Annotated in this window: 62 protein-coding genes and 2 pseudogenes (1 of these 64 running past the window's edge); 35 read left to right on the top strand and 29 right to left on the bottom strand. The window is 44.9% G+C overall.

Annotated elements, in window-relative coordinates; translation table 11 throughout:
- On the top strand, window positions 1–463 hold the 3' portion of the coding sequence (locus V2H45_RS07515; protein WP_330483008.1) for a M48 family metallopeptidase. It extends 275 nt beyond the left edge of the window; only the last 463 of its 738 coding nucleotides appear in the window; the start codon falls outside the window, past its left edge; it ends in the stop codon at window positions 461–463.
- An 88-nt stretch (window positions 464–551) separates the two neighbouring features.
- On the top strand, window positions 552–1,895 hold the full coding sequence (locus tag V2H45_RS07510; protein ID WP_330483007.1) for an FAD-dependent oxidoreductase: 1,344 nt from the start codon (window positions 552–554) through the stop codon (window positions 1,893–1,895).
- Window positions 1,896–1,922: 27 nt separating this feature from the next.
- Here V2H45_RS07510 and V2H45_RS07505 read toward each other — a convergent pair whose 3' ends face one another.
- Together V2H45_RS07505 and V2H45_RS07500 are read right to left on the bottom strand one after the other, a co-directional pair.
- On the bottom strand, window positions 1,923–2,306 hold the full coding sequence (locus tag V2H45_RS07505; protein WP_330483006.1) for a HEPN domain-containing protein: 384 nt from the start codon (window positions 2,304–2,306) through the stop codon (window positions 1,923–1,925).
- Window positions 2,275–2,607, bottom strand: a complete 333-nt coding sequence (locus V2H45_RS07500) for a nucleotidyltransferase domain-containing protein (RefSeq protein ID WP_330483005.1) — start codon at window positions 2,605–2,607, stop codon at window positions 2,275–2,277. Before V2H45_RS07500 ends, V2H45_RS07505 begins: the two co-directional genes overlap by 32 nt.
- Before the next feature lie 535 nt (window positions 2,608–3,142).
- Between V2H45_RS07500 and V2H45_RS07495 the strand changes: the two genes are divergently transcribed.
- The 6 genes from V2H45_RS07495 (at window position 3,143) to V2H45_RS07470 (ending at window position 9,345) form a co-directional block, all read left to right on the top strand.
- Entirely contained in the window at window positions 3,143–4,153 is a 1,011-nt protein-coding gene (locus V2H45_RS07495) for a M48 family metallopeptidase (RefSeq protein WP_330483004.1), read from the top strand.
- Between the two features lie 153 nt (window positions 4,154–4,306).
- Window positions 4,307–6,103, top strand: coding sequence for an iron uptake porin (locus tag V2H45_RS07490; protein WP_330483003.1), 1,797 nt, complete (start codon window positions 4,307–4,309; stop codon window positions 6,101–6,103).
- A gap of 25 nt (window positions 6,104–6,128) precedes the next feature.
- A complete protein-coding gene (locus V2H45_RS07485) occupies window positions 6,129–6,797 on the top strand; it encodes a hypothetical protein (protein ID WP_330483002.1) in 669 nt (222 codons plus the stop codon).
- Between the two features lie 503 nt (window positions 6,798–7,300).
- Window positions 7,301–7,948 carry a Mo-dependent nitrogenase C-terminal domain-containing protein gene (locus V2H45_RS07480; RefSeq protein WP_330483001.1) on the top strand — a complete coding sequence of 216 codons (648 nt, stop codon included), beginning with the start codon at window positions 7,301–7,303 and terminating at the stop codon, window positions 7,946–7,948.
- 6 nt (window positions 7,949–7,954) lie between these two features.
- Window positions 7,955–8,560, top strand: a complete 606-nt coding sequence (locus V2H45_RS07475; RefSeq protein WP_330483000.1) for a DUF3611 family protein — start codon at window positions 7,955–7,957, stop codon at window positions 8,558–8,560.
- A 110-nt stretch (window positions 8,561–8,670) separates the two neighbouring features.
- Window positions 8,671–9,345 (top strand): ComF family protein, encoded by a 675-nt coding sequence (locus V2H45_RS07470; RefSeq protein WP_330482999.1) that lies wholly within the window; start codon window positions 8,671–8,673, stop codon window positions 9,343–9,345.
- Here the strand turns inward: V2H45_RS07470 and V2H45_RS07465 are convergent.
- From V2H45_RS07465 to V2H45_RS07455, 3 genes are all read right to left on the bottom strand, one after another.
- A complete protein-coding gene (locus V2H45_RS07465) occupies window positions 9,342–9,662 on the bottom strand; it encodes a DUF1825 family protein (protein ID WP_330482998.1) in 321 nt (106 codons plus the stop codon). The genes V2H45_RS07470 and V2H45_RS07465 overlap by 4 nt on opposite strands.
- A 97-nt stretch (window positions 9,663–9,759) precedes the next feature.
- Window positions 9,760–10,317, bottom strand: a complete 558-nt coding sequence (locus V2H45_RS07460; RefSeq protein WP_330482997.1) for a glutathione S-transferase family protein — start codon at window positions 10,315–10,317, stop codon at window positions 9,760–9,762.
- 43 nt (window positions 10,318–10,360) lie between these two features.
- Window positions 10,361–10,768: an FHA domain-containing protein gene (locus tag V2H45_RS07455; RefSeq protein WP_330482996.1), complete on the bottom strand. Its 408-nt coding sequence runs from the start codon at window positions 10,766–10,768 to the stop codon at window positions 10,361–10,363.
- Between the two features lie 624 nt (window positions 10,769–11,392).
- Here V2H45_RS07455 and prfB point away from each other — a divergent pair.
- The 6 genes from prfB (at window position 11,393) to V2H45_RS07425 (ending at window position 15,881) form a co-directional block, all read left to right on the top strand.
- A protein-coding gene (prfB, locus tag V2H45_RS07450; protein ID WP_330482995.1) for a peptide chain release factor 2 occupies window positions 11,393–12,500 on the top strand; the annotation gives its coding sequence in 2 pieces (ribosomal slippage) (window positions 11,393–11,464 and window positions 11,466–12,500; 1,107 coding nt in all).
- A 56-nt stretch (window positions 12,501–12,556) separates the two neighbouring features.
- A complete protein-coding gene (locus V2H45_RS07445; protein ID WP_330482994.1) occupies window positions 12,557–13,204 on the top strand; it encodes a DUF4168 domain-containing protein in 648 nt (215 codons plus the stop codon).
- A gap of 124 nt (window positions 13,205–13,328) precedes the next feature.
- Window positions 13,329–14,249, top strand: coding sequence for a branched-chain amino acid transaminase (locus V2H45_RS07440; protein ID WP_330482993.1), 921 nt, complete (start codon window positions 13,329–13,331; stop codon window positions 14,247–14,249).
- 74 nt (window positions 14,250–14,323) lie between these two features.
- The gene (locus tag V2H45_RS07435; RefSeq protein WP_330482992.1) at window positions 14,324–14,854 is read left to right on the top strand and encodes a thioredoxin family protein; all 531 of its coding nucleotides are present in this window, start codon (window positions 14,324–14,326) and stop codon (window positions 14,852–14,854) included.
- Between the two features lie 145 nt (window positions 14,855–14,999).
- Window positions 15,000–15,347: an NAD(P)H-quinone oxidoreductase subunit M gene (locus V2H45_RS07430; protein WP_330482991.1), complete on the top strand. Its 348-nt coding sequence runs from the start codon at window positions 15,000–15,002 to the stop codon at window positions 15,345–15,347.
- A 114-nt stretch (window positions 15,348–15,461) separates the two neighbouring features.
- Window positions 15,462–15,881, top strand: coding sequence for a DUF2996 domain-containing protein (locus V2H45_RS07425; RefSeq protein ID WP_330482990.1), 420 nt, complete (start codon window positions 15,462–15,464; stop codon window positions 15,879–15,881).
- Between the two features lie 86 nt (window positions 15,882–15,967).
- Here V2H45_RS07425 and V2H45_RS07420 read toward each other — a convergent pair whose 3' ends face one another.
- Together V2H45_RS07420 and V2H45_RS07415 are read right to left on the bottom strand one after the other, a co-directional pair.
- Complete coding sequence (locus V2H45_RS07420; RefSeq protein WP_330482989.1) at window positions 15,968–16,705, bottom strand: HAD-IA family hydrolase; 738 nt, start codon at window positions 16,703–16,705, stop codon at window positions 15,968–15,970.
- Window positions 16,706–16,727: 22 nt separating this feature from the next.
- A complete protein-coding gene (locus V2H45_RS07415; RefSeq protein WP_330482988.1) occupies window positions 16,728–17,084 on the bottom strand; it encodes a hypothetical protein in 357 nt (118 codons plus the stop codon).
- 433 nt (window positions 17,085–17,517) lie between these two features.
- Here V2H45_RS07415 and V2H45_RS07410 point away from each other — a divergent pair, with 433 nt between their 5' ends.
- From V2H45_RS07410 to V2H45_RS07385, 6 genes are all read left to right on the top strand, one after another.
- Window positions 17,518–19,074, top strand: coding sequence for an SLBB domain-containing protein (locus V2H45_RS07410; RefSeq protein ID WP_330482987.1), 1,557 nt, complete (start codon window positions 17,518–17,520; stop codon window positions 19,072–19,074).
- A 63-nt stretch (window positions 19,075–19,137) separates the two neighbouring features.
- Window positions 19,138–20,082, top strand: coding sequence for a UDP-glucuronic acid decarboxylase family protein (locus V2H45_RS07405; RefSeq protein ID WP_330482986.1), 945 nt, complete (start codon window positions 19,138–19,140; stop codon window positions 20,080–20,082).
- A gap of 51 nt (window positions 20,083–20,133) precedes the next feature.
- Window positions 20,134–21,480 carry a UDP-glucose dehydrogenase family protein gene (locus V2H45_RS07400; protein ID WP_330482985.1) on the top strand — a complete coding sequence of 449 codons (1,347 nt, stop codon included), beginning with the start codon at window positions 20,134–20,136 and terminating at the stop codon, window positions 21,478–21,480.
- A gap of 110 nt (window positions 21,481–21,590) precedes the next feature.
- The gene (locus V2H45_RS07395) at window positions 21,591–22,769 is read left to right on the top strand and encodes an AAA family ATPase (RefSeq protein ID WP_330482984.1); all 1,179 of its coding nucleotides are present in this window, start codon (window positions 21,591–21,593) and stop codon (window positions 22,767–22,769) included.
- On the top strand, window positions 22,766–23,251 hold the full coding sequence (locus tag V2H45_RS07390; RefSeq protein WP_330482983.1) for a hypothetical protein: 486 nt from the start codon (window positions 22,766–22,768) through the stop codon (window positions 23,249–23,251). The genes V2H45_RS07395 and V2H45_RS07390 overlap by 4 nt, the downstream gene beginning before the upstream one ends.
- A 47-nt stretch (window positions 23,252–23,298) precedes the next feature.
- On the top strand, window positions 23,299–24,327 hold the full coding sequence (locus V2H45_RS07385) for an ABC transporter permease (RefSeq protein ID WP_330482982.1): 1,029 nt from the start codon (window positions 23,299–23,301) through the stop codon (window positions 24,325–24,327).
- Here V2H45_RS07385 and V2H45_RS07380 read toward each other — a convergent pair.
- The 3 genes from V2H45_RS07380 to V2H45_RS07370 all read right to left on the bottom strand — a co-directional run bounded on the left by V2H45_RS07380 (window position 24,256) and on the right by V2H45_RS07370 (window position 25,828).
- The gene (locus V2H45_RS07380; protein WP_330482981.1) at window positions 24,256–24,900 is read right to left on the bottom strand and encodes a GNAT family N-acetyltransferase; all 645 of its coding nucleotides are present in this window, start codon (window positions 24,898–24,900) and stop codon (window positions 24,256–24,258) included. The two genes, V2H45_RS07385 and V2H45_RS07380, sit on opposite strands and share 72 nt — an antisense overlap.
- 14 nt (window positions 24,901–24,914) lie before the next feature.
- The gene (locus V2H45_RS07375; protein WP_408648750.1) at window positions 24,915–25,541 is read right to left on the bottom strand and encodes a J domain-containing protein; all 627 of its coding nucleotides are present in this window, start codon (window positions 25,539–25,541) and stop codon (window positions 24,915–24,917) included.
- Between the two features lie 113 nt (window positions 25,542–25,654).
- Window positions 25,655–25,828 (bottom strand): hypothetical protein, encoded by a 174-nt coding sequence (locus tag V2H45_RS07370; protein ID WP_330482979.1) that lies wholly within the window; start codon window positions 25,826–25,828, stop codon window positions 25,655–25,657.
- A 337-nt stretch (window positions 25,829–26,165) separates the two neighbouring features.
- On the opposite strand from V2H45_RS07370, the gene V2H45_RS07365 reads away from it, so the two are divergent.
- The 6 genes from V2H45_RS07365 (at window position 26,166) to msrP (ending at window position 31,152) form a co-directional block, all read left to right on the top strand.
- Entirely contained in the window at window positions 26,166–27,023 is an 858-nt protein-coding gene (locus V2H45_RS07365) for an alpha/beta fold hydrolase (protein WP_330482978.1), read from the top strand.
- 95 nt (window positions 27,024–27,118) lie between these two features.
- A complete protein-coding gene (locus V2H45_RS07360) occupies window positions 27,119–27,631 on the top strand; it encodes a phycobiliprotein lyase (RefSeq protein ID WP_330482977.1) in 513 nt (170 codons plus the stop codon).
- Between the two features lie 107 nt (window positions 27,632–27,738).
- Window positions 27,739–28,020: a 4a-hydroxytetrahydrobiopterin dehydratase gene (locus V2H45_RS07355; protein ID WP_330482976.1), complete on the top strand. Its 282-nt coding sequence runs from the start codon at window positions 27,739–27,741 to the stop codon at window positions 28,018–28,020.
- A gap of 210 nt (window positions 28,021–28,230) precedes the next feature.
- Window positions 28,231–29,169: an AAA family ATPase gene (locus tag V2H45_RS07350; RefSeq protein WP_330482975.1), complete on the top strand. Its 939-nt coding sequence runs from the start codon at window positions 28,231–28,233 to the stop codon at window positions 29,167–29,169.
- A 4-nt stretch (window positions 29,170–29,173) separates the two neighbouring features.
- The gene (locus tag V2H45_RS07345) at window positions 29,174–30,130 is read left to right on the top strand and encodes an ion channel (protein WP_330482974.1); all 957 of its coding nucleotides are present in this window, start codon (window positions 29,174–29,176) and stop codon (window positions 30,128–30,130) included.
- Between the two features lie 47 nt (window positions 30,131–30,177).
- Complete coding sequence (msrP, locus tag V2H45_RS07340; RefSeq protein WP_330482973.1) at window positions 30,178–31,152, top strand: protein-methionine-sulfoxide reductase catalytic subunit MsrP; 975 nt, start codon at window positions 30,178–30,180, stop codon at window positions 31,150–31,152.
- Between the two features lie 291 nt (window positions 31,153–31,443).
- Here the strand turns inward: msrP and V2H45_RS07335 are convergent.
- The 7 genes and pseudogenes from V2H45_RS07335 to V2H45_RS07305 all read right to left on the bottom strand — a co-directional run.
- Window positions 31,444–32,129, bottom strand: a pseudogene (locus tag V2H45_RS07335) (IS630 family transposase); the annotation flags it as partial.
- Window positions 32,130–32,148: 19 nt separating this feature from the next.
- Window positions 32,149–32,451: pseudogene (locus tag V2H45_RS07330) on the bottom strand (DUF2887 domain-containing protein); the annotation flags it as partial.
- A 62-nt stretch (window positions 32,452–32,513) separates the two neighbouring features.
- Window positions 32,514–33,917, bottom strand: a complete 1,404-nt coding sequence (locus V2H45_RS07325; protein ID WP_330482972.1) for an ankyrin repeat domain-containing protein — start codon at window positions 33,915–33,917, stop codon at window positions 32,514–32,516.
- 83 nt (window positions 33,918–34,000) lie between these two features.
- Window positions 34,001–35,161, bottom strand: coding sequence for an RHS repeat domain-containing protein (locus V2H45_RS07320; protein WP_330482971.1), 1,161 nt, complete (start codon window positions 35,159–35,161; stop codon window positions 34,001–34,003).
- A 63-nt stretch (window positions 35,162–35,224) separates the two neighbouring features.
- The gene (locus V2H45_RS07315; protein WP_330482970.1) at window positions 35,225–35,584 is read right to left on the bottom strand and encodes a DUF4288 domain-containing protein; all 360 of its coding nucleotides are present in this window, start codon (window positions 35,582–35,584) and stop codon (window positions 35,225–35,227) included.
- Between the two features lie 6 nt (window positions 35,585–35,590).
- A complete protein-coding gene (locus tag V2H45_RS07310) occupies window positions 35,591–36,550 on the bottom strand; it encodes an RHS repeat domain-containing protein (protein ID WP_330482969.1) in 960 nt (319 codons plus the stop codon).
- 110 nt (window positions 36,551–36,660) lie between these two features.
- Window positions 36,661–37,614: an alpha-E domain-containing protein gene (locus V2H45_RS07305; protein ID WP_330482968.1), complete on the bottom strand. Its 954-nt coding sequence runs from the start codon at window positions 37,612–37,614 to the stop codon at window positions 36,661–36,663.
- Window positions 37,615–37,815: 201 nt separating this feature from the next.
- Between V2H45_RS07305 and V2H45_RS07300 the strand changes: the two genes are divergently transcribed.
- Window positions 37,816–38,214, top strand: coding sequence for a DUF4189 domain-containing protein (locus V2H45_RS07300; RefSeq protein ID WP_330482967.1), 399 nt, complete (start codon window positions 37,816–37,818; stop codon window positions 38,212–38,214).
- A gap of 321 nt (window positions 38,215–38,535) precedes the next feature.
- Complete coding sequence (locus V2H45_RS07295) at window positions 38,536–38,940, top strand: hypothetical protein (RefSeq protein ID WP_330482966.1); 405 nt, start codon at window positions 38,536–38,538, stop codon at window positions 38,938–38,940.
- A 138-nt stretch (window positions 38,941–39,078) separates the two neighbouring features.
- Here the strand turns inward: V2H45_RS07295 and groL are convergent, their stop codons facing one another.
- Window positions 39,079–40,713 carry a chaperonin GroEL gene (gene groL / locus V2H45_RS07290; protein WP_330482965.1) on the bottom strand — a complete coding sequence of 545 codons (1,635 nt, stop codon included), beginning with the start codon at window positions 40,711–40,713 and terminating at the stop codon, window positions 39,079–39,081.
- A gap of 132 nt (window positions 40,714–40,845) precedes the next feature.
- Entirely contained in the window at window positions 40,846–41,157 is a 312-nt protein-coding gene (groES, locus tag V2H45_RS07285; protein ID WP_330482964.1) for a co-chaperone GroES, read from the bottom strand.
- Window positions 41,158–41,438: 281 nt separating this feature from the next.
- On the opposite strand from groES, the gene clpS reads away from it, so the two are divergent.
- On the top strand, window positions 41,439–41,747 hold the full coding sequence (clpS, locus tag V2H45_RS07280; RefSeq protein ID WP_330483010.1) for an ATP-dependent Clp protease adapter ClpS: 309 nt from the start codon (window positions 41,439–41,441) through the stop codon (window positions 41,745–41,747).
- A 30-nt stretch (window positions 41,748–41,777) separates the two neighbouring features.
- On the opposite strand, the gene V2H45_RS07275 is transcribed toward clpS, so the two are convergent.
- Entirely contained in the window at window positions 41,778–42,140 is a 363-nt protein-coding gene (locus V2H45_RS07275; protein ID WP_330482963.1) for a DUF6464 family protein, read from the bottom strand.
- A 215-nt stretch (window positions 42,141–42,355) separates the two neighbouring features.
- Between V2H45_RS07275 and sodB the strand changes: the two genes are divergently transcribed.
- The gene (gene sodB / locus V2H45_RS07270; RefSeq protein WP_330482962.1) at window positions 42,356–42,958 is read left to right on the top strand and encodes a superoxide dismutase [Fe]; all 603 of its coding nucleotides are present in this window, start codon (window positions 42,356–42,358) and stop codon (window positions 42,956–42,958) included.
- Window positions 42,959–43,190: 232 nt separating this feature from the next.
- Here the strand turns inward: sodB and V2H45_RS07265 are convergent, their stop codons facing one another.
- Together V2H45_RS07265 and V2H45_RS07260 are read right to left on the bottom strand one after the other, a co-directional pair.
- Complete coding sequence (locus V2H45_RS07265; RefSeq protein WP_330482961.1) at window positions 43,191–45,230, bottom strand: NAD(P)H-quinone oxidoreductase subunit 5; 2,040 nt, start codon at window positions 45,228–45,230, stop codon at window positions 43,191–43,193.
- A gap of 149 nt (window positions 45,231–45,379) precedes the next feature.
- On the bottom strand, window positions 45,380–45,955 hold the full coding sequence (locus V2H45_RS07260; protein ID WP_330482960.1) for a response regulator: 576 nt from the start codon (window positions 45,953–45,955) through the stop codon (window positions 45,380–45,382).
- 281 nt (window positions 45,956–46,236) lie between these two features.
- On the opposite strand from V2H45_RS07260, the gene lipA reads away from it, so the two are divergent.
- The 3 genes from lipA to V2H45_RS07245 all read left to right on the top strand — a co-directional run bounded on the left by lipA (window position 46,237) and on the right by V2H45_RS07245 (window position 47,987).
- A complete protein-coding gene (lipA, locus tag V2H45_RS07255; RefSeq protein ID WP_330482959.1) occupies window positions 46,237–47,109 on the top strand; it encodes a lipoyl synthase in 873 nt (290 codons plus the stop codon).
- 255 nt (window positions 47,110–47,364) lie between these two features.
- Complete coding sequence (locus V2H45_RS07250) at window positions 47,365–47,589, top strand: AbrB/MazE/SpoVT family DNA-binding domain-containing protein (RefSeq protein ID WP_330482958.1); 225 nt, start codon at window positions 47,365–47,367, stop codon at window positions 47,587–47,589.
- Window positions 47,586–47,987: a type II toxin-antitoxin system death-on-curing family toxin gene (locus V2H45_RS07245; RefSeq protein WP_330482957.1), complete on the top strand. Its 402-nt coding sequence runs from the start codon at window positions 47,586–47,588 to the stop codon at window positions 47,985–47,987. The genes V2H45_RS07250 and V2H45_RS07245 overlap by 4 nt, the downstream gene beginning before the upstream one ends.
- A 401-nt stretch (window positions 47,988–48,388) precedes the next feature.
- Here V2H45_RS07245 and V2H45_RS07240 read toward each other — a convergent pair whose 3' ends face one another.
- The gene (locus tag V2H45_RS07240; protein ID WP_330482956.1) at window positions 48,389–49,126 is read right to left on the bottom strand and encodes a WecB/TagA/CpsF family glycosyltransferase; all 738 of its coding nucleotides are present in this window, start codon (window positions 49,124–49,126) and stop codon (window positions 48,389–48,391) included.
- Window positions 49,127–49,164: 38 nt separating this feature from the next.
- The gene (locus V2H45_RS07235; RefSeq protein WP_330482955.1) at window positions 49,165–49,866 is read right to left on the bottom strand and encodes a hypothetical protein; all 702 of its coding nucleotides are present in this window, start codon (window positions 49,864–49,866) and stop codon (window positions 49,165–49,167) included.
- Between the two features lie 159 nt (window positions 49,867–50,025).
- Between V2H45_RS07235 and V2H45_RS07230 the strand changes: the two genes are divergently transcribed.
- Window positions 50,026–50,361 (top strand): MgPME-cyclase complex family protein, encoded by a 336-nt coding sequence (locus V2H45_RS07230; RefSeq protein WP_330482954.1) that lies wholly within the window; start codon window positions 50,026–50,028, stop codon window positions 50,359–50,361.
- A gap of 49 nt (window positions 50,362–50,410) precedes the next feature.
- Here the strand turns inward: V2H45_RS07230 and V2H45_RS07225 are convergent, their stop codons facing one another.
- The 5 genes from V2H45_RS07225 to V2H45_RS07205 form a co-directional block, all read right to left on the bottom strand.
- Window positions 50,411–51,937 carry an ABC transporter ATP-binding protein/permease gene (locus V2H45_RS07225; protein WP_330482953.1) on the bottom strand — a complete coding sequence of 509 codons (1,527 nt, stop codon included), beginning with the start codon at window positions 51,935–51,937 and terminating at the stop codon, window positions 50,411–50,413.
- A 107-nt stretch (window positions 51,938–52,044) separates the two neighbouring features.
- On the bottom strand, window positions 52,045–52,494 hold the full coding sequence (locus tag V2H45_RS07220) for a hypothetical protein (protein ID WP_330482952.1): 450 nt from the start codon (window positions 52,492–52,494) through the stop codon (window positions 52,045–52,047).
- A gap of 39 nt (window positions 52,495–52,533) precedes the next feature.
- Window positions 52,534–53,037: a hypothetical protein gene (locus V2H45_RS07215; protein ID WP_330482951.1), complete on the bottom strand. Its 504-nt coding sequence runs from the start codon at window positions 53,035–53,037 to the stop codon at window positions 52,534–52,536.
- A gap of 75 nt (window positions 53,038–53,112) precedes the next feature.
- Window positions 53,113–54,615, bottom strand: a complete 1,503-nt coding sequence (crtH, locus tag V2H45_RS07210; protein ID WP_330482950.1) for a carotenoid isomerase — start codon at window positions 54,613–54,615, stop codon at window positions 53,113–53,115.
- A gap of 72 nt (window positions 54,616–54,687) precedes the next feature.
- Window positions 54,688–54,975, bottom strand: coding sequence for a DUF427 domain-containing protein (locus V2H45_RS07205; protein WP_330482949.1), 288 nt, complete (start codon window positions 54,973–54,975; stop codon window positions 54,688–54,690).
- A gap of 257 nt (window positions 54,976–55,232) precedes the next feature.
- Here V2H45_RS07205 and V2H45_RS07200 point away from each other — a divergent pair, with 257 nt between their 5' ends.
- Window positions 55,233–55,589 carry a hypothetical protein gene (locus tag V2H45_RS07200; protein WP_330482948.1) on the top strand — a complete coding sequence of 119 codons (357 nt, stop codon included), beginning with the start codon at window positions 55,233–55,235 and terminating at the stop codon, window positions 55,587–55,589.
- The last annotated feature ends 177 nt before the right edge of the window (window positions 55,590–55,766 follow it).

Raw genomic sequence — 55,766 nt, 5'->3', positions numbered from 1 at the left:
CGCGGAAACATGGCAGGTGGAATATTTATCGGCAAACTCAAAATTTATAACGGCAAAGGAACAGAAAGGGCAAAAAATACTTGTTACGGGCAATGTAGAGAATATTGAAGCAGGTAAAGCCCTACTCCGACAATGGCTCAACCGCAAAGCCCAAAAAGAACTGATCCCTTGGCTCCGCAAAGTCAGCGTTGCTGCGCGGTTACCCTATCGCCAAACTTCGGTGCGAGGGCAAAAGACACTGTGGGCAAGTTGTTCGAGTTCTAAAAATATTAGCCTTAACTTTAAACTCTTGTTTTTAGAACCTGATGCTGTCAACTACGTGTTTATTCACGAACTCTGTCACACAATTCACATGAACCACTCCGCCAAGTTTTGGGCTTTGGTGAGCAAGTACGAACCTAACTACTTGAAGCTCGATCGCTCGCTCAATCAAGCATGGCAGATAATCCCTGCTTGGGTATGATTGAGTTTTCCACGCTGTTTCTGCTAGTTACAAGCTGAGCCATGGGGTGTAGGATCCTACATGTTAAACAGGAATCAGAATTTAGCGCATGGCAGTTGACTACGATCTAGCTATCGTCGGGAATGGGGCAAATGCCTTGGAGTTGGCTCGCAGAGCCGCAAAACTTAAAGCAAGAGTAGCATTGGTGACTGAGCCACAAGCTTTAAGTCAGTCTCGCTTGCAACAGATCGCCACCCAGATGCGTAAAAGTAGCGCAGGTTGGAAAAAAGATGTGATCAGAGGAGAGGTCTCATTTGCCGCTTTTTTACGTCAAGTACTTGCCATTCTTGCGCCCCAATCAGAATTGGAAGCCCTACAGGCTTTGGGGGTCGATGTAATCGTCGGCAGTGGGCAGTTTGTGAATGCGCGTACTTACGCTGTGGGTAAAAGACAACTACGATCGCGTACCTATGCGATCGTGACCGATCCCCCTGTGTCAACGCGCAAAATTGTGGGACTAGAACAGAGTAATTATTTAACCTACGAGACCCTGTTTCAACTGGATCGTCTGCCTGAGTCGCTCGCGATTGTGGGTGGTGATGTATATAGCTGCACGATTGCCCAAAGCTTAATCCATCTGGGTGTCACGGTAACCCTACTCTGCGACAGCAGCCATATTTTGCCCGATGTCGATGTGGAGGCAGCTAGGTTGCTGCAAGCCAAACTAGAAGTGGACGGCATTGAAATTTACACTTCCACCCGTGTTACGGCGATTTCTCCCTTAGAAACGACAACAGAAAAAAATGGGCAGGGAACTTTTCGCCAGAAAGTCTGGGCAGGGGAACGTACTTTTGAATGCGATCTCGTTTTGATGCCTTTCTTCTCAGCTCCTTTACAGCTCAACCTTGAAGCCGCCAAGGTGAAATTTCAAGGAGAAGCGATCGCGGTCAACGCCAAAGCCCAAACCAGCAATCCCCGTATCTATGCCTGTTATGCCAGTGCTGACATTACCAAAATTCTCAGGCACAGCCTGTTCTGGACGCTTATGCCACCTGCCCAACCTGCAATCGCGCCGATTATATCAAAAACGCTTCCCCAACTTGCCCATTTGGGTATGACCGAGGTGGATGCAAGGCTGCGCTATGGTAAAAACCTTTATGCGTTGCGGCATCATTATGACGATTTCGGCTTTTGTAAGTTACTTTGCCGCCAGAATGGCGAGATTGTCGGAGCTAGCATCGTCGGTGACTGTGCTGGAGAATTAATCGAAACTGTAGCGATCGCTATGCATACCAAGCTCAAAATCCATCAACTTGCCCAATTAGCAAACATTTCCTCTGGGGTTATCAGCACCACCGCCGCCAAATTTGCGGAGCAGAAATCTGCAAGCGATCGGGGCAAGTTATCTCGGTTAGCAAAATGGTTTACGTTTCGCCGTGACTTTAACATTTAATTCCCAATCCCCACTAATATCAGGTCATTAACTGAGTGCGAAGCGTTGCCGAATTATTAAACGAATCTGGACACAATCTTGAAATGCTTGACTAGCAATTGTCTGGTTAGCAGATACACCGGGGTAACGAAACTCAACCGCATAGACTGTCAGCGCATCAAGGGTAGTGCGTAGGTTTGCCCAGCTTGGTTCGACGGTCAGCAAAGCATCTAACAAGGTAGTTAAGTCATGAGTCCGACCAAAAGTAATATTTTCTTCTTGAAGACAAGCTTTTAGATATTTTTCTACGCATTGTTGGCTATGAAAACATACAGCATCATAGTTAGGCATCTGTTGAACTTGGATTTCCCTTTGAGCGGTAGCAAAATCTCCTTCTGCCTTATCCACCCACTCTTGCGTAATTAGCTTCATACAGAATACGACCCTTTTGAAGAATATCTTGGATGAAAAAATCACCCATGTCTAAACGCTGTTGAATTTGTTTGGATGTTCGAGCGATTAAATCTAGAGGAAAATTTGGTTTGAGTCGTCTACGAATTTCGATCGCTTTATCAACCGACATCCCTTCAAATGCTAAAACTACAAGTAAATCGACATCAGAATCTTCGGTAGGGTGACCGTAAGCATATGAACCGAACAAGATAATCTGTTCGGGTTGGAAGTGCTCAGCAATTTGCTCGCTAAAAGCTTGGATTTGGCAGTGGCTAATCATTTGATAAAAGCTTAACGACCGAATTTACCTCATAATTATAACATTTGAGTTTTGAGCTTGAATTGATGTTGTCTGTTAAAAAAGGACGATGTCAGTGTAATCGCCCCGAAATTTTGTTTACTTCGTCCTACCAGAAGACTGACATTACTTAAAGCTTAGTGTTTTCCAAGAAAACACTAAGTATCTAAATATTTCATGAAAAGAATCGCAGAATTTCAAGGATGAAAATAATAACTTTCAGCAGAAAAATTAAAAGTAACATAAGGGTGTCTTTCCTTAACTTAGGGGATAAGGGAAGAATAGAGACGAAAAAATAGTTGATGTTTTAAACTGGCTAAAATAGTTACTTTAAGGACTAACTCGTATGGGAGTTCTTAATTACTAATACCAAAGGCAAGTAAATATTACCCCTGAGGCAGTTCTGGTTTTGAAATCTTTACAGAGAGCGGAGTCTTAAAAAGAAACGATACCTCATTTTGAAAATCGTTCATTCCATCTCTAGCTAAAATAGTAAGGACGAATCAAAGGTAGCACTATGCCCCGATACACAGGAATTTCTAGCGAAGCATTTAGACATCCATTAGATCGTCAAGCAGAACAGGCATTACGCAGCGTGCCAGGGTTCGATCTACTTGCTAGTAAATTTGTAGAGTTTCTCTACGAACGTCCTCAACTGATTTACAACACAGGCAACTGTATCCAAGTTGGGCCCCGTCAATATGCCACCATCCACCGTTTATTTCGAGAAAGCGTCAGCGACCTAGATGTTTATCCCGAGCCAGCGCTATTTGTGTCGCAAAATCCCAATGCCAACAGCTACGCACTGGGAAAAGATAACCCTTACATCGTGGTCAACTCGGGATTATTAGACCTACTCAATGAAGCTGAAATTCGCGCTGTGCTTGCCCATGAGTTGGGGCATATCAAATGCGGACATACAACGCTCATTCAAATGGCAATGTGGGCGATGAGTGTCGTCTCAGCCATTAGCGAAATGACCTTTGGACTCGGGGGCATTGTGAGTTCGGGATTAATCTATGCTTTTTTTGAATGGCGACGCAAAGCCGAACTCTCCTCAGATCGAGCGGCATTGTTGGTTACCGATGATGTCGATACCGTCCTCCAAACCATGATGAAATTGTCTGGCGGAAGTCATGCCTTTGCCCATGAGATGAGCTTGCCAGAGTTTATTCGTCAGTCTGAAGATTACCAAGAGTTGGATAAAGATAACCTCAACCAAATTTACAAATTTTTGCTCTATAACGGGTACGGCTCTGGCTCTATGCTCAGCCATCCCTTCCCCGTCGAACGCGTGCATTACATTCGCGACTGGGCTGGCTCTGAGGAATATCGCCAGATTCGTCTGGGTAACTACAAGCGATCGGGCGCAACGGGTGCGGTCGATGTCACGCCTGAGGAGCCCAAGGGCAAGCAAGAGTCTAAAGCCGATGCCAAGCAAGACCAAAAAACAAAGGACGAAGCCGAGGCACTGCGCCGCCAAATTGAAGAACTCCAAGACCAAATCAATCGCCTCAAGCGACAATAATTCCTTAGTAAATCTTAATGATATGGGTCGTTAAGTCTTGACGAGTCCTAACCCCAAAGACTCATACCTTAAACAAGGTTTTACATTGACAACAACCGAAAAAAAAAAGAAGCTTAGTCAGTGTGATTTTAAGGTGTTAGGAGTCTTTACTAAATGTTGATAAAAAACTTTCAAAGGAAGCAAGGTTCTCAGCTCATTTGGCTCAGTACCTTGGTAGTGTCTTCTACTTTGCTCAGCACTGCTACTTATGCAGAAACGACCGTCGGTCAAGTTAATCCGAAATTAACTACTGACTCTAGCCTGATTCAAGCGATCGGTGTCGATCCGATGGTGCAGCGCCCACCAGATAATCGTCCACTTGCTACGGGTGACTCTGCCGTTATCCAGCAAATCGGAAAAGAGCAAGTTTCTCCGCCGACTCACAAAACTGCACAAAATGTAACTTCTGTTTCCCAATTAAGTGATGTGCGTCCTACGGATTGGGCATTTACAGCATTACAATCTTTGGTTGAGCGGTATGGCTGCATTGCTGGCTATCCCGATCGCACCTATCGCGGTCAGCGGGCATTGAGCCGCTATGAATTTGCTGCTGGTCTCAATGCTTGCCTAGACAAAATTAATGAAATTATTTCTGCGGGGTTAGCAGATAAGGTTAGTAAAGAAGACCTTGCCGCAGTTCAAAAGTTGCAAGAGGAGTTTGCTGCGGAGTTAGCAACCCTACGCGGTCGTATTGACGCACTAGAAGCAAAAACTACCAAGTTAGAGGCGCAACAATTTTCGACCACAACTAAGCTCTTTGGGCAAGCAATTTTTGGCTTGCAGGGACGGTTCAATAATACCTCCAACATTCCCAGGCTTCCAGGTGCTAACGTTCCCGACCCAGCAACCAATGTTACGTTTGGCTACCAAGCTCAACTGAGTCTTGTCACCCAATTCCCAGATCGCGGTATTTTACTAACTGGTTTACAAGCTAGCAACCTCTCAACGGATGCTCCAATTACTAGCTTTTACGCTCTAAATAATCCCTTTACCCGTCTTGGCTATGAAGGCAGTACGGGTGGTACTTTTACCCTCAGCGATCTAAACTATCGCTTCCTCGCTAGCAAGAATCTTGCAGTCATCGTTGGAGCAAGAGGGGTCAATGCGATTAATGTTTTCCGAGGCCCAAACCGATTTGAAAGTGCAGGAAATGGGCCTATTTCTTTGTTTGCCCAACGTAACCCTGTGATTAGCCTCAATGCAGGACAGGCTGGGCTGGGCTTTGACTGGCAAATCTCTAAAGCTTTGAGTTTGCAAGGAGTCTACTCGGCAGGTAATCCTGCCAGCGCATCGGGAGATGGCGGTTTGTTTGGTGGGCCAACCTCCATAGGTGTGCAGCTTGCGGCAAATTTATTTGAGCGGCTTGATGTTACGCTCTATTATCTCAATTCCTACACAAACAACGGCACATTAAATAGTGCGGTGGGTGACACTATTCTTGGAATCGTATCGCCAGTTCCATCCAATTTCAGCACAAATGCTTTTGGAGGATCGCTTTCATGGCAGGCAACGCCAAACGTTAACCTAGGTGGCTGGGTAGGTTTCACCACATCCAGCATTCAAAACTCTGGATTCTCAGGTTCGGTTGAAACATTTAACTGGATGACGTTTGCTAATCTTCGTGATATTTTCAAGGGTGGAGATCTATTTGGTTTATATATTGGGCAACCTCCACGTATCACTAGTAGTAACCTCAGTGGCAATATTAACTTCCCCAGTATTCTGAGTGGTGCGAGTGGGGCTCCTGGTGGTCAGCCTGCATCGACTACACATGTTGAAGCATTCTACCGATTCCCTGTTTCAAAAAATATCAGTATTACGCCCGGTATCGTGTTTGTCTTTAATCCTGGCAACACTGCCACCAGTGACACAGTAACGATCGGGGTTTTGCGAACAACGTTCACGTTCTAACTATCAACTCATGAGGATCCTTGATATGAAATTAGTCTCTCGTGTTTTTTCTCTTGGTTTGCCTTTTGCAGCAACAATCACCGCGATCGCCAGTTCTCCAGCTTTTGCCCAAGTAACCAATATCCCTATCACTGGAACTATGTCTGGGAGCATATCAGGAGCCCCCGCTACCTATGGTAAATTTACTGTCAACAGCTATCAGCTTCTAAGTCCCGTTGGTACTGTTTCAGGTTCTATTGGGGATATAACATCTGTTACTTCATCACCTTTAAGCAACGTACAAGTTACATCTATTTCTACTGGGTCGACTTATTTTGTACAAGGGATCGTAACAGGTGGTGTAGCTTTCAATGACGGTCGGACAGCCAGTTTTGTTAACGCACCATCAACTGCAAATGTAACTGTTCAATCTATTTCTACTGGTTCACCACTGGTGTTTAGCGCTTTACCACTTAGTACAAATGTAAGCCTAGGCATTAGCGATGGAAATATTGCTATCCCAACTAATTCTATAGTTGCTGCCCCTGTTACTCCGATTACCACGCCAACAATTACAGTAACCAGTCTCGGAATTGCCAGCGCACTGGTAATTCTCGATCCTAAGTTTAATCCGCCACCTAGCACGGGCAATCAAGTCATTACGGCTTTTTCTCCTTCTATGGACTCAAAGATATTCCCTGGATTGCAACCATAAGCACTGCTTTAGTCCTAACAATCCAAGCTAACTCCTAGGGCAAGCGCGATATGCTTGCCCTTTTCAATCTTGTACTGATTTATCGTTCCTTGGGGCGTTAGTTTTTGACAAGAAAATCTGAATTTTGAGAGCTTATTTCCACAGCGGTATCGCTCATATAGTTTAACCTCAGTTCGGGATAAGAAAATCCAAAACCCTTTATCTAAGGCTATTGAATCTATAGATGCTAAATTCTCACAAATAAATCCTATTCATCCAATAAATCAGGGCAGGCACGGGGGCACTGCCCCTACGAAAATTGGGTAGGGGCGATGCCCCTGTGCTCGCCCAGATCCCTTGTATGCCCAATATTTTGTTCCAAAATCCTTATCCCGAATTCACGTTAGTTTATGAAGATTTTCGGTTTAGGACATCCTCAAGACCGTACCTCTAACTTAGATGTATCAGGTTTAGATTTATAATGATGTCAGTGTAACGACCTATTGAGTTCAATCTATTGAGTCATGCCGACAAATCAAGTGTCTTATACGCAAACTCAAATCTCTGCTTGGCTGAGGGGCTTAATCAGCATTGCTATGGCTGATAATGATTACAGCGAGCAAGAGCGTAGTCTATTCGATGAGATCAGTCATAGTCCCGAGTTAGGACTAACAACAGAGCAAGGTATTTTTGAACCCATTAGCCCCGATGAATTAGCAACAGCTTTGGGCGAAGATGTTCAAATTGCACAAAACTTTCTACGCACCGCTGTAATGATGGCTCTTGCGGATGGGCATTATACAGATACAGAAGATGCAACCATTCAGCAATTTTGTGTAGCTCTCAAACAGGAGATTAAACCTCTGTTAGAACTAAGGGGGAAATTGGAAGCTTCGTCACATCACGAGGAACATCATCCAGATCTACTCGAACCAATTAAAGAGTGGCTCGATCGCATGGAAGTCCACGATAACAGTTTAGCGAGATTTATCTGTAAGGTTATTCCTGCTCAGTGTCCTTTCGAGCGAGATGTGTCCCTATTTGGTCGTAAAATCATGCATATTCCCGCGATGTGCAAGATTAACCCGCTTTATGATCAACTGGTTGGACTGCGTTTTCGATCGCTTAGTTACCTTGCCGATAAAGGTGAAGATATCTCTAGTTTCTATTAACCCTTTATGACGAAAGATCTAAAAGGGTCAGTAGATAACGACTCGCCATCACCCAATGTTTTAAAAGTGATCCTTGCCTTTCGGACTTGGGGCTGGGTTGGCTTTTGGTCACAGGTAGTTTTGGGCGTAATTGCCGCCATCGTCCTATTGGTATTTGTTGGTACGCGTGCCATTAGTGGTGCTGTCAACACCCCAGCCCCTACAAATGTTAACCCCGGTACGCTGCCTGGTCTAGGCTTTGCTTGGGTAGGACTTGCCATTGTTTGCCTCAGTATCTATTGGAATTTTCGTTACACGCAACTATCTAAAAAGTTACGATCGCCCGATCGCCCCAATCGAGCCCAGACTATTCGCCTGCTCAAGATTGGGATCGTAATTAGCCTTGCGGGTATGCTGATCACCCTAATTGGGGCATTTACGATCGTGGGATGGTTAACCGCTAAATCACAGCAGCAACAACCGGGTGTGGGAGTGTTAATGGTTGTTCCCGTGCAATCGATCGATCTGCTCGTAGTGCAGGCAAATACGAATATTATCTTGGCGCACTTTGCTGGTTTGGTCACTTCGTTGTGGCTGCTCAATCGAGTTACGGGTAAGTCGAGCCGCGAATAACGCCATTTTCAAAAAGTGATGCATCACTTTTTGAAAAGCCTGCGCTCTGCGCTGAACCCAAAACCCTCTCTGTTTCAAATTCAAGAGAAATTGGTATAAGGAGCTTTGTTGTGCGTCTGGGCAAACTGTTGGATGTATTTTTGCAGTCCAACTGCCCTCTATGCGGGCGCTCTTCCGCCTCGATTATTTGTGTGGATTGCGATCGCCAAATTACTGCCTGTCGCTTTCAAGATTCCCAGCAGCTACCCCCCGATCGCAGTCTTTCCGTGCCGTTATTTAGTTGGGGCGTATATGATGGAGCCTTAAAACGGGCGATCGCTGCCTGCAAATACGAGCATCATCCTGAAATTGCGGAAGTTTTGGGCGAAAAGATCGGGGAAGCGTGGCTAAAAAGCTCAAATGCTCGGGGAACTAAGCCTACAGTGATCCCCATTCCCATGCATGCTGAAAAGTTGAAAACGAGAGGCTTTAATCAAGCCGAAATTTTAGCCCGCAGTTTTTGTCAAGTCACCAAACTGCCCTGTATGCCAAAACTTCTGCAACGGGTGAAATCAACCAAGCCCCAGATCGAAACCAAAAGTAAACAAGAACGCTTAGAAAATTTAGCGAAAGCCTTTGCGGTTCCTGACTCAGTTCGCCTTAAGTCATCGGTGATTTTGCTAGACGATATTTATACATCAGGGACGACGATTCGAGAAGCGATCGCCACCCTAGCCACAGCCAAGATCGAAGTGAACAGCGCGATCGTGCTGGCTAGACCAAAATTATATACAGGAAAAGATTAAGGCTTCTCCAGTTCGGCTTTCATGCGCTCTAGAGTCACGTTCATCTGATCGAACATTTGCTGGGGCGTAACACCAAAGTTTCCTAACTGGGTTTGTAGTTGTTTCATGGTCATCTGTGCCATAAAGTCATCAGATAACTCAAACCGCTTCATAAAAATACGGTAACGATCCATCATCTCTTCCATTTTTTCAATGAAGAGTTTTTTCCCTTCGCGATCGAACTTGCCATAGTCACCCCCAAGTTCCATCAGAGACTGATAGTCTTGAAACAGGTTACGGGCTTCATGTTGCACTATTTCCGAGTCAAAAAATCCCATATTTATTGCTTGGCTATCTTACTTGCATCATTTTACCGCCCCAATCAGGTAACTGCCTCTCTCTGATGAGTGGTGATATCCCTACTAAAGTTTTGCCTTAAGCTTTGCCCAAGATCGTTTTTTGAAAAGCAGGACGTTCGGATAGGCGTTGCACGTAAGCCGCTATCACAGGATAGTCGTTGAAGGTAATGCTGAGCATCATCGGTGCATAGGCAAGAACCGCACCAACCGCTATATCTGCGACGGTTAACGTGTCGCCACCTAAAAAGGGTTTCTCCGCTAAGATTTGACTCAAGGCTCCTAGCAAACGGGGCATTTCTTTTTCTCGCACCGCTTCAGTAAACAGACCCGTACTCAAGGTGGAGTTGGCAAACATCACCCACTGTGTCGCGATCGCCCGTTGCTCTAAGGAATCGGCAAGATGCCCGTATTTTTCTGCCAAGTAGAGCAAAATTGCGCCAGACTCCCATAAGTTAAAGCCTTCATCTGCGATCGCAGGAACTTTCCCCATCGGGTTAATTGCCAAAAATTCTGGCTTGAGATGCTCTCCAGCCTGCATATCTAGCGTCTCGAAATCGTAGGGAACTTGAATTTCTTCTAAGTACCATTGCACAATCGAAGCACGGCTCCGCTTACCACCGTAAAGTTTCAGCATATATTCCTCTACTTAATCTAGAACTTGCAAATATCAGGCACAATTATGAAACATCTTTGCGATCGGGAGATGCCGCTTTAGCAGACTCAACTTTTGCTCCTGTATCTACTTCGTCTGTCAGATAGGTCAGTTGTACGTTTGGAGCTAGTGTAATTGTGTCACCATCACAGAGTTCGTAGGATGTGACCTTTGTATGGTTGTTAATAACCACACCATTCACACTGGGCTTACCTGACAAATCGCCATCAACGATGCGATAGAGATAGCGTCCTGGCTCAGTTCCAGGTACTCTTAGCAAGATTGCGTGCTGACGGGAAACAAATCGAGAGTACAACTGAATGTTGTTATTAACATCGCGTCCAATCGTGTACTTTAACCCGTCTAGTAATAGCTTTCTGCTACCCCTAGCGTCTGAAATTAACAGAACATGACTAACGTTTATCTCACTCATTAGACCATCGAGAAAAGATTGATTTTGACGAACAGGCTTCCATAATCAATCATGCCACTTTACCTTAACTATGGTGAGGTCAATTTAATCATGAATAGCAAACAAGACACCGCATTAGTTTTCCTAGCGCAAATGTCTTAACGTAACAAAGGCAAAATATCCAGCTTATATTATCCCAACTAGAACCAATTCTAATCAAACTGTTAGGGATTACCTGTGAAATTTATCTTTATTAAGTCTGGCATTACTTTACCCTACAAACACAGCTTAGGATCGCAAGTTAAGTAAATTGAATTTTTTGTAGTTCTAATGTCTTGCTATAGAGCGCAACGCATAACTTCGGAAGATTTACAGGTTACTCAGATTAGAAGACTTAAACCCATATTTCGCAATCATTTCTCTGAATTCACCTTATTTGCAATATTTCTGTAACACAGGTCTGAGGCATCACAGCAAATTTTTTCTGTTTTTCGCTATGGTAATGTCAGCCGTGTCTTCAACCTAAGGATTAGAATTGGAGTTAGGAGCCCTCGATCGCAAAACTGTCAAAATATCTGAGATCGAAACCCTTCCTTGGTGTAAGTTCTATTAAGTGAAGATTAGGAAATCATAGGAATCTGCTCGATGGACATTACTGAAGTAAAACGTCAGCTCCAAATTTTGTCGCAACGCCTGGGTAAAGCCCAGGACTATCTTTGACCTGCCTGCTTTAACTGCCAAGATCGATGACTTAGAGCAAACGGCTGCCCAGCCTGACTTTTGGAATGATGCTGCCCATGCCCAAACCAAGATGCAGGAGCTTGATGCGCTCAAGTCAAATCTGGAGAAAATTCATAACTGGAAAGCTACGGTCGAAAATTTAGCCGCGATCGCGGAACTGCTAGAACTAGAAACCGATCCTGCCCTCCTTACAGAAGCTACCCAAGATATTACAAAACTGACCGATGAACTAGATCGCTGGGATATCGAGCAGCTTTTATCAGGAACCTACGACCAAAAAGATGCCGTATTAACCATCAATGCTGGGGCAGGGGGTACAGATGCGCAGGACTGGACAGAGATGTTGTTGCGCATGTATACACGTTTTTGCGAATCTAGAGGCTACCAAGTCGAAATCTCTGACATATCAGAGGGGGAAGAAGCAGGCATAAAATCTGTAACCTTACTCGTCCACGGGCGATATGCCTATGGGTATTTGATTGCCGAAAAAGGCACGCATCGTCTAGTCAGAATTTCACCATTTAACGCCAACGATAAGCGTCAGACCAGTTTTGCGGGTGTGGAGGTGATGCCTTTACTCGATGAGGACGTTCAACTTGATATCGATCCCAAAGAGTTAGAAATTACGACAACGCGTTCGGGTGGCAAGGGCGGTCAAAATGTCAACAAGGTCGAAACGGCGGTGCGCATTACCCACCTGCCTACAGGCATTTCTGTGCGCTGTACCCAAGAGCGATCGCAACTGCAAAACAAAGAAAAAGCCATGCAAATTTTGAAAGCAAAATTGTTGATTATTGCGCAAGAGCAACACGCTCAGAAGATTGCAGATATTCGTGGGGATATGGTTGAGGCTGCTTGGGGCAATCAAATTCGTAACTATGTGTTTCACCCCTACCAAATGGTCAAGGATCTGCGCACAGGTGTAGAAACGACCAGCATTCAAGATGTGATGAATGGCGAACTCGATCCATTTATTCAATCTTACTTACGGCAACAAAATCAACCTGTTTAAAGTCTATAGGGGAGTTGTAGTACGTCCTTTATGTTTTGACATTCTGAAACCAAATTATGACTAGCTCGCACTTACATCAAAACTTAGACCATCAAAACTTAGACCATCAAAACTTAAACCACCAAAACTTAAACCACCAAGACTTAAACCATCAAGATTCAAGTGGTAAACTCACCCATTTGGATCGTCTGTCGCCAAGGCACAATCGTCTGGCAAGGCTTTTAGGCAGATCCATACTGAGTTCTATGCTGATTTTAGGGATGGGGATGGTAGCAGAGTCAGTGTTGCGCGTAGATTTCTCCTCAGCATTTGCTCAGGTAGAATCTCAGACTCAGTCTCAACTTTTGCTAGCACAGGCTCAATTTACCGAAGAGCAAATCAATCGATATGCGGGGGCGGTCAATGCGATCGAAAAGAAACGTGAAGAGATCCTACGCCGAGCAAAAAATTCTCAGGGGTGGTCAACGGTGGCACAAACTGCGGATAGTAAAGGGGTAGATGTCTGTAGTCTCAATCAATCTGAGCAGCCTGCGGACATTCAAAGCTTGTGTCGCGAGTTAATTGATTTTTCTGAGCAAGAAATCCGTAAATATGGATTTAGCAACAACCGTGAGTTTAATCAACTGACCGTGACCCAACAGCAAGATCCCTCGTTGCAAGGACGCATTCAGGCGCGAATGTTGCAATTAAGGGGCTATCGATAATTAAGATTGAATCAACCAAGAATTATCACGAAGAATTGCGAGGAATCCCTTGAAACTCTCACCTAAACCTCATTGGTTAATTTATGATTGATTAGATAGATCGTTATCATCATGAGGTTTAACAATGTCCGATCAGTATGCCTATCTGCGTGGGGAGTTTGTATCCCTCGATAATGCCACCATTAATATCCGAACTCACGGTTTTTTGTATGGCACAGCAGTATTTGAAGGCATTAAAGCCTATTGGCTTCCTGAAACTGGTCAGATGTCTGTGTTTCGCATGGTGGAGCATTACAAACGATTAATCCAAAGCTGTCGGATTTTGCGGTTGCGATCGCCGATTGACGCTGAAACAATGGGCAATTTGACCATTGAATTAATTCGTCGCAACCAATGCCAAGGTCCAACCTATATTCGTCCAATTGTTTATAAGGCTGACCTGCGCATTGGGCCCATCCTCACCGTTGAGAATACGAAGGATGATTTTTGCCTATTTACCGTACCAATGGACGGCTATCTAGACACCAGTAAAGGACTCAAGGTGGGGGTTTCTTCTTGGCGCAGGTTGGATGATAATGCCATTCCTGCAAGAGCTAAGGTAAACGGGGCTTATGTCAATACAGCTCTGGCAAAGACGGATGGATACTTGTCAGGGTTTGATGATGTTGTTGTACTGACAAACGAAGGTCATGTCGCCGAGGGCAGTGCCATGAATTTGTTTTTAGTGCGAGACAATCAACTGATTACGAGCTCGATTACCGAAAATATTCTCGAAGGCATTACCCGCGACACAATTATTCAGCTAGCCCAACAAGAACTTGGGCTATCGATTGTTTCGCGCCCGATCGATCGCACGGAGCTTTATGTTGCCGATGAGGCATTTTTTGTGGGAACCGCAACGGAACTTGCACCCATTACGAGCTTTGATAATCGACCTGTGGGTGATGGTAAGGTTGGCACAATTTCTACCAAGCTGCGCGACCTTTACAGCAAGGCAATTCATGGTCTGTTGCCCCAATATAGTCACTGGTTGACCAAGGTATAAGAGATCTTAGAGGTGCTAAATTGCGGAAGCACCAAGAGGTAGAATAGTTTTTAGTAAACAAAGCCCAACTAGACATGGAAATCAATGCCTACGCCCCTGACTTTGAGTTACCTAGTACAACAGGCGACGTTGTTCATTTGGGGCGCTGTTTAGAGACCTATTCTGCGATTGTGGTTGTTTTCATGTGCAATCACTGTCCCTATGTCAAAGCTTATCTGGAACGGCTGATTGCCGTTCAAAATGACTATCAAGCCAAGGGAGTTACGCTCATTGGCGTCAATGCCAACGACGAGCAAAAATATCCCGAAGATAGTTTTGACAAAATGAAAACCTATGCTCAAGGTTGGGGTCTAAATTTCCCCTATCTACGCGATCGCACCCAAGATGTTGCCCATGCCTTTGGCGCAATCTGCACGCCTGAACCCTTTGTATTAGATCGACAAGGTATTCTGCGCTATCGAGGACAAATCGATGATAATTATCGTGATGCCAGTGCTGTAACTCGGCAAGATTTACGAGAAGCGATCGACCTTGTACTTAAAGGCAAGCCTTACACCAAAGAGATGGAGCCAGCACTCGGTTGTTCCGTCAAGTGGATATCCTAAGGCAGTCAATAGAGCGTGGTTAGAATTTAGCGATTAGCTCTTTTAAAAATCTTAAGGTAGCATAGCGATCGATAGCAGGGAATTCTAACTTGCGGATGTCTGCTATACAACTGATAACTGATAACCGAACAACTGATAATCTCTTATGCCAATCAAGTCAACCACACGCCATATTCAAATCTACGCTGCCACAGTTGAAAACAACGAGTTAATTGACAGCGAAAATACCCTAACGCTCGACATTGACCCTGAGAATGAGTTGAACTGGACAGATGGGGCAATTAAAAAGGTAAATAGTAAGTTTGATGCCTTGGTTGAAAACTATAAGGGCGCAGATCTCACAGAATATAATCTGCGTCGCATTGGCTCCGATCTAGAGCATTTTGTCCGATCGCTTTTGCAAAATGGCGAACTCACCTACAACCTCAATCACCGCGCCCTCAATTACAGTATGGGCTTGCCGCAAATTATCTCCACAGAATCAGAGGGATAATCGCTTCCTCAGAATTCAGATGAATTCAAATATAGTTTAGCCACCTCGGCAACAACGTGCTTACATCAGGTTTCAGCGAATCCATTCAAAACCCACAATCCCATCATTTTTTCTATGTCAGAAGAAGCTACCCCACAAGTACCCGCGCAGCCTCCTGCAAAAGCTCCTGCAAAAGCTAAGGTTGAAAAGGTCAAAGAGCCAACCGTTGAAGAATTGCCCTTCGAGCAGTTTATTAACGAACACTACCTACCTGCCTTAGCCAAATCCTTTCAGAAGTCAGGAATTGCGGATTTACAGCTCAAGTTTGAAAATTCGCAAGTGCAAGGTCGATGGAACCAAAACTATCGCCAATTTACGGTTTATTTCTCTAAGCAAGATATCAGCGCTCAAAAAGCTTTTTCCTGTGCCGATGGTGGTCTATCGCCAAGTACGATTGAGCCATTCCTCATTGATGAGCGTAAGGCAACGCTAGACTTGCTGGTCTTTGGTGTCATGCAAAGATTAAATGCCCAAAAGTGGTTAGCACCCAATTAGCAAACCCACAAAAAAACATCAATCCCCCTATGGTTGCCCCAGTTGTATTGAGCAGTGATAGGGGGATTAACTCTTCTATGCAGATTCTATGCGGGAAAAACTAGATCTTTTAAGCTAGTGATAGATTTACCTTCTGGCGTGGGATGGGTTTTGGTGCGATCGCGATCTAACCAAAAAGCATTTAAACCTGCGGCGATCGCGCCCTGATAATCTTCGGTAAAGCTATCGCCAATATGCCAGATTTGATGTTGGAAACTTGAGTTTTCACCCTCTATTCGTGCGTATTTTGTCAGTCCATGCCGAAAAATTTTGACATCAGGCTTGGCTGCACCAACTTCTGTAGAAATTGTGAAAGAAGTAAAAAAGCGCTCCAGATCGAGGGCTTTCAGTACGGGATAGATCCGACTATCAAAGTTAGAAATGATACCCATCTCGATGCCTTGCCCCTGCCAGTTGGTCAAGGCTGGTAAGACATCCTCATAAACGAACCAAGGATCGGCTCCAGCAAAATATGCGTAGAGTCTCTGGAAAAACTGCTCGAAATCTTGAAACTTTTGAATGGAGTCAGTTTGCGTAAAGGTTTGCACGGCGATCGCTTTCCACCACTGATATTCCTGTTTGGGAATCTCTGATGCTTCCACTTCTGGGAATGCCATTCTTGGAGCTGTGATAAAGCTCTGGATAAAGGCCTTGTTGATGTCTCTCGCTACAACTTCAACTTCAAACTCTGAGGCTATTTTTGCATAGGCTTCACCAACACTACCCCGCACACCAAACAATGTGCCTACAGCATCGAGGAAAATAATTTTGGGTTCAGATCTCATGGTTCCTTGGGTGGATAATGGCTTACCAAAGCCCTACCACAGTAAATGTATAGATATCGTTTTTACAGACATCGACATCAAAGTCTTCGACTGTGCTGCCATTGCTAAATGTTGCCCTGATATCGCGGCGGCATTCACTGCGCCCTTCAGATACCTTGATGCTTCTCTCTTGTCCATCTAGCAAGTCTTTATCGAGAAGATTGAAGTTCCATCTGCGTGTTTTGGCAGGGGATACTTGTAACGATGTTAAAGTGGAACCCGTACGATTTATAAATAAGATACTGATGCCTTTTTCTTCTTTGGCTTTAGTAGGAATATCCCGAAGTGGAGAAGAGAGCGGAGCAACAACATTTTGAGACAGGGCAAATTCTATTGGCAAAGCGACGATTGCTGAGCTCGCTAGGATACTAAGGATAACTTTGGATATCGATCTAACCACAATCTTTTACTCCTCTCACTGCTTTAACACGACGAAATGCTTTTATGTGCGACCACTGAATAATTCTCAAGTTTGAGCGATCTTGATGATACACTGCCTTAAAAAGCGATCGAATGCTTTACAAAGTCCTGTGTATTCTAGTAACGATTCTTTTTAGATTACATGCCGACGCTGCAACTACCCAAGCAAACAGAATTATAGTGCTTAAATGACTAGTGGAATCGACGCTTTCCCTGCTAGAATCACTCAGAGTTTTAGCCATGAATATAATCGTAAATCGTGGCAAGATTTGTTAGGGTACGTATTTAAAAGTTGGCAATCACATACTCACTTTTCGTGATTTTATGTCAGTGTAAGTGGTCAGGAGTGTACTATGAAACTATGGCTTGATTTGAGGCAATTATCCAACACAATACCATTGCTGTGTGTGTTAGGTTTCCCCACTTCTGTTTTAGCCCAATCAACAATAAAGCCATCCCTCAAGCCAACTAGTCAGCCCTCTGCCCAAGTTCCGCCTCAACCTTCGACTACCCCAGTTCCCCCCTTACCAGCAACGCCCTCAAATTTACTAGATTCTGCTGGCTTAAATGCACCCAGTCTCAATGTTGGTAGCCCTGTCGAGATTGAGAGTTATATTTTAGGTTCGGGAGATAGCCTTAAAATTGATATTTTTAATGTACCAGAACTGAGTGGCATTCAAGCGATCGCCCCTGATGGCACAATCAATATCTCCTTGGTTGGTGCTATCAAAGTTGAGGGTTTATCAATTGTTGAGGCGACCAATGTCTTACGGGCGAAACTTGCTCCCTATTTAGTCCGTAATATTGTCAATCTTTCCCTCGCTTCACCTCGTCCGGTTAACATCGCCCTAGTCGGAGAAGTCAATCGTCCAGGGACTTTGCAACTGGTATACACAGCAACAGGCGTGCAGGCTGCAACCCTTACTAGAGCACTCAATGCTGCCAGTGGCGTAACATCAAGGGCAGACATTAGCAATATTCAGGTATCTCGTTCTGAAGGCGGTGGTAGACGACGGCTAATCAAAATCAACTTGTTGGATCTTCTCCAAAGAGGTGATGTTAGCCAAGATATTAGAATTTTAGATGGTGATTCTATCCTCGTACCGAGAATTGCTGATGTAGCAGTTAGCCAGCCTAGAACCGTAGGGAATTCCTCTTTCTCTCCAGATACATTTTCGATCCAAGTCGTCTTAGCTGGAGAAGTCAATCGGGTTGGGGCTCAAACATTAACCTATTCGCGGAATGGTACGACACCGACAGGCTTAACTGGAGCCACAGGTCAAGCGGGACAAGCAGGAATTGGAGGTCCTACAACCATTAGCCGAGCCCTACAAGCGGCGGGTGGGATCACAGAAATTGCTGACATCCGCAATATTCAAGTATCTCGTTTAGATAGTAATGGTGGGCGATCGACCTTTACAGTCAATCTTTTAGAGTTGATTACCAAAGCTGACATCACCCAAGACGTTCAACTTGTGGATGGCGATACAATCACAGTACCTAAGTTAGCAAAGCTTAATCCGACTGAATACGGACTCATTGCTAAAGCGACTTTTTCACCCACCACAATCAACGTACAAATGGTAGGGGAATTAGTGCGTCCTGGACTCTTACAACTGAGACCCAACGCAAGATTTACTGAAGCAATTACCGCTGCTGGGGGAATCACCAACAATGGGGATTGGCGTGCAGTTGAGCTATATCACCTAAATCCTGATGGTACGGTAACGCGTAGAGACTTGACTGCCGATTTAAACTTGCCCCTTAATGAAGAATCAAACCCCGGACTGCGCGATCGCGATGTGATTGTGGTACGCCCATCCTTTGGCGCTGGAATTTTACAGTCTGTTACCAAGTTTCTTGGTGACATCGTTACCCCATTTGCTCTAATTAACAACTTGTTTAAATAACGAGGTTTCTCAGTGACATGGTTTCACCTTATGCTCTAGTAAATAACTTATTTAATAGCCTTTATGCGGATTTTAGTTACTGGTGGGGCAGGCTTTATTGGCTCTCACCTCATCGATCGCCTGATGGAAGCTGGGCATGAGGTTCTATGCCTTGACAATTTTTACACCGGTCGTAAAGCTAACGTGCTGAAGTGGGTCGGTCATCCCAGTTTTGAATTAATCCGCCACGACATTATCGAGCCGATTCGTTTAGAAGTCGATCAAATTTATCATTTGGCTTGCCCTGCTTCGCCCGTTCATTACCAGTCCAACCCTGTCAAAACCTTAAAGACAAATGTGTTAGGGACTATGAATATGTTGGGTTTGGCAAAGCGACTAAAGGCAAGATTTTTGCTAGCCTCTACTTCGGAAGTGTATGGCGATCCTGACGTGCATCCTCAATCTGAAGAGTATTGGGGAAATGTCAACTGTACGGGTATTCGTAGTTGTTATGACGAAGGGAAGCGAACTGCTGAAACTTTGGCCTTTGATTATCATCGCCAGAATGGGGTAGACATTCGAGTGGTTCGGATCTTTAACACCTATGGCGAGCGCATGCTAGAAAATGATGGTCGTGTGGTTAGCAATTTTATCGTGCAATCTCTACGAGGCATTCCCCTCACGGTTTATGGAGATGGTTCGCAGACCCGAAGTTTCTGCTATGTGTCCGATCTGGTAGAAGGAATTATCCGCTTGATGAATGGTGACTATATCGGACCTGTAAATTTGGGGAATCCAAGTGAGTACACAATTTTACAGTTAGCAAAAACAATTCAGCATATGGTTAATCCTGGCGCGGAAATTATCTTTAAGCCCTTGCCACAGGATGACCCGCGTCGTCGTCAACCTGACATCACGAGAGCGCGTCAATATCTCAATTGGGCTCCAAAGGTGGAGCTAGATGAGGGACTTACCAAAGCGATCGCTTACTTTCGCGACGAGCTTAAACAGAAACAGAAAACGAGCTAGTTCTTAGCTAATCCTAACTACTAATTATTTAACGTAACCAAAGTAATTACTATGCGTGTTTGTGTAATCGGGACTGGATATGTAGGCTTAGTTACCGGAGCCTGTCTTGCCTATATTGGGCATGATGTGATTTGTGTAGACAACAATGAAGCAAAAGTGAAGCTGATGAGTTCGGGGCAATCTCCGATTCACGAGCCTGGTTTACCAGAAGTCATGCAGTCAGCGATCGCGAAAGGCAAAATTACGTTTACCACAGACATTGCGGCTGGGGTTACCCATGGAGAAATTTTATTTATTGCGGTGGGTACACCTGCATTGCCTGATGGTCAGAGCGATACCCGCTATGTTGAGGCAGTTGCCCGCAGCATTGGCGAACATCTCCACGATGGCTATCGGGTAATTGTAAACAAATCTACCGTGCCGATTGGTTCTGGGGATTGGGTGCGCATGATCGTGATGGATGGCATGGCAGCGCAGGGTGGTTCCAGCAAAGCTGAGTTTGATGTCGTTAGCAATCCTGAGTTTTTACGTGAAGGAGTAGCAGTGTTTGACACGTTCAATCCCGATCGCATCGTGTTAGGTAGCAGTAGCGATCGCGCCCTCAAACTGATGCAAGAGCTTTACACCAATATCATCAACCGTGAGTTTGCCGAAGATAAAACCCTATCCCCTGTGCCCGTAGTGGTTACGGATATCAACTCGGCCGAGATGATCAAATATGCGGCGAATGCCTTTCTTGCAGTCAAAATTAGCTTTATTAATGAGGTTGCTAACGTCTGCGATCGCGTGGGTGCAGATGTGGTCGAGGTCGGTCGTGGCATTGGTCTGGATTCCCGCATCGGTCAGAAATTTCTCCAAGCGGGGATCGGTTGGGGTGGTTCTTGTTTTGGCAAAGATGTCTCGGCTTTGATTCACACAGCGGATGACTATGGGTACAACACAGAGTTACTCAATGCCTGCGTCAAAGTTAACCAACAGCAACGGGTGCTTGTGGTCGAAAAACTCCAGCAAGTGCTGAAAATTCTCAAGGGTAAAACCATTGGCTTACTGGGGCTAACGTTTAAACCCGACACCGATGATATGCGGGATGCACCCTCGATTACCCTGATCGATCAATTGAGCCGCTTGGGAGCAAAGGTCAAAGCCTACGATCCGATCGTGTCGCAATCTGGAATGCGGGATGGTTTCTCGAATGTAATTGTGGAAACCGATGCCGAACGCCTTGCCGATGGTTGTGATGCCCTCATCCTCGTTACCGATTGGAAGCAGTTTAAATCGCTCGATTACGCCAAGATGGTTCCCCTGATGGCAAATCCTGTAATTATTGATGCCCGCAATTTCCTCGATCGCGCATCGCTGGAAACCGCAGGGTTTAAGTATGTGGGAATGGGGAGATAATTAGATTATCGGTTATCGGTTTTCAGCAATAAAGTAATCCTGACTCAGTTGGAAACCGATTTCCTACTCTAAAAGTGCTTTTGCTTCCCACACTTCAAAATGGTTTTACTATGCTCCAAAGACTCTATGTCCATAATTTCAGATGCCTAGAGAATTTTGAACTAAATCTAAAAGATTTGCCATCTTCGCTTTTAATTGGCAAAAATGGCTCAGGCAAATCAACGATTGCTTTCGTATTAGAAGTATTACAAAGCATAGGTAGGGGCATTAATAGAGTTAGTCAACTTATACAGGCTAAAGACTTTAATAGTGGTAGGTCTGGTGTTCCAATTCGTTTTGAGATAGAGGTATTACTTAAAGCGCAATTATATAAGTACGTCCTTGCGTTAGAATTATCGCCAGAAAATTTCAAGGAAATTCGCGTATTTGAGGAAAAATTGCTAGTTATAGGAAATCCAATTTATTCTCGCGAAGCATCCCAAGTCAAACTTTATGGTAACAATATTCAATCTCAGATACCTCAAGATAATCGGGTTGATACTCTACTTCGCAACCGATTCCCATTAACTAGTCAATTGATGGCTTCTCAATTTCAAGTGGATTGGCATCTTGTCGCTCTTCCATTAATTCAGGCGCAATCAGAGACCGATCCGCTTTATATTTTCAAGAATTGGCTATCGAGCATGATCATTTTGGCTCCGATCCCAAGCTTGATGACTGGAGAATCTAGTGGTGAGACTTTGGAGCCAAAGCGGGATGGTTCAAATTTTGGTGAATGGTTCTCTGGATTACTTAGACGTTACCCTGCCGCCTATACGCGGATTGACAGATATCTGCGAGAAGTTATGCCTGATATTCAGGATATCCAGAATGAACCGATTGGCAAAAATGCAAAAAGCATGATTGTTCAATTTGAAGCAAATGATCAAACGTTGAGTCTTGATTTTAAAGATTTATCTGATGGAGAAAAATGCTTTTTCCTTTGTGCTGTAGTTCTAGCTGCAAACGAATACTATAGCCCCTTTTGCTTTTGGGATGAGCCTGATAATTATCTCTCCTTGTCCCAAGTAGGTTACTTTATCACATCCCTACGACGCTCATTTAAGAAGAGTGGGCAAATTTTGGTGACCTCGCATAATGAGGAGGCAATCAGAAAATTTTCTGATGAAAATACTTTTGTCCTTGATCGCAAAAGTCACTTAGAACCAACTTTAATCAGACCCTATAGCGAGATATCCATCGGAGGTGATCTTGTCGATACTTTGATTCGCGGCGATATCGAGCTATGAATAGGCATAAACGATACGTTATTGTGTTGCCAGAGGATCGTGCGGACGAACAAATTGCAAACGGATTTAGCAATCATCTAAACGTTATTGCCGATGCGATTAAGGTTGAGCGACCCGCAGGTGGTTGGACAAAAGTTTTAGCCAAGTTTTCTGAAGCTCTTGTCCCTGAAATGCAAAAATTTTCAAAATGTTTGATTGTTTTGCTGATTGATTTTGATCAGAATAAAAATCGATTGAGGTATATGCAGAGTCAGATTCCAGAGGATCTAAAAGAAAGGGTATTTATTTTAGGATCTTGGTCTAATCCAGAATCTCTCAAGAAGGATATGAAAAAGAGTTTTGAGGATATTGGAGAATCTCTGGCAAACGACTGTTCTGACAACACCAATCAATTATGGGGGCACGATTTACTCAAACACAATAAAGGCGAGATTGATCGGATGGTTTCATCTGTAAAGCCATTTTTGTTTAAACTGCAATAATCAATATTTTCGATTGCTAACTTAGTCGTGTCTAAAAGCTAACCTTCATGTCCAATCGCCTTAAAGCTCTTCTTTATTACATTACAGCGCGATTACTCCTAGCTCCTTTGATGCTATGGGTAATCGCCTCGTTGGTCTTTGTGCTGATGCGCGCTACTCCCGGCGATCCTGTGGATGCGGTTTTAGGAACGCGCGCCCCCGCAGAGGTAAAGATTGCCTTGAGAACGCAGCTAGGGCTATCTGGCTCTTGGGCTGAGCAATATTTTCATTACATGAATGACCTATTTCATCTCCATTTAGGTACATCCCTGAGTTCCAAGGGACAGACGGTTTGGCAGATTATTAAAAGCTTCTTTCCCGCGACGGCTGAGTTGGCAATCTATAGCATGGCGATCGCTCTAGCCGTAGGCATTACAGTTGGCGTTGTTGCTGCCCTCCGCCCCAACACAGTATGGGATGTAGGTGGACGGCTATTTGGCATCATTACCTACTCTTTACCGCTCTTTTGGATCGGGATGCTGTTGCAATTAATTTTCTCGGTACAATTGGGATGGTTGCCGATTGGGACGCGCTTTCCTGCTACGCTCAATCCCCCCACCCAGATTACGGGGCTTTACACCCTAGATGCTCTATTTGCTGGAGATAGCCAGCTATTTTTCACCAGTCTGCAATATTTGGTGCTGCCTGTCCTGAGTTTGGGCATCGTGATCAGTGGCATCTTTGAGCGCATTGTGCGGGTAAATCTTAAGCAAACCCTCCAGTCTGACTATGTGGAGGCAGCAAAGGCCAGAGGCATTACATCCAGTTCCATTCTGTTTAACCACGCCCTGAAAAACGCCTTGATTCCAGTGATCACGATTTTGGGTTTAACGTTTGCGGCTTTGCTCGGTGGAGCTGTTTTAACGGAAGTCACATTCTCATGGCCAGGCTTAGCCAATCGACTGTTTGAAGCGATCGTAGCCAGAGACTATCCCGTCGTTCAGGGTGTCGTTGTGTTTTTTGCTCTAATCGTAGTGATTATCAGCATTCTGGTTGACATTTTGAATGCTTGGGTCGATCCAAGAATTCGTTATTAGGTGCGAAAGATCGAAGGATGCTGCATTGGGGTTGAGAATGGAATAGATTTTGACATCCCAATAGTTGCCCTTATAGAATACATACTGGCGCAAAGTTCCTTCCAATTCCATTCCTACTTTTTGCAAAACCTGTGCCGAGGCGATATTCTCAATCTTACAGATTGCCTCAATGCGGTTGAGCATCATCACATGAAAGCCAAAAGAAATCACAGCTTTAACTGCTTCTGTCATATATCCTTGGTTCCAGTACTGCTTAGATAAAGCGTAACCTAGTTCAGCACGGGTATGATTATGATTCCAGTTAAATAATCCACAGGTTCCAATCAATTTTCGGTCTTGGTTATGAACGATTCCCCAATCCATTCCTGTTGCGGTTGTGTAACTCTGTAAAACAACACTTAGAAATCTTTCTGTGTCAGCGATCGCTTCATGGGTAGACCAAGTAACATATCTGCTGACATCAGGATCTTGGGCATAGGCAAAGATAGCCTCTGCATCCCCTAAGGTCATTTTTCTGAGCGTTAGGCGCTCTGTTTTTAGGGTTAAGAGTTGCTCTGGGATATCGGCTGTCATTCACTTTATCTCGATCAACCCAGAGGTTTTTGTTTTAATCTTTCTAAATCTCGTTTTACCTCAAAGCACAATTCGCGATTTTTAGGATCGGTATTCAGGGCTTTATTCAAATAGATTTCTGCCTCGCGCAGTTTACCCGCAATAATCAGTTCGCTACCCCAGCGGTAATAGGTAACTGCTTGCCAGTGCAAAACTTCGGGTGATTTAGGATAGCGTTCTCGCATTCCTTCGACCACAGCGATCGCTACGACATATTTTTTTTGCTTGAGCAACTCTTGAACGCGCCGCAGCATATCGAGCTTGAGTTTTAGCTCTGGATCTGTACTCAGAGGATCTTGGCTTGTACGCACATCACGCACATCTATCTTGATTTTGTTGAAGCGATCGGTAGAAGGCTGTGGCGCTTTTTGAGGCGGCTTTTGTGGGGCTGGGGATGGGGTAGGTGTAGGCGGTCTTTGAACTTTTGTCGTCGCAGGCGGAGCTACATCTTGCTTGGGTCGAATACCAGCATCGACCTCTTTTAAAACTTGGTATGCCTCTTGCACGCGCCGAAATTTATCCGCAGCCGTAGGATCGTCTTGATTGATATCGGGGTGATACTTACGCGCTAGACGGCGATAAGCCATCTTAATATCGTCCATCGTTGCATTACGTGGTACGCCGAGTAGTCGATAGCATTCAGATACATGCATCCCAGTCAAGAGTTTGGAGGTCTCAGATAATCAGATTAATATACTGACTATCTATCAGGTATTCAACCATTATTAGGCTTTTTACGAATCGTATACTTACCATTTTTTGTGATTGGCGATCCCTGATTTGCCTCAACGAGCTTAATATATTTGTCCATTGCTTCCTCTTTGGTGGGTAATTCAGCAATTACATGGACTTTACGAATCGGAGCCATGTCTAGTACGACTTGAAACATAAATATCTCGTTTTGGTAACTTTCTTTACTAGCTTAAGCCTTGTTTGTAGAGTTTATATAACGCAACTTAACAAATTTTCTAAAAACTTTGTAACCCAATTCTGACGTGAGTCTTTAGCTTGGTTCTTACCGATCGCAGCCTACCTTTACCTTGTCTAGTGCTTAGAGGATTGGGAAGGTGTCTTCCTTTTTCAACCAATCTGAGCCAGACCCATTATATTTTCGCTTTTATTGTATAAATAATTTATTGCCAATTTATATTTTATTTGCAATTGCGTGGGTATCAGCGATCTAGCTTACTGCTAAGATCGGTTAAATACAACTTTTGGTTATTTACATGCCCAGTGTCAAAATTCAGGGTGCAGAGCATAGCTATATGCTCACGCCCAGAACCAATGCACCTTACACGATCGCATTTTTGCATGGTTGGCTACTAAGCCAAGCCTACTGGCAGCCATTGGTTGAGCAACTTCAGCCCCATTATCAGTGTCTGACCTACGATTTGCGGGGGTTTGGTCAGTCACAACTCGGCGATCGCAATGAATATTCACCTGCCAGCTACGCGCAGGATCTGCTAGAAATGCTCGATATTTTGGGCATTCAAAATGTTTGGTTAGTGGGGCATTCTCTCGGTGGCATTATTGCCCTATGGTCGGCACGGATGTTGGGCGATCGCGTCTTGGGGGTGATTTGCCTCAATGCTGGGGGTGGGATTTACATCAAAGAAGAATTTGAAAAGTTTCGGCAAGCGGGCAGGGTCATTCTTAAATTTCGTCCGTTATGGCTTCAACATATTCCCTTTGTCGATCGCCAATTTGCCAAAGACAGTGTCAAGTCTTCGCTCGATCGACAGTGGGGCAAGCAAAGAGCCTTAGATTTTGTCGCAGCGAAATATGAAGCTGCTCAAGGCACGTTACTTGACTCAACCAGTGCCGAAGAAGTGCACCGACTGCCCCAAGTGGTAGCCAATCTAAAACAGCCTGCTTATTTCATTGCTGGCAGCGATGACCAAATTATGGAACCTAAATACGTGCGCCATCTTGCAAGTTTTCACGCTTCATTTAACGGTTGTGGGGACAATGTATTTGAGCTGCCCGATTGCGGACATATGCTCATGCTCGAGCAAACCGAACAGATAACTGAGATTTTGCGAGATCTGTTGATCTACAATCGAGTTGAACAAGTTATTAAATAAGATGAATGTAGCGATCGGCGATCGGCTTTTACAGATCCTTAATTTTTAAGGTTATGGCTCGCTGACGATTTGCCCATCGACAAGTAATAAAATTTATGAATATTAAAGAATTTTTCCAACATCGCGCGGGAGCTTGGAGTTCTCAACGGACGAGTCATAATCCTTTTATTCAAAAATCAGAAAGCAGTAATTCTGTGATTCAAATTGCCTTGGCAGAGGCAACCGATCCGCAAATTACAGCGCTTTGCCAACAGTACAATTTCATCGCCGAACAAGTATTCTGCGCAGCAAAAATCAATTGGGATCGCCCGATCGATCGCACAAAAGGATCGAGCATTCTCGTGGCGATCGCCGATCGAGATGACGTTCAACAAGGGAAACTACTCAGCCAACATAGTGGTGAGAAATCTCCAGTCCTAGGTCGCTACACGATGGAAAAGGATGATGTGCTCAGATTAGTAAACGAGCATGATGGGCTATTCGCGGAAGAAAAACTATGGTTCCCCCGTCCCAACATCTGTATGAGGACTAGCGTCACAATTGGGACATCAAAGGTTTCTTCTTTTTGTACCGAGATTCGCAAAGCCGAACCAGCAAAATCGCCTTAGGTATATCGATATAAAATGAGGTAATGAGTTGTAGATGTTAACTCTTTTGAGAATTCTATTACTGACCACTGAAAACCAATAACCGACAACCATTCACCTACAAACTCATGGCAATCCCAAAATTAACCAACGATCAGATTTCGGCTGGCATGGCTCAGTTGGCGGGCTGGGCAGTCATCGATGGCAAACTGCACAAGGCATTTAAGTTTAAGGACTTTGTTGAAGCTTTTGGCTTTATGACGAAGGTGGCGATCGCCGCAGAAAAGATGGATCACCATCCAGAGCTTTATAACGTCTACAACAATGTCAAGATTGACCTCGTTACCCATGATGCAGGTGGAATTAGCGCCCTCGATCTTGAGTTAGCCCAAAAGATTGATGGTTTATAATTCTTAGGGATTGCCAAAAATCTCACAGGGATCGAATGCTTGTGCATTAGGTCTGAGCTTCTCGTTCGGGCTTTTCGTTCGGGCTTTGATGCTGAACTATTTATTGATGGCGATTGTGCAAGTCCTTAGGTATGGGTATGCTAGTGTCAACGCAGGCTTCTTTGAAGGCTGTAAGACTTGAACTGAACTTCAAATAAAGCTTAGGAGTCTATGGATAGGCAGCAAAAGGTACAGCAACTGGTCGATAACCTAGCGCGCGCGATCGTTGGGAAAGAAGAGGCGATTCAACTGATTTTGGTGGGCTTGTTGTCAGGCGGTCACGTTCTCTTAGAAGATGTGCCTGGGGTGGGTAAAACCCTTCTCGCCAAGTCACTTGCCGCTTCAATCTCTGGGAAATTTCAACGGGTGCAATGTACGCCAGACCTATTGCCCACAGATATCACAGGCACGAATATTTGGAATCCTCAGTCGGGCGCATTTCAGTTTTTACCAGGCCCCGTGTTTGCCAATGTGCTCTTGGCGGATGAAATCAATCGGGCTACCCCTCGCACCCAGTCAGCTTTGCTAGAAGTGATGGAAGAAACCCAAGTCACGGTCGATGGCGTCTCGCGTCAAGTGCCTACGCCATTCTTTGCGATCGCGACGCAAAATCCGATTGAATATCAGGGCACATTTCCTCTACCCGAAGCCCAACTCGATCGGTTTGCACTCTCGTTTAGCTTGGGGTATCCCAGCGAAGCCGAAGAACTACAGATGTTAAATCGCAACCAAACGGGGGAAATCGGTTCTGCAAAATTAGAAGCCTGCATTACGCCTGAAGAAGTGATCGAACTTCGCCATCATGCCGCTCAAATTTCAGTCAATGAGAAGACCAATCAATACATTATTGATATCGTACGTGCCACGCGCAACGATAGCGAAATCACCCTCGGATCGAGTCCTAGAGGCGCGGTTGCGCTTCAGAGATCCGCACAGAGCTTGGCTTACTTGCGCTTGATGCTAGATCCCAGCCGCAAATCTGACTATGTTATTCCCGATGATGTCAAGTTCCTTGCTCCCTATGTCTTGAGCCATCGCATTATTGTGGCAGGTCGGCGTAAATCAAAAGGCATTATCGAACGATTGCTTCAGACGATTCCCATTCCCTAAGCCTATGAAAGCTAGACTCAAAAAGCGAATTCAAGACCTCAGCGATCGCTCTCCTAAGCCCTTGCGCATTGCGCGAAAACAGGATGGCAAACTGAACATCGAGGGACTCGGGGTTTGGCATTCCTTTTGGCGCGATCCCTATCATCTCCTCCTGACGATTCCATGGTTGCATTTCTCTCTTCTGATTTCACTTACCTATGTTGTCTTAAATTCCCTGTTTGCCTTGCTCTATCTCGCAGGTGGAGATTGTTTGAATGGGGCGCGTGCAGGGTCGTTTGAGGATGCTTTTTTCTTTAGCGTGCAGACCTTAGCTTCAATTGGTTATGGGGCGATTACGCCAAAGACAACCTATGCCAACGCGATCGTCACCCTAGAGGCACTTGCCAGTTTGTTGGCGATCGCTGTGATGACCGGACTTGCCTTTGCACGATTTACCAAGCCCACTGCCCGAGTCGTTTTTAGTAAATTTGCTGTCATTGCCCCTGTCAATGGTGTGCCTACCCTAATGTTTCGGATGGCGAACCAAAGACGCAATCAAATTTATGAAGCCCAATTGCGACTATATCTGATGCGAGATGAGGTTACGAGCGAAGGGCAGTATTTCTACCGCATTTACGATCTAAAACTATCACGGGAGCGATCGCCTAACTTTGTACTGAGTTGGACAGCCATGCATCCCATCGATGAAACCAGTCCTCTCTATGGAGCCAGTCCTGAATCCTTGATCGAAAAACACGCTCAACTGGTTATCTCCTTTAGTGGTATTGATGATACGGTTTCATACACGATGAATGTTCGCCACTCCTATGGTGCTAGAGAAATTCTCTGCAACCATCAATTTGTGGATATCATTCACACCTCTGAAAATGGCGATCGTTACTACAACCACAAACTATTTCACCATGTGGTTCCGCTTGCTGAAGAGCATATTCACGCACCCGAAATTTCAAGTTCGCATTAAAAATAGGCTTTTCCCTCAGTCAAAATTGCTGTTTAGCGCCAGTTGATATGACATTTTTCCATATACCAAAGCTTTGGCAATTGCCTGAATCGTCGGTTACGCCCGAACATGTGTTTCTGAAACGCAGAAGATTTCTCCAAACCTTACTGGGGGTAGGACTTGCCAGCGCATCGCTGACGGAATTAGGATGTCAATCTCAAAGCAATGCCAAAGATCCCTTTGCAGGAATTAAGCCTTTAACCAGCAGGCCGAACAGGGCTTTTACTGTCAGCGATCGCCCCCTGACCAACGAACGACTCGCAGCAACCTACAATAATTTCTACGAATTTGGCGGTTCCAAATCCACTTGGCAAAATGCCCAAGCACTGCCGATCGATAACTGGAAAGTCAATGTTACGGGTTTGGTGAAGCAGCCGCGCACCTACGATCTTGACGACCTGCTCAAGCGATTTCCTTTAGAAGAGCGAATTTATCGCTTTCGTTGCGTTGAGGCTTGGGCAATGGTTGTGCCTTGGTTAGGTTTTCCGATGAACGCATTGCTGCGAGAAGTCGAACCTACGGCAAGCGCCAAATTTGTCCGTTTTACTTCCTATTTCGATCCCCAAGTAACGCCAGGACCGAGTTTCCCCCCTGCAAGGTTTTTACCCTTCCCTTATTTTGAAGGATTGCGGATTGAGGAGATGGCAAACGATCTCGCCTTTTTTGCTGTGGGGATTTACGGTCATACCCTTCCCAAACAACATGGTGCGCCCATACGTGCTGTCTTACCTTGGAAGTATGGCTTTAAGGGAGCAAAGTCAATCGTCAAAATCGAGTTTGTAGCGCAGCAACCTGATACCTTTTGGAATACAATTAGACCTGGGGAATATAAATTTGAAGCCAATGTCGATCCCAAGGTTTCTCATCCCCGCTGGACGCAAGAAAGAGAACGCCTGATTGCCAACGGTGCAGATTTTAACTGGGTAGAAATTCCAACCCTAAAATACAATGGCTATGAGTCCTACATCGCACACCTTTATTGAGGTCAGTTTGGGATAAGAGAACCTGACCCGAATTCACGTTTTATTAGGTATCGATCTGAGCGAACTCCCTAACCTGAATTATTCATCAGGGAGAGAAAGTAGAGAGAAAAAAGAGCCTAAAACCAATTAGGATAGGGCTCCTCAGAATATTAGTGCCAATATTTTCTTATGGCAGAGTGTTTTTTAGAACCAGAGTTCAATTTTTATCAAGAAAAATGATTAGAAGTAAAGTTTTCCGAGCAACAACTGAGGACAGATGGAGGGATACTGCTATAGCAATCGCCACAACTGTCAGGACTCCATCTTTAAGATATTTTCCATAGCATCACGTAAAGAATCAAACTCACCGAGACAGTGACGAATGCGACTTTTGAGCCACGACCAGCATTTCTCAATCTTATTCAAGTCAGGAGAATAAGGAGGCAAATACAACACCTTGCAACCCGCCTGCTCGATTAACTGTTCAATCCGCCCACCTTTGTGAAAAGTGGCATTGTCAATGACCAACCGTTGCCCGATTACCAGAGTGGAAATCAAGCAGGTTTCAATCCAAGTTTCAAAGATGGTTCGATTACAAGCGCCTTCAATAGTAAAAGGAGCGATTAACTGATGATTGCAATAAGTGGCAATCCTATTGACTTGTCCTTCTCGCCTCCCTGATTTGAGGGCATGAAACCTTTCCCCTTGCTTATTCCAACCATAGGCATAATCATCTCGGTTATCTATGCCTGCTTCGTCTGCATAAACGATGTTGTTAGGGGCTATAGGGGCACTCCAAAAATGCTTGACGTTTTGTTTCATCCCGTTCTTGGTATCCATAAGTTTTTTTTACGGGTAAACCCTATTTTTCGCAAAGCACGCGAAATTGTGCGGGCACTGATTTCACCTTCCCATAATTCAGCCATCTGCTCTTGGGTCTTGTCGCCATGTTTACTTACAAATTCGCGAAACTTATCCCAGTCCGTGATTCTGTAGGATCTTGGCGATTGCTATATGTCGTGCAAAGATTGCTACGGATTGCCAGTCTTGGGCTGGACGATATTGGTTGAGATAGAGAAATATTTCGGCTAAAAACTCGGAATAAAAGTCTTCTTTGGGCTGAAATTGGACTTCTGCTAAAAAGATTGGTTTGTCATGGCTGGAGGGCATGAAAATACCGTCAAACCGAAATGCTTTCTCTTTGATTTCGACGGAGCTGAATTGATAGCCTTCTGCTTCTGATATCGGGCGCTCGAGTAGCTCAAAAAGAAGCGAATGGAAGGTTTGAAAGAGTTGGTAAAAGAGGGTGTCCGTTTTCATGAGGGCTAAGCATAGCATGATGCTTGAGCTACATAAAGATGCTGAGTGTGGGCATTACTGCTCTACTTCAAAAGCCAAATGCATTCCGAGGCTCGTTGGAGTAAATAATCCAGAGAGCCTTCGTATCTCGTATTACCTTCTGTTAGAAGTTTCTCATAATGCTCGATCGCATAGTCAGCCGCAGTCAAACCTTTAGAATCTTTTCTGGTTAAATCTGCACCTGCGGATAGAAGTGTTTGCATACACTCAAGCTCTCCTTCCATTGCAGCAAGCATTAATGGGGTTATTCCATTATGAGTCAATGCATTTGGATCGGCTCCATGTTTTAACAAGGTTTTGAGCGCGGTCAGATATCCCCCATCTCCAAAAACGGCTTCATGAATTGGAGTCCAACTCATATCATCACGAACATTAATGTCGATTTTAGCTACTAGAAGTCTTTCAATAATCCGAATTTCTGTCTGCCAAGGTTGCCAGTCTGAAAGAAAAGGTCGATCTGTACTCCAGCAAACTGCATGAAGTGGAGAGGAACCTTGATGGCTTTTTGCATGGGGATTTGCACCATGCTCTAGGAGACAGTTAATCGCAGCCTCATTACCGCTAAAAGCAGCATCCCAAAGACGAGTATTGCCGCGATCGTCTTTTTTCTCAATATCTAGTCCTGCATGAATAAGATAGGCAACTATCTTTGAAAATTCTTCAAAATCCGAATCCTCATGGTTATTATGTAGAATGCAATCCAGAGCGTCAAACCTCATATCATCAAGTTCATATTTTGCATAAAGATCGATTCCTCCATCAAGAAGGGTTTGAGCAACATCAACATTCTTGGCATACATTAATGCTGTACTTTTTCGGGTATCTCTTGTGTTAACTTCAGCTCCAGCTTGCAAAAGTAACCTTACACATTCAGCAGAACCTGACTTTGCAGCACAAAACAGCGGGATTTGGGATGACGAAACATTAGCTTCATTTTCCGAAATAACTGGGTTAGCTGATGCGTGAGCGTTTAGTAACAGAGCAACACAGTTAGAATCACCTAATGTACAAGCTTCGGTTAAAAGCGTACTGTCGTTCCATGCTGTTTCCATCGGGTCTATACCTAGGCTTAAAAGGTATTGAAGCCGATCGCTGCGATCGGCTTTCGTGCGTTGTTCGGGATCTTTCCACCAAGATGGATTTAACATTGCGTAGCGAGCGGCTGTGACTTCGGCTTTGGACTTGATATAAGGATTTGCGCCATGTTCGATTAGCCAACGCAAGGTGTCAACTGTAGCACCTGCGGTAGACCAAGCTGCCAACATTAAGGGAGTCAGTCGATGGAAAAATGGATACTCATCTAGTGAAAGACTTATTGTGGAATTTATGTCTGCACCTAGCTCAAGCAGATAACTAAGCCCCTCTGTGTCTCCAAAAAATGCTGAGCGATGGAGGGGCGAATCCAAATTGAAGTAATGAGTTTTCATATCATATTAGGGTTGCAAGCTCGTGAATATAATGGTTACAGCAAGTTACTCCGCCCCAACGCAAAAAAACCTGCAACTATTTTTCAAGATGGTTGTCTGAAGGGATCAACAGGAAACACTGGAAATGAAGGGAAATCAATCTGAGGCCATTTAAACTCAAATCGAGGTCTCTGTGGCGGTGGCATCAAAACTGGCGCATCTTCTGGTTTACACATAACGGGAGGATTTGGGGGAGGTGTTGGTGGTTTGTCTTTAGGTTTTCTTCCAGGTGGGCAAAATTCGTTTGCTCTTTCAATACATATTTGTCTCAGACCTTTTTCTTTTACAACTCTTACTCGATGAGTTCCTGCTCTTTCAGCTCTTTCTCCTCCACCGATAAGAGATAACGCAATATCCCCTTCACGAAAATATATTGAATCTAATACTCTCTCAAGAGCATTTAATATCTCATCACAGTTTACTGAAGATTCGCATATATCAGTTAAACGATTAAATTCTCCTTCATGTATCCCTTGACCTAAACCGAATGGATCAGTTCCATTCGTCGCACTATTCCCAACATACCTATAAAGATTTACATCACCGCCTGCAAAACTAATAGGGTCTTCTGAAATAAACCTACCAACCGCAGAATCGTAATACCTCGCACGATAATAATAAAGTCCAGTCTCCGTATCAAACTCGCGCCCCGTAAAGCCAAACCGCGACTTCACCGTGGGCGCACTCTGAGCCGTGACATTGCCAAAACTATCGTACTTGATGTGCTTTTGTACCACACCCGCACTACTCACCAAATCCCTCACCGTACCCAAATAATCAGAAAGCGTCCAGTTTACCTGACTACTTGCCTCCACCGCCAGCACCTGATCCAGATTCGCACCATAGAGATATCTCTCTTTTAGCGTAGAACCCACAAACACCAGCATAATATGGTCGCGGTCATAAACATACCACTCCGTTGTTGTCACACCTGCACCTGCTCCATCAAGATCCACCGTCTTCCCTATCCGACGATCGAAAATATCGTACTTGTAAGCAACAGACCGAGTTAACACACCACCACTCGTTTTTGTATCCACATTTGTCAAACGATTCCGATAATCCCAAGTATAACTCGTGATTTCACCCGTCGAGATTCTCGTCCTTTGGGTGCGATTTCCCTCGTCATCATAGAGATAGGTAAACGTTCCATCCGATTGCAAACGATTATTCGCCGTTGTTACATACCCCGTGCGATTTCCCAACGCATCATAACTAAACGCCTCAGATGTTTGATAACTATGGGTCGCACTCTACCTGATTGTACTTTAGTAGTGGTATTTTACCAACACTTCTTCTCCTTTCAAGAATTTTGATAACGAATCAAAGCTATCAAGTTCCATTTCAGAATATGTAACCTCAGTGCCATGAGTAGGCCTATTCTCAGGATCTAAGCATTCAACAATTTTGCGAATACCTGCAAAAACAAATATGGCAGGGCGCTTTTCCCAGAGCGACTCATTTTCTTCACTGTCTTCATCTTCTTTTGCCCTAATTTTAGCTTTATCCCAAGCATCATCAGATGATGATGCTTCTATTAAGATCATATTTTCCCAAATCGGATACTTATCTTGTATTCCGTCTTTGAACTTCACATACATAATTGAATGAGCAATATACCAAGTCATAATAAGCTAGTAATTCTCTTCCCTTTTGTCCATGTTACGACATTTTAAGTATTTTTGGGCTTTTACAATATCTCTAATATATTGTTTATCTCGTAAATTTTTAGTTTTTTGCTGTTCATCATTAAGCCATTCTTTAAGTAGATCGCATGGATCTCTATCTTCTTCTCTTGCTTGGGCTTTTGCATCTCTCGTTACCCAACTCTCCCCTTTTTCAACTGCTGGAAACACATAAGGAATCTGACACAAATTATTGTTCGTTGAGAATATAATTGGTCTCCTTCGTTGTGGAACAGGGAAAGTGAGTATTCCACCACCAAACCCAGTTCCAGCAGTATTGGTAAATCCACTGACAGGTAGTGGTCTAACTTTATCACTCCCTTCACCCGCAGCACTAGGAAATCCAAGAAGTACTCCTGCAAATGCAAGCACAGGAGCCAATACACTAAGTTCGGCTCCCGTTGCTACAGTTCCTGCTGCTTTACCAAGAGTTGTGCCAAGCTGTAATACGTATGTCTGTAAACCAAAAGGATCAGTTCCATTCGTCGCACTATTCCCAACATATCTGTAAAGATTCGCATCACCACCCGCAAAACCAATCCTATCCTCGCTAATAAACCTACCAACCGCAGAGTCGTAATAGCGAGAGCGATAATAATAAAGCCCAGTCTCAGAGTCAAACTCCCGACCCGTAAAGCCAAACCGCGACTTCACCGTGGGCGCACTTTGAGCCGTGACATTGCCAAAACTATCGTACTTGATGTGCTTTTGCACCACACCCGCACTACTCACCAAATCCCTCACCGTACCCAAATAATCAGAAAGCGTCCAGTTTACCTGACTACTTGCCTCCACCGCCAGCACCTGATCCAGATTCGCACCATAGAGATATCTCTCTTTTAGCGTAGAACCCACAAACACCAGCATAATATGGTCGCGGTCATAAACATACCGCTCCGTTGTTGCCACACCAGTACCCGCACCATCAAGATCAACTGTCTTCCCTATTCGACGATGTAGGTTTTGATTTTATATATTGCTACGGTTAACTGCCGAACTAAAGTAATTTATGAAATCCCTCAACTGATTGGCTTTAAAGCAAAGAATGTTTCCCCGACCTTATTGCTAATGTCATTTAAGCGCGTTTGGAAGTGATCGAGGCATTCATGCAAACCTGATTGAATGATTTCCTCAATCGTGATGTAGTCTAATTCTGCTCTCAACTGTCCCAGCGATCGCTCTAGGGGGTTCGTCCAAATTCCTGGAGGTGTTCCATTAATCATGTAAACAGAACGTTCTGCCTGCAGGACGCAAAACTGAACAGAACGGGGGAATTCTCGTTCTAACAGTAAAAACTCGGCAACTTGGTGCGGTGTAATTCGATGCAATCCTCGCTTGCGATACATCTCATAGGCACTGGCAGACTTGAGCAATGCCATCCATTCAATTTCGTCAATGGTTGTGCCAACATGGGTAACCGAAGGCAAAAGGATAAAGTATTTCACATCCAAAATGCGAGAAGTTTTGTCTGCTCGTTCTAAAAATCTTCCCACTTGACCAAAATGCCAACCTTCATTGTGGGTCATCGTCGCATCCATCACCCCAGCAAATAGATGACTAGATAACTTCACTTTATTAAAAAACTCATGTAACCCAGACAACGGCTGACCGGGAGAAGCATCCTTAACGAATAGATAGAAGTCATTGACCTGTTCCCACATCTCTGAGGAGATAATCTCCCGCACCGATCGCGCATTTTCTCTAGCAGCTTGCAGGCAGGAAAGAATTGAATTAGGATATTCGCGATCGAAGCTAAGAAATTGAATCACATTCTCTGAGGTTGAGGAACCATATTTCTCTTTGAACAGAGATAAATCCCCTGTAGTCATCACGAGAGGTTCCCATTGCTGCGGTACGGTGGAAGGTAAATCTAACATTAACTGTAGATTGACATCGACAAATCTCGCTACGTTCTCTGCCCGTTCGATATAGCGGTTTAGCCAGTAAATTGAGTCAGCAACTCGACTAAGCATATTGCGGTTTAATAGTAATGAGGCTCTTGCATAATAGTTTTAACCTAATTGTCAAAAATTCACAAATCGCGATCGCTTTTAACCATTTATGTCATTGCCAAAAGACACGCCAAGTGACGATCTAGATCACAAATCCCTAATATTTTTTAACCTTATATTGACTATAGAAATAAGTCGATACATTGATTCAGTGAGGTTTTTATGGTGCGGAAATTTTGTGGTTCTCTGGCGATCGCAGCGACTGTCGTACTCCCCCTAGTCTTAAGTGGTGGGATGGATGCTTATGCGCAAAATAGTTTTGGGGCGATCGCACGCTCTCGATCTACGCAAGACAAAGGCTATGCATGGAACTATAGCTCTCGTGCTGCTGCTGAGCGCAGTGCCATATCTCAGTGCGAAAGTCTTTCTGGTGCAGGAGATTGCAGAATATTAATCTGGGTGCGTAATGCCTGTATGTCAATTTCGGAAGCCTCAAATGGAGCCGCAGGAACGGCTTGGTCAGCCAATGCAGGTGCTGCAGAAGAAAAAGCAGATGAGGTATGTAGAGATTATGGAGGCAGAAATTGCAGCACCGTTCGCACAATTTGCACACCAGATTAATCACACCTAATCTTGATGTGTATAAATCTGGGTTCGAGCTTTCATAAGAACAAAAGTTAAGTTAAGTAACTTTTTACGCAATCGTTAAGATTTGAAATTTACATCTGTAGTACTTCCTTTAAATGCACTCCCCCGTCTGCAAGCGGATGGGGGAGTGCATTTCTATAGAAAGAGGTAAACCTTTGCCTAGAACCACTTCTTTCCGCCTCTTGATTTTGCAATCTAATTTCCACAATCAAGTTGTTATAAAATAAAAAAAGCACCGAATCGCTAGTTGAGCGAAAAGGTTTAGGCTTGCCACTTCACCCAGAAGTTAAATTTATGAAAACCTTAATTTTAGGGATAACCAGCTTGGCGATCGCGAACATATTCGCCATCCCAGCTTACGCAGATCTGTCTATTGGCACGAGTTTTAGCAGCGGTAATACTAGGGTGATTATTCAATACGGCACTCCTAGTCAATATGGTTCTTACGATCCTTACGATCGATATTCGCGCCATCATTCTCACCACCGCGAAAACTACTATCAGAATGTCGTGCCGATCTACAGGCAACCCAACTATTCCTATCATCAAATACCAAATCCTTATAGCCTGCCCACGAATACAAATCTTTATAACCGATCGATCGTTGAAACCCAAGTTTCTCCATCTCCAAGATCGGTTTATATCTATGAGGGTAACCCTAACTCCTATCACAGACATCATCGGTATTACTCGCATTAATGCGTTGTTGCAAAACCAGAATTTCTTAATTCTACTGGGCTTAAACCGTAGATTCAAAAACAAAGTGGCTTGAGTAAATTTAACTCAAGCCACTTTGTTGTTTAAAAGAGTAGTTTGCTAAAAGCCAAATGCAGGCGATTAGTAATCGAAGTCACCGCCGCCCATACCGCCGCCACCAGCAGGAGCAGCTTCTTTTTCAGGCTTATCGACAACGATACATTCTGTAGTGAGAATCATGCCAGCGATCGATGCTGCATTTTGCAAAGCAGAACGAGTAACCTTGGCAGGGTCGACGATACCTGCAACAAACATATCTTCAAATTCACTGGTCATTGCATTAAAGCCAGTATTGAATTCTAGTTCTTTGACACGCTCTGCAATTACAGCACCATTGTGACCGGCATTTTCAGCAATTCGCTTGACAGGAGCCAAAAGTGCCTTCGACACAATCAGCGCACCCGTGAGTTCTTCACCGGTGAGGTTGCCCTTTGCCCATGTTTCCAATTCAGGAGCCAAGTGAGCGTAGGTCGTCCCACCACCAGGAACGATGCCTTCTTCAACCGCAGCTTTGGTTGCGTTAATCGCATCTTCCAGACGGAATTTACGATCCTTCATTTCGGTTTCAGTCGCAGCACCAACTTTAATTACAGCTACACCACCCGATAGTTTTGCCAAGCGTTCTTGTAGCTTCTCTTTATCAAACGAAGAATCGCTTTCTTCAATTTGACGGCGAATTTGTTCGCAACGAGATTTGACTGCGACTTCATTACCTTCGGCAACAATCGTAGTGCTGTCTTTGGTAACGGTGATCCGACGGGCACGACCCAATGAGTCAAGCTTGACTGTATCAAGACGGAGTCCAGCATCTTCGGTAATCACTTGACCACCTGTCAAGACAGCTAGATCTTCTAGCATGGCTTTGCGGCGATCGCCAAATCCAGGAGCCTTGATCGCACAAACGTTCAACACGCCGCGCAGACGGTTCACGACTAGGGTAGCAAGTGCTTCCTTTTCAATGTCTTCGGCAATGATCAAGAGCGGACGACCAGCACGAGCAACTTGCTCTAGAACTGGTACGAGGTCTTGAACCATACCGATTTTCTTATCGGTGATCAAGATGGCAGGATCTTCAAGGGAAGCTTCCATGCGTTCGCTATCGGTAACGAAGTAAGGAGAGATATAGCCCTTATCAAAGCGCATCCCTTCGGTGATTTCTAGTTCAGTCGTCATCGACTTGCCTTCTTCGAGCGAGATTACGCCTTCTTTGCCAACTTTGTCCATGGCTTCGGCGATCATCTTACCAACTTGCTCGTCGTTACCAGCAGAGATCGTACCGACTTGAGCGATCGCGTTAGAAGACTCTACAGGGCGAGCATGAGCAGCAATCTTGTCTACAAGGAAACTAGATGCCTTATCAATACCGCGCTTGAGAGCGATCGAATTTGCGCCAGCGGCAACGTTACGCATACCTTCTTTGACGATCGCGTGCGCTAAAACGGTTGCAGTGGTGGTTCCGTCGCCAGCAGCATCGTTGGTTTTAGAAGCGGCTTGACGAATTAGTGCCACGCCTGTGTTTTCAACGTGATCTTCTAATTCAATTTCCTTGGCAATGGTGACACCATCATTGATGATTTGAGGTGAACCAAACTTCTTTTCTAGAACGACATTTCTGCCTTTAGGTCCAAGAGTAACAGCTACAGCCTCAGTGAGGATATCCATGCCTCGTTCTAGGGCGCGGCGTGCATCTTCGTTATAAATGATTCTCTTTGCCATAGTTTTGATTGGTTGTTAAGTTGTGAGTTATCAGTTGTGAGTTATCAGTTATCTCAAGGCTGTTAGCAGTTAGCTATTAGCAGTTGGCTATTTCTTGGAAGCTAAGAGCTAATCGCTAAGAGCTAATTGCTTTTATTCGACGATCGCTAAGATATCTTTCTCAGCTAGCAATACATATTCATCTGTGCCGATCTTGATATCAGTACCTGCATACTTTGAATAGAGAACCTTGTCGCCGACCTTGACATCAAGAGCTTGACGAACGCCTTTATCGTCAAGTTTGCCAGGACCTACGGCTGAGATTTCTCCCACTTGTGGCTTTTCCTTTGCGGTATCAGGTAAAAAGATACCTCCTGCTGTTTTTTCTTCCTTTGCGCTGATTTTGATGAATACGCGATCGCCTAAAGGCTTTACAGTAGAGATGTTTAAAGACGTTGCTGCCATAGTTATCAACCTAATTCGTTAACATTTACATGCTCTTAAAAACCAGCAACATTGCGATCGCTTGAAGATTAACGAGTTGCTAATATTCAAAACAATCGATCTAGTAGCGGCTTAAGAGCTAAATTAGCACTCTTAACTGCTGACTGCTAATTTAGCGGAAACTGAATTACATATACGAGTGTGGTTTACCGAACTAGTGCAATACTTGCCCAAAAAAAGCTGCCAATGTCAAAATCATTTTGACTATAATGAGGAACTAGGAGTTGGAAACACAATTTATGATGCCTATTGTTGCTGCCACTCAAGCCCCTGATAAAGCAAGTCAGACGGTTTTGTCCGTTGTTAAAAAGCCTTACCCTAACTATAAAGTCATCGTTCTTGACGATGACTTTAATACGTTTGAGCATGTGATTAAGTGCCTGCTGAAATATATTCCTGCCATGACAGAGTCCTTGGCGTGGGAATTGACCAATCAGGTGCATTTTGAGGGGTTGGCGATCGTGTGGGTAGGGCCACAAGAACAAGCCGAACTTTATCACGCACAATTAAAACAAGCCGATCTAACGATGGCTCCACTTGAGCCTGCCTGATTGCTAACCTGCCTGATTACTAATAAGTACCTAAGACCCTTCTACCTTTTCCAAAAATCTACAGCCCTCACAGGGACCAAGGGGATTGACCGCACAACGCATAATTTCCGATCGCGCATTAAATCGGCAGGAAGCATCACCAACCACCCAACGCCCATCTACTAAGGTATTTTCCAAGGGTTTCTGGCTGGGTTGAACGTATACGACAATGTTAAATAGTGCGTAGCGGCCGTTTCTAAACTGATAGCGGTGGCGACGTTCCAAAACTGTGTAAGGCTTGCCCTCCAGCTCTAAATAATTTCCAGGTTGGGGCATCCAGTCTAGGTAGATCTTGCCCAAGCAGCGATCGGGATGAATCACCCAAACCTCTGTAGGCAAAGCAGATATTTGCATAGTACAGATTTTAAATATTAAACAATGTAAATCTGAATGAGTTCAGGCTCATAAGAATTCCTTTGAAGAATGAGAAGCATTAAAGCTAGTTTCACTTCACTACTTGTTGGACTAAGTGCGTTGTAGCAAGAATTACGGTTTACGATGTAGCATATAATTGTAACAATACTTAAACCTAAGAAAGCTAAGCAAATTACTTAGAGAGGAGCAGAATAATGGCGTTTGAACTTCCTGCATTGCCCTACGACTTGAATGCGCTTGAGTCATCAGGCATGTCAGCTAAGACCTTAGAGTTTCACTATGGCAAGCATCATAAAGCCTATGTAGATAACCTCAATAAACTCGTGCAAGATACCGATTTGGCTGGCAAATCTTTAGAAGAGGTCATTACAACCAGCTTTAAAGAAGGCAAGGCTGGCATCTTTAACAATGCTGCGCAGGTTTGGAATCACACTTTTTATTGGAATGGCATCAAGCCCAATGGTGGTGGTACACCCACAGGTGAGCTTGCTGCACTGATCGACGCAAGTTTTGGCAGTTTTGATAAATTCAAAGAAGAGTTTAAAAATGCTGGTGCTACTCAGTTTGGTAGTGGCTGGGCTTGGTTGGTAAAAGAAGGTGGCACGTTGAAAGTCACTAAAACTCCTAACGCTGAGAACCCTTTAGTTCATGCGGGACAAGTTCCTCTCTTGACTATGGATGTTTGGGAACATGCCTATTATCTAGACTTCCAAAATAGCCGCCCCAACTTTATGCAAAACTTTGTCGATCATCTGATTAATTGGGATGTGGTTGCCAAAAATTTAGCTGCTGCCTAAGTTTTCTATCATTACGCTTTAATAACAAAAAAGGGTGAACTGGTTCACCCTTTTTTGTTTGTTTGTAATTCAGCAATCAAACCTAAATTGATATGAGTTCGACAGTTCGATGTTTTACCTCTCCCCAACCCCTCTCCTCGCAGGAGAGTGGCTTGAAAACCCCATTTTTTTTTGCTCCTCCCTCGCCTTTTAGGCGAGGGAGGCTGGGAGGGAGAGGTTCATCGCATTCACGTTAAATTGATGAGAAGATCACCAATCCTAAGACACCAATGAAAATCACAAGGGCATAAAACTGCGCTTTGCCATTTTCAAAGTACTTCAGTCCTTCACCTGTAATTACAGTGACAAAGCCAGCGAGGTTGACAGCGCCATCGACAATTTTAGAGTCTACTTCTAAAACCTGACGTGCCAAGCGACGAGAGCCACTCACAAACAAGAATTCATAGAGTTCGTCAATGTACCATTTGTTTTTGGAAAACAGGTAAAGGGGTTGGATCGATTTAGCGATCGCATCGGCAGATATTTTCTTTTGCAAGTACATCAAAATCGCGAGCGAAATCCCAATCAAGCCAATTCCCACCGAGCTACCAGCCATGATCAAAAACTCAGGGGTTAAGCCTTCGACAGGCAAAGACTCGACAACTTCTTTGGGCGCATGAATGAATTGCTCAAAATAATTGCCAAAAGGCGTCCCAACCAAGCCCACTAACATCGATGGAATTGCCAAAGCCATTAAGGGGAAGGTCATAGATAGGGGTGACTCGTGGGGCTTGCTGGCATGATGAGCATCATGATCATGACTATCATGACTGGATCCATGGGAATCATGACTCGCTTGATCTGTGGTCTTAGCATTGAGCGCTTTAACCTCTGCCAATAGCTTTTTGTCCGTACCTTTAAACTCACCTTCAAAGGTATTGAAGTACATACGGAACATATAAAAAGCTGTAAGTCCTGCGGTCAAAAAGCCAATTAACCATAGCGCAGGATTTGCTCTAAAGGTCGATGCCAAAATTTCATCCTTTGACCAGAAACCCGCAAACGGGGGAATACCGCTAATTGCCAAAGTACCGATAAAGAATGTGATTGCAGTAATCGGCATGTACTTGCGTAACCCACCCATCACACGCATATCTTGAGCCAGATCGGGATCGTGTCCGACCACTGCTTCCATACCGTGAATCACAGAGCCAGAGCCCAAAAACATCATGGCTTTAAAATAGGCATGGGTCATCAGGTGAAATAAACCTGCACCGTATGCGCCAACGCCCATACCCATCACCATGTATCCCAACTGGGAAACGGTGGAATATGCCAAGCCCTTTTTGATGTCGTTTTGCGTAACGGCAATACTTGCCCCCAGAAATGCCGTGAAAGCGCCTGTCCAAGAAATGATATTCATCACAGCGGGCAGGTCTTCAAACACTGGGAACATGCGAGCGATCAAAAACACACCCGCAGCGACCATCGTGGCAGCATGGATCAGGGCTGAGATCGGGGTTGGACCTTCCATAGCATCAGGTAGCCAGACATGTAAGGGAAACTGGGCTGATTTCGCCGCAGGCCCCATAAATACAAGCACGGCGAATAAGGTAGCAAGAAAGACACTGATAGAACCAGATTCGACCAGTTCCGTCAGCCTTACACCCATTTCATTAAACTCAAACGTACCTGTTGCCCAGTACAGACCTAGCATACCGAGTAATAAGCCAAAGTCCCCTACGCGGTTGGTTACGAAGGCTTTTTGACAGGCATCTGCTGCCCCTTTACGGTCAAACCAAAAGCCAACTAGGAGGTAAGAACACATTCCCACCAATTCCCAGAAGACATAGACCTGTACCAAGTTAGGACTGACCACCAGCCCTAACATCGAAGAACTAAACAAGCTCAAATAGGCATAAAACCTTACATAGCTTGGGTCATGTGCCATGTAACCATCTGTATAAATCTGCACTAAGAAAGCAACAGTGGTTACAATCACCAGCATCAAAGCGGTGAGATGATCGATGACAAAGCCCATGTTGAGGTGAAAACTTCCCGCTTGCGCCCACTCAAATGTTGCGAGATAGGTTTCATGTCCTTGAATCTGGCTCCAAAGGAGATTGAAAGCAAGAAACATCGCTGCCCCAGTAGCAGAGACACTAAGAACAGCACAGGCTTGTCGTAGTTTATTGGTGGCTTTGTTAAATGTAATTAGCCCTAGCCCAATAATTAGAGCCGCTAAAAGCGGTAGCACTGGAACCATCCAGGCATATTGATATGCAAAGTCCATATTTTGGAGGGTTTAAGCTCTTGAGTATTTTTAGATTCGCTCCACAGGTTAGTTTACTATAGCGATCGCAAGGGCTACTGTAATGTGTGAGCATTACTACCTAAGATCGCTAAGATTTAAGATTTTTATCCAGTTTCAATACGGAGAAATCAACCAATTTTTTTCTTAATGAAATCTACAAGCTGTTGCATTTGCTTATGCTGATTTACAACTTGCTGCTCTAGGACTTTAACGCGCTTGTCTAGCGCTTCGATTTGCTTGAGGAGTTCTTGACTGGAATCTGAGGTAGCAGATTGTACTTGATGCGAAGAAACAGCAGCTACTGAAGTGTCTGGTGGGCGCTTTTGTCCAAGAGCCATTGCCTTTTTAATTGCTGCAATCAATACTTTTTGCTCAAACGGCTTTTCAATGAAAACAAGGTACTTATCTTCAAAGGGTTCAGGGATTTTGCTGGTCCATTCCTGTTTGCGACCCGACATTAGTAGTAGGGGAATTCGCTTTAATTCACGGTTTTGTTGCAAGTTCTCATAGACTTCAAAGCCATTCATTCGGGGTAGCAAGAAGTCCAGCATGATCATCCAAGGCTTTTCTTTTTGGATCATTTCTAGCCCCTTGACGCCATCAGCTGCTTCCAGTACTTCGAAATTGGCTGGCGGTAGCATATCTCGCAGCATGTTGCGAATTACTTTACTATCATCGATGACTAATATTTTGTGCGCTGCCACTGCTGATAACCCCTCAGTTGGTTCAATTGGTTCAATGCTTTACAAAGGCTAGGATGATTACTGTTTGTAAGAGTTACTTCAAACTGTATATAAAATTTTTAAGTGACGATTTTACACTTGTATTCGACGATTTCAAAGTTTTTGGTTTATTTTATTTATTTTTCACTTTTAGGAGCCGTCTGATTTTGCCAACAAATCTAGCGCAGAATTTGTAGATTGTCATCTAAAGGAACTCACCCAAATTTCTGAATAATCCCAAGTCTCTGAATAACCCTGAAATTATGAACGTATCTAGAGCGACGACTGAAGACCTGCGCCTACCAGATTGGTTACGCCCAAAACTTGGTAAAGCAAGTGAGATTTCTACAGTACAACAAATTATCAAACAAAGGGGTATTCATACCATTTGCGAAGAAGGTCGTTGCCCAAATCGGGCTGAGTGCTATGCCCAGAAGACAGCAACATTTCTGCTGATGGGGCCAACCTGTACGCGCAGTTGCGCATTCTGTCAGGTCGATAAAGGGCATCAACCCATGGCTCTCGACCCCCACGAACCTCAAAAAGTTGCAGAAGCCGTGGATCTATTGGGACTTAACTATGTCGTGCTGACCTCAGTAGCAAGAGACGATCTCAGCGATCAAGGGGCGGGATGCTTTGTAGAAACGATCTCTGCAATTCGCCAAATCAATCCTCAGACCAAAATTGAGGTGTTGACCCCAGATTTTCGGGGCGATCGCACCTGCATTAGTACCGTTGTTTCTGCATCTCCTGTTTGCTATAACCATAACGTTGAGACTGTGAGAAGGCTGCAAGGGGTGGTGCGGCGCGGGGCAAAGTACGAGCGATCGCTGTTGGTACTAGAGTTTGTCAAACAACTAGATCCTAAAATTACGACCAAATCAGGATTAATGGTGGGGCATGGCGAAACGGAATCGGAAATTGTAGAAACCCTGCAAGATCTCTATGCAATTGGCTGCACATCCCTCACGATTGGGCAGTATCTCAGACCCTCGTTAGAACATTTACCTGTAAAGAAATACTGGACTCCCTCTGAGTTCGATCGCTTGGGTGATATTGCTAAGCAGATCGGGTTTACACACGTGCGATCGGGCGCACTCGTGCGAAGTTCTTATCATGCCAGTGAGGCAATTTGAATTATTATGAGTAGACGCAAAAAAATAGCGAGGCTGGCAACGTCAGTAAATCCACCCCCGCTAGCTCTTGTTCAATGAAACAATTGAGACGCAACTATAAATTGACATGAATAGTTCTAGATCACATCAGCAATTTAGCTTGTTTGTCAGGTTTTGATTGGCGATTTCTCGTCAAATCAGAGTTGCTATGGGGAGTGGATTTTTATCGCATGGTGGCGTTATTATGTTTGTAATAACATTATCGCCTGTAGCGTTATGGATACCCTAAAAATTCGTAAGGTAGGAAATTCTTTAGGAACAACTTTTCCCAAGGAAATTGTAAGCAAGTTTAACTTGGCAGAAGGAGATACCCTATTCGTAACTGAAACCCATGATGGTATTTGCTTAACCCCTTACGATCCAGATTTTGAAGCGGCTATGCAAGCTTTTGACGTCACACGCAAGAAATACCGTAACGCCCTACGGCAGTTAGCGGAATGAACGAACCTAAATGGATACCAGAAAATGCGATCCGATTCATGCATGATGCTTTGATTCGCGAGCATGGTGGTTCCTATGGGGTTCTTGATGCAGGACTACTGACATCTACGCAAGTAAAGCCCAAAAATTTATTTTACTACGGACAGGCTGTAACTCTGTTTGATTTAGCGGCTGCCTATGGTTATGGTTTTGTGAAGAATCACTGCTTTATTGATGGCAATAAGAGAATTGCTCTTGTTGTGGTAGATGTCTTTCTACAGCTAAATGGATTGGAACTGATGGCAGATGAAGCCGAGGCAGCAGCATTTTTTTGGGATTTAGCAGCCAGATCTGGCTCGCCAGAAGCAGAGCAAGCAAGACTATCACAATGGATTTCAGTCCATGTGCGATCGCTGTAAATCAGTTTCTGATTTTGACATACTCACCGAGCTAAAGCAGCGGTGATTCTTATTCATGGTTCACAGAAGTCGGCTTGCTGTATCAGGTTTCCCTTTTATAGTAGAGGCAGTCTTCTCCCCATGCTTTTCCTCTTACGAGGCAGATCCCTAAGGCTCTTAGGTACTGTTAGATCGTACAGATTATTGTTTTTGTTTTTTTGGGTACTTACTTATTTCCCCTAGCTATGTTTTTCTTGGCTTTCGCTACCCAATATTTTGCAGATCTAAACTCTACTTTCTGGTTCAAGGAGTCTTAACAAGCCACCACCATGGGATTTCCAACCAGTATAATTATGGCACAAAAGCCGTGCTAGAAGGGCTTTAGACCCAATTTTCTTGGTAACCCCTGAAATTCCATCGTCTTATTGGGATCTTGATAGCTTTTGTCCTAGAGAATCCCAGGTTACGCACCAGACAAAGTGCGGTAAAGCCAACATTCTGCGCCAACGCCATGGCTCTTTGTAGAGACGATAAACCCACTCTAGATTGTTATCTCGTAACCAATGGGGAGCGCGAGTTTTTAACCCTGCCCAAATATCAAAACTGCCGCCTACACCAATCCAAACAGACTGAGGGCAGAGATGGCGATGCTGCTTAATCCATAGCTCCTGTCTGGGTACGCCCAAGCCAACCAAAATTAGATGGGGTTGTGTTGCCTGCAATTGTTCGCACAGCCATTGTTCGCCACTAGGATCGAAGTAGCCGTGATGGGTTCCCGCGATCGCTAAATTCTCAAACTTTTGCTGCCATTTTTGCGCGACGGTTTCGGTCACCCCCTCAGCCCCGCCAATCAAAAAGACTTGCCATTGATTTTGGGCAGAGGACTGCACGATGCTCTCTGCTAACTCGATCCCCGGACAGCGATCGACCGATTGCCCCTGCGATCGCAAAAATAGCACTACCCCCGCCCCATCGGGCACGACTAACTCTGCTTGCCCCACCACATCTGCCAATTCCGTATTCTGCCGTGATTGCATTGCCATCTCAGCATTGAGGGTGACGACATGGGTTCCCTGCTGCTGCTGCAAGCGCTGCTCTAGCCAGTTTAAATAATTGCTATGAATATGTACGGGCAAATTTAAGACAGAAAATTGCTGCACGAACCTCACCTAGATTGAATCTTGAAAGAACTTAACCATCAAAAATACAATACCCTTGCATCAATGCCACGCGATCGCAAAAAGAATGTTAAGGATTCGGCACTATCGCGGTTAGGGTAACCACCCGCATAAATATAACTGCCACGATTGGATTTAGCGATAAAGGCTGTGGGAATAATTTGCCGCACTCTCAAGAGTTCGTTTGTCCCCCCCGAACTTAGGGGTATCGCCGCAACATAACGATTTTGACCGTTACTAAATCCACCTGTTTCGGTACCTGTGAGTACAGTGTTCCCGCCATAATTGCTTCCATAATTGCTTACGGTTGTGTAGGTCGTCGAACCCGTATAAGCTTGCTGAACGCAGGGAGCGATCGCATTTGAGGCGACGTACTGATATTGAGTCGGATAGGTATATGTATTTGCGACTTGTTGTTGCGTGCGATAAAGGGTTTGCTGGGCAGCCAGTCCCCGACTCTTTAGTTGCTGGGTGACCACATCCGCCGATGCCTGATCGAATGCCCCAGCAATAACTGAGCTTTGCCCATCGACCGAGCCCACAATTGGATTGGATACGACTTGACGAACTAGGTTGAGTGTGGTTTGATCGCTACCGTTTACATAAACAACTACGTTGTCTGACTGTGCTGTAGCCGCAGCGATATTCAGACCGACGCCCGCACCAAAACTTCCCAAACAGGTTAAACCAAGGGTCAAAGCCCTCTTAGCCCAGTTAAACATCCTTATAGCCCTCTTACCGTATCTAAGATTTTATCGCAATTTTTATAGGGGGATAGTTTTGTCTTGTGCGATCGCTACCTTTTGCGGTTGACATAGGTTCACAAACAAGCGCCTGCGATCGCTATAAGATAGGATATGGAGTCTTTTCCAGTTTTATTTATGTCTGACCAAACTACATATTATTTTGTCCTAGCCAGTCGGAAATTCCTGCTGGAAGAAAACCCGTTGCAAGAATCGTTAAAAGAACGCCAGAAAAACTATGCCGAGCGCAAGAAAGCGATCGACTTTTGGTTGGTAGATTCACCAGCATTTTTAGAATCCCCTGAAATGGCAACATTCAAACAGCAATGCCCTCAGCCTGCAGCAGCGGTGATTTCCACCGATATTCAAGTCATTCGCTGGTTAAAACTGCGCCTTGAGTTTGTCGCTACAGGTGAATTTGTAGCCCCTAGCGCTACAATTCCCGACCCGCTTGCATCTTTAGTAAATGCCTAAGTAAATGCCTAGCGATCGCGATCGCTAAATCGGTTTTTACCTCGGTGCTTTACTCCACCGCGCGATCGCGTTGGTAAGCCCAATTGGCAAGGAAGGCAAAAGCACAGCCCGTCCATAGCAACCAAATCAGATGCAGCCAGAAATAGCCGTCGTAGGGCTGTCCTGCCGACCAGAGCACCAGTTGTCCGTAGTGGTAGAAAGGTGAATAGGCGATCGCATCTTGAACGCTCTGAGGAACGGGTAAAGGCAGACCGCAGGTAAACAACGCGATCGGAATGGCTAGACCAGCAATGGAGTCCACACTTTTGGGATTGACCAGATAGCCTAACGCCAAGCCGAAAATCGTAAACGGAATGCTGCCTAACAGTAAACTCGTAAATTCTAGCGATCGCTGTCCCCAAGACTGATCGATGCCAAGTTTCCAAGCTCCTAGCCCCAAGACAATGAGTAGGCTAATCGCCGCGATCGCCAACGACATCACGACCTTCGCCGACAGGTAGGCAAAGGGATGCAAAGGCGTGACGCGCAATAGTTTCAGCCAACCCTCGACCCGCTCGACTGCAACCCGCTTGCCCGTGCGCTCAAAAGCGATCGTCAGCAGACTCAGCCCCGCAAAGAAAATTGGGCCTAACATGCCCAAGCGTTTGTCTGGTGGAAACAAAGCGATCGCACTGGAAAACAGAAAGATACCAATCGCATAGGTGGGCGTTCGCAACAACTGTAGCGACTCTGCCCAAAGTTGCGGAAAAAAACCTCGCGATCGGCTGTCATTCTCATAGGACAACGTTGAGGAGCTCTCTGCTGGCGTATCATTTGCCACACGCAATATGCTCTCCGAATTTGTACCCGCGAAGGAATAAACGGGGATACCGCCCTTCGACATCGCCACCTGTTTAGGCGCTGTCTCGGAAGGAGTTGGCATTTTGCCGATCGCACTCTGCCGATCTTCCTGAATGCGACCATCCTGCAAGGTAATCGTTCGCGTTGCGAGGCTGTTTAACTCCTTCCAGTCAGCTTGATTGTTCGTCACCATCAAGACGGTTTTGCCTTGAAATACACAGAGGTGCAGTTGCTTCCAAAAGTCGGTATAACCCTCAGGATCGAGGTTGCGCGTCGGTTCGTCTAACACGAGCAGATCGGGCTTGCCAGCTAAGGCGAGAGCAAACAACAGGCGCTGTTCTTGTCCGCCAGATAGATCCGCTGCCCAGTCGTTGTGCTTTCCTGCTAAGTTCACCGTATTGAGGATCTCTTCAGTAGAGAGCGCATCGGGGTAGTAACTGCGTACGAGGTCAATTAGTTCCTTAACCCTGAGATTTTTGGGCGGTCTTACCTTCTGCAAGACCACACCTACACGGGTTTTAGCAGCAGGAAGGCGAGGCGATCGCCCCAACAGCAGAGCCGTCCCCGTATCTGGCTGTAACAAGCCGAGGATGACACTGAGCAAGGTGGTTTTGCCCGCGCCATTCGCACCACCCAAGACGACAAATTCCCCTTGTCGAACAGTCAAACTAATCTCTTGGAGAATGACTTTCTGCCCAAAGCGTTTAGAAACGTTCTGAAGTTCGATAAAGTGCATGATTGTTGAAAGCTATACTGCCAGAGAGATCTCCGACTTTTTGGCAAAGTTTAAGATCTTGATTGGCGTGAATCAAAAAAAGTTGGAGATCTAAGAACTGACAAGTCTCAATGCATGAATTGGCTGACGATCCAACCTACGACAAATCCCGCACCAACCGCCACCATCACAGAGGTTCCGAGTGTAGTGGTTAGCACGAGTACGGTTGCAGCACTAGCGCCAAGAGCTAAGATCACGGGTACAGTGGCAACAGGTGCGATCGGGTTACAGCTACTAAAACTAAAGATGCAGTTGTTGCTTCCTTTATTCGCAAACAAGAACATGGTCAGCACCAACACGCCGAGCAGCCCAGCCATGAGGGTGCGATTACCAGACAAGGCAGCCCAGCGCTCCGACAGCCCTGCTATAAGACTCGTACTGGGGGACGACACACCAGACGCAGCAACGTTTTTTGCTTGCAATTCGGGCGATGGAACTGTAGCTTGTGCGGGTTGTGTAGGCTGGACGGCTTTATTAGTCTCAGAAATGCTGGTATCAGGTTTGGAGGAAGACTGCATAGGTATACCTCGTGAGGTCGAAGTGATAACTTTTACACTTTACGAGACACTGGCAGCTTTGGCGAAAAATTTAACGAAAAACCACACTGCGACACCAAGACCAACCGTGACGATCGCTGGGGCTCCAGCTATGGCAGAGACGATCGCGACAGCCGTACCTGCGGCAGCTCCTACGGTATTAGGGGACATTTTGTCGCTAGGCTTGCGATCGCGGCTAGTTGCAACGCGATTTTTCTGTGATTTAGAACTGGTGCGATCGCTCTGATGATTCTGATTGCTATGGGATGTCAACCAACTAGGAACGAGCGATTCCCCTCTTGGGGATACGTTCCGCCGCTGCGCCGTACGATCTTCTTTAGGATGGCATTTGGCAGGCAATGTACCGTTCCACGAAACGATCGGAGCGCAGGAATGCTGAATTTCCCAAGTAATGCCACTCAGGAAAAGCGTCCACAGCAAAAACAGAATTCCCACAATGGCTTTTGTGGCGATTCCCGCCGATTGCCTAGGTAGAGGTTGTGTTGTTTCTACGGAAGGCTGCATGGTTTTGGGTAACAGATCAGTTGTCCGATCTTAGCAAGCTTGTAATCGTTAAACCGAATTCACGTTCAATAACTTTTACAAATTTAGCGTGGAAGCAACGAGATGAGCGCAGGCAAAACCTGAAAATGCCACGGCATTTAAACCCTGCCCGGGAAAAGTACTATCCCCTACACAGTAAAGATCGGGAATTGAGGTGCGGTTAAACGGCATGCCCAATAGTCCCATCAACTTACGCTGGGGAATTGGGCCATAGGTTCCATCTATCCTTCCTAAAAAACGTCTATGCGTGCGGGGCGTTCCCACTTCTTGGTAATCGAGATTTTGGCTCAGGGTCGGAAAAATCCGTTCTAGCCGAGCAATCAGCTTAGAGGCTGCCTCTTCCTTGCGATGTTCGTATTCTGAGGGACTCAAGCCTTCCCAGTCACTAATCCAACTAGGTGTAAAGGTATGGACGATGTGGTGTTCTGCTGGCGCAAGACTCGGATCGAGCAGGGTGGGAATTGACACAAAAATTGTGCCTTCAGATTTTTGCATATCTGCCCAATCTTCGAGCAGGATGTGGTGGCAGGCTGAGTCCGATGGAATTGCTTCCGATTTAACGCCTAAATGTAAGCTCAAGAAACTTGGGGATTTTTGATATCGCTGCTGCCATCTTTGTTCAGAACTAGGCATCGTCTCATCTTTGAGCAGATATTCAAAGGTATCCCATCGGGTGGCATTGGACACGACACGTTGCGCTGTCAGGGTTTCACCATTGGAGAGCTTTACAACGATCGCGCCATTTTTTGCCTTCGATTTCGGGATCACCTGCGTCACTCTGACCCCGTAGCGAATTTCGCTGCCTGCTTTTTCTAAGCCATCTACTAGGGTTTCGGCAATTTTGCCAACGCCTCCCTTAGGATAGTTAATGCCGCCATAGTGGCGATCGCTAAACACCATACCTGCATTAATCATCGGTGTTTTGTCCGCAGGCACGACCGACCAGCAATAACACTCCATATCAATGAACTTCAGCAGTTCGGGATCGGAAATATAGCGTTTTGCCACATCGCCAACATTCTGGGGCAGATATTTCACCAATCCCAAACAAGCCATGGGATTTTGAAAGAATACCCGCATCAAATAACGGAACTCTTCTAAGGACAATAGCTCAATCGCATTGAGACAATTAAATACTTTCCAGCATTCATCATAAAATTTGCGAATGCCTTGGCGTTCGTGGGGAAAGCGATCGCCTAACGCTTGAATAAATTTCTCATAGGAGCGATCGACCTTAATATCTAAGCGATCGGGCAGATGGTAGTGAATTTGGACATCGTCTGGAATCGTTTCGAGTTGAACCTTGACGGCGTCTAAGGCACGGGTGAGGAGATTGGTCGTGCCCTGCTTACCAAAGCCAAAGATCATCGATGCCCCCACATCAAAGCGATATCCTTCCCTTTCAAAGTAGCCCGCACTCCCCCCTGGAATTAGGTATTTCTCTAGGACTAAAACCTTAACCCCTTTAGCGGCGAGTTGGGTTGCCGTGACTAGCCCACCAATACCTGAGCCAATCACAATTACATCTGCATCAAACATTTATATTTTTCGTCTTTGTTTAGTGGTTTGTGGGGTCCTACGCGATCGCATAGGTTTGGGCTGTCTAAAATCTTAACTTTTTTCTACTTTGACCCCTTTCCAAAAAGCAATATAGCCCTTGATCTGTTTGGCAGCATCTTTAGGCTCAGGGTAATACCACGCAGCATCGGGATTTGCCTTGCCATCTACCTCAATCGTGTAATAACTGGCAACCCCTTTCCAACCACAGGTGGTATGGGTATTACTGGGTTTGAAATATTCGGCTTTAATCGCGTCAGGTGGAAAATATTGATTGCCCTCAACCACTTCACATTTATCACTTTCAGCCAGCACAACACCGTTCCAAGTTGCCTTTGTCATCGTAAATATTTTGTAAGTTTCTTGTTATTTTTTAAGTCTGTTACTATTTTAATTGGGATGGTATGTAGTTTTAGGCTCTTTCTTGCGAGGGGTTGCCTAACAGCACGAATGTTCTGTGAAATATAATGGATGCAATCTATCTGTAAATGCCAGATAGTTGGCAATAGGCTACTTTCAAAAGATTTGTTGAAAAAGCATTTTACCGTTTGGCTTTCATCTGTTTAGAATTTTGAGTTGAATTTTGCGAGGCTATGGTTATGTCTACAAAAATGTTTGCTTTAGGATTGGCTAGCTGTACCGCGATCGCCTGTTCGTTGACAGTTTTAGGAATGGGGCGAGTTGAAGCTCAAACGACACCGGGTGCTACTACGCTATCTGACCAGACGTTAAAAGACGGGCAACAACTAGGTGGCTCAGCCTACACGATCACAGGTAGCAATCTAAATCTCATGCAACTGATCCACAATGCCCAGTTGAATGGAGGGCGATCGTCCGATCAGTTCCGCGAAGAGCAAAATGATTCTCTCAACAGTGCCGTTGAAGGATTTAAAGCTCAAAGGAACCAAGAGTTAAAACTTACCCCCGCAACTTTTAGCTCTGGTAATACAAAGTAAAAGGGGAACTTAGCAAAATAAATCTGTAAAGTCTTCCAATCAGATTACCTAACCTTTAAATCTCATCAAATTAGCCTATAACTCAGAAGTTAAAAACTGCTGAGTTATAGGCTCGTCTACTTATACTTTAGTTTGGACTAATCGGCAGCAAGGCAAGAGCAACAGAAAGGCACGAGA

Source organism: Tumidithrix elongata BACA0141, assembly GCF_036349135.1.
Classification (GTDB): domain Bacteria; phylum Cyanobacteriota; class Cyanobacteriia; order Pseudanabaenales; family Pseudanabaenaceae; genus Tumidithrix; species Tumidithrix elongata.
This window is presented reverse-complemented; position numbering and strand designations above follow the sequence as displayed.

What these genes read in the sequence shown, in the direction of transcription:
- V2H45_RS07510 (WP_330483007.1), top strand. Translation starts at nt 552, where the DNA reads ATGGCAGTTGACTACGATCTAGCTATCGTCGGGAATGGGGCAAATGCC.
- V2H45_RS07505 (WP_330483006.1), bottom strand. Translation starts at nt 2,306, where the DNA reads ATGAAGCTAATTACGCAAGAGTGGGTGGATAAGGCAGAAGGAGATTTT.
- V2H45_RS07500 (WP_330483005.1), bottom strand. Translation starts at nt 2,607, where the DNA reads ATGATTAGCCACTGCCAAATCCAAGCTTTTAGCGAGCAAATTGCTGAG.
- V2H45_RS07495 (WP_330483004.1), top strand. Translation starts at nt 3,143, where the DNA reads ATGCCCCGATACACAGGAATTTCTAGCGAAGCATTTAGACATCCATTA.
- V2H45_RS07490 (WP_330483003.1), top strand. Translation starts at nt 4,307, where the DNA reads ATGTTGATAAAAAACTTTCAAAGGAAGCAAGGTTCTCAGCTCATTTGG.
- V2H45_RS07485 (WP_330483002.1), top strand. Translation starts at nt 6,129, where the DNA reads ATGAAATTAGTCTCTCGTGTTTTTTCTCTTGGTTTGCCTTTTGCAGCA.
- V2H45_RS07480 (WP_330483001.1), top strand. Translation starts at nt 7,301, where the DNA reads ATGCCGACAAATCAAGTGTCTTATACGCAAACTCAAATCTCTGCTTGG.
- V2H45_RS07475 (WP_330483000.1), top strand. Translation starts at nt 7,955, where the DNA reads ATGACGAAAGATCTAAAAGGGTCAGTAGATAACGACTCGCCATCACCC.
- V2H45_RS07465 (WP_330482998.1), bottom strand. Translation starts at nt 9,662, where the DNA reads ATGGGATTTTTTGACTCGGAAATAGTGCAACATGAAGCCCGTAACCTG.
- V2H45_RS07460 (WP_330482997.1), bottom strand. Translation starts at nt 10,317, where the DNA reads ATGCTGAAACTTTACGGTGGTAAGCGGAGCCGTGCTTCGATTGTGCAA.
- V2H45_RS07455 (WP_330482996.1), bottom strand. Translation starts at nt 10,768, where the DNA reads ATGAGTGAGATAAACGTTAGTCATGTTCTGTTAATTTCAGACGCTAGG.
- V2H45_RS07445 (WP_330482994.1), top strand. Translation starts at nt 12,557, where the DNA reads ATGACTAGCTCGCACTTACATCAAAACTTAGACCATCAAAACTTAGAC.
- V2H45_RS07440 (WP_330482993.1), top strand. Translation starts at nt 13,329, where the DNA reads ATGTCCGATCAGTATGCCTATCTGCGTGGGGAGTTTGTATCCCTCGAT.
- V2H45_RS07435 (WP_330482992.1), top strand. Translation starts at nt 14,324, where the DNA reads ATGGAAATCAATGCCTACGCCCCTGACTTTGAGTTACCTAGTACAACA.
- V2H45_RS07430 (WP_330482991.1), top strand. Translation starts at nt 15,000, where the DNA reads ATGCCAATCAAGTCAACCACACGCCATATTCAAATCTACGCTGCCACA.
- V2H45_RS07425 (WP_330482990.1), top strand. Translation starts at nt 15,462, where the DNA reads ATGTCAGAAGAAGCTACCCCACAAGTACCCGCGCAGCCTCCTGCAAAA.
- V2H45_RS07420 (WP_330482989.1), bottom strand. Translation starts at nt 16,705, where the DNA reads ATGAGATCTGAACCCAAAATTATTTTCCTCGATGCTGTAGGCACATTG.
- V2H45_RS07410 (WP_330482987.1), top strand. Translation starts at nt 17,518, where the DNA reads ATGAAACTATGGCTTGATTTGAGGCAATTATCCAACACAATACCATTG.
- V2H45_RS07405 (WP_330482986.1), top strand. Translation starts at nt 19,138, where the DNA reads ATGCGGATTTTAGTTACTGGTGGGGCAGGCTTTATTGGCTCTCACCTC.
- V2H45_RS07400 (WP_330482985.1), top strand. Translation starts at nt 20,134, where the DNA reads ATGCGTGTTTGTGTAATCGGGACTGGATATGTAGGCTTAGTTACCGGA.
- V2H45_RS07395 (WP_330482984.1), top strand. Translation starts at nt 21,591, where the DNA reads ATGCTCCAAAGACTCTATGTCCATAATTTCAGATGCCTAGAGAATTTT.
- V2H45_RS07390 (WP_330482983.1), top strand. Translation starts at nt 22,766, where the DNA reads ATGAATAGGCATAAACGATACGTTATTGTGTTGCCAGAGGATCGTGCG.
- V2H45_RS07385 (WP_330482982.1), top strand. Translation starts at nt 23,299, where the DNA reads ATGTCCAATCGCCTTAAAGCTCTTCTTTATTACATTACAGCGCGATTA.
- V2H45_RS07380 (WP_330482981.1), bottom strand. Translation starts at nt 24,900, where the DNA reads ATGACAGCCGATATCCCAGAGCAACTCTTAACCCTAAAAACAGAGCGC.
- V2H45_RS07375 (WP_408648750.1), bottom strand. Translation starts at nt 25,541, where the DNA reads ATGGACGATATTAAGATGGCTTATCGCCGTCTAGCGCGTAAGTATCAC.
- V2H45_RS07370 (WP_330482979.1), bottom strand. Translation starts at nt 25,828, where the DNA reads ATGTTTCAAGTCGTACTAGACATGGCTCCGATTCGTAAAGTCCATGTA.
- V2H45_RS07365 (WP_330482978.1), top strand. Translation starts at nt 26,166, where the DNA reads ATGCCCAGTGTCAAAATTCAGGGTGCAGAGCATAGCTATATGCTCACG.
- V2H45_RS07360 (WP_330482977.1), top strand. Translation starts at nt 27,119, where the DNA reads ATGAATATTAAAGAATTTTTCCAACATCGCGCGGGAGCTTGGAGTTCT.
- V2H45_RS07355 (WP_330482976.1), top strand. Translation starts at nt 27,739, where the DNA reads ATGGCAATCCCAAAATTAACCAACGATCAGATTTCGGCTGGCATGGCT.
- V2H45_RS07350 (WP_330482975.1), top strand. Translation starts at nt 28,231, where the DNA reads ATGGATAGGCAGCAAAAGGTACAGCAACTGGTCGATAACCTAGCGCGC.
- V2H45_RS07345 (WP_330482974.1), top strand. Translation starts at nt 29,174, where the DNA reads ATGAAAGCTAGACTCAAAAAGCGAATTCAAGACCTCAGCGATCGCTCT.
- msrP (WP_330482973.1), top strand. Translation starts at nt 30,178, where the DNA reads ATGACATTTTTCCATATACCAAAGCTTTGGCAATTGCCTGAATCGTCG.
- V2H45_RS07325 (WP_330482972.1), bottom strand. Translation starts at nt 33,917, where the DNA reads ATGAAAACTCATTACTTCAATTTGGATTCGCCCCTCCATCGCTCAGCA.
- V2H45_RS07315 (WP_330482970.1), bottom strand. Translation starts at nt 35,584, where the DNA reads ATGACTTGGTATATTGCTCATTCAATTATGTATGTGAAGTTCAAAGAC.
- V2H45_RS07305 (WP_330482968.1), bottom strand. Translation starts at nt 37,614, where the DNA reads ATGCTTAGTCGAGTTGCTGACTCAATTTACTGGCTAAACCGCTATATC.
- V2H45_RS07300 (WP_330482967.1), top strand. Translation starts at nt 37,816, where the DNA reads ATGGTGCGGAAATTTTGTGGTTCTCTGGCGATCGCAGCGACTGTCGTA.
- V2H45_RS07295 (WP_330482966.1), top strand. Translation starts at nt 38,536, where the DNA reads ATGAAAACCTTAATTTTAGGGATAACCAGCTTGGCGATCGCGAACATA.
- groL (WP_330482965.1), bottom strand. Translation starts at nt 40,713, where the DNA reads ATGGCAAAGAGAATCATTTATAACGAAGATGCACGCCGCGCCCTAGAA.
- groES (WP_330482964.1), bottom strand. Translation starts at nt 41,157, where the DNA reads ATGGCAGCAACGTCTTTAAACATCTCTACTGTAAAGCCTTTAGGCGAT.
- clpS (WP_330483010.1), top strand. Translation starts at nt 41,439, where the DNA reads ATGCCTATTGTTGCTGCCACTCAAGCCCCTGATAAAGCAAGTCAGACG.
- V2H45_RS07275 (WP_330482963.1), bottom strand. Translation starts at nt 42,140, where the DNA reads ATGCAAATATCTGCTTTGCCTACAGAGGTTTGGGTGATTCATCCCGAT.
- sodB (WP_330482962.1), top strand. Translation starts at nt 42,356, where the DNA reads ATGGCGTTTGAACTTCCTGCATTGCCCTACGACTTGAATGCGCTTGAG.
- V2H45_RS07265 (WP_330482961.1), bottom strand. Translation starts at nt 45,230, where the DNA reads ATGGACTTTGCATATCAATATGCCTGGATGGTTCCAGTGCTACCGCTT.
- lipA (WP_330482959.1), top strand. Translation starts at nt 46,237, where the DNA reads ATGAACGTATCTAGAGCGACGACTGAAGACCTGCGCCTACCAGATTGG.
- V2H45_RS07250 (WP_330482958.1), top strand. Translation starts at nt 47,365, where the DNA reads ATGGATACCCTAAAAATTCGTAAGGTAGGAAATTCTTTAGGAACAACT.
- V2H45_RS07245 (WP_330482957.1), top strand. Translation starts at nt 47,586, where the DNA reads ATGAACGAACCTAAATGGATACCAGAAAATGCGATCCGATTCATGCAT.
- V2H45_RS07235 (WP_330482955.1), bottom strand. Translation starts at nt 49,866, where the DNA reads ATGTTTAACTGGGCTAAGAGGGCTTTGACCCTTGGTTTAACCTGTTTG.
- V2H45_RS07230 (WP_330482954.1), top strand. Translation starts at nt 50,026, where the DNA reads ATGTCTGACCAAACTACATATTATTTTGTCCTAGCCAGTCGGAAATTC.
- V2H45_RS07225 (WP_330482953.1), bottom strand. Translation starts at nt 51,937, where the DNA reads ATGCACTTTATCGAACTTCAGAACGTTTCTAAACGCTTTGGGCAGAAA.
- V2H45_RS07220 (WP_330482952.1), bottom strand. Translation starts at nt 52,494, where the DNA reads ATGCAGTCTTCCTCCAAACCTGATACCAGCATTTCTGAGACTAATAAA.
- V2H45_RS07215 (WP_330482951.1), bottom strand. Translation starts at nt 53,037, where the DNA reads ATGCAGCCTTCCGTAGAAACAACACAACCTCTACCTAGGCAATCGGCG.
- crtH (WP_330482950.1), bottom strand. Translation starts at nt 54,615, where the DNA reads ATGTTTGATGCAGATGTAATTGTGATTGGCTCAGGTATTGGTGGGCTA.
- V2H45_RS07205 (WP_330482949.1), bottom strand. Translation starts at nt 54,975, where the DNA reads ATGACAAAGGCAACTTGGAACGGTGTTGTGCTGGCTGAAAGTGATAAA.
- V2H45_RS07200 (WP_330482948.1), top strand. Translation starts at nt 55,233, where the DNA reads ATGTCTACAAAAATGTTTGCTTTAGGATTGGCTAGCTGTACCGCGATC.